This window comes from Neobacillus dielmonensis (genome assembly GCF_000612665.1).
Classification (GTDB): Bacteria; Bacillota; Bacilli; order Bacillales; family Cytobacillaceae; genus Neobacillus; species Neobacillus dielmonensis.
This window is the reverse complement of record NZ_HG942046.1, coordinates 115,343-173,013: the sequence shown is the minus strand read 5'-3', so window position 1 is coordinate 173,013 and position 57,671 is coordinate 115,343. Positions and strand designations below refer to the sequence as shown.

The 57,671-nt window shown below is 40.4% G+C and carries 48 protein-coding genes (1 of these 48 cut by a window edge); all 48 read right to left on the bottom strand.

Translation table 11 applies throughout. From position 1 onward, the window contains the following. Positions 1 to 95: 95 nt before the first annotated feature. Positions 96 to 962, bottom strand: a complete 867-nt coding sequence (locus tag BN2425_RS06490) for a 2-oxoacid:ferredoxin oxidoreductase subunit beta (RefSeq protein WP_042456512.1) — start codon at positions 960 to 962, stop codon at positions 96 to 98. Further along, a complete protein-coding gene (locus BN2425_RS06485) occupies positions 963 to 2,699 on the bottom strand; it encodes a 2-oxoacid:acceptor oxidoreductase subunit alpha (RefSeq protein WP_042456509.1) in 1,737 nt (578 codons plus the stop codon). A gap of 489 nt (positions 2,700 to 3,188) precedes the next feature. Next, complete coding sequence (spoVS, locus tag BN2425_RS06480) at positions 3,189 to 3,449, bottom strand: stage V sporulation protein SpoVS (RefSeq protein ID WP_038541258.1); 261 nt, start codon at positions 3,447 to 3,449, stop codon at positions 3,189 to 3,191. Positions 3,450 to 3,648: 199 nt separating this feature from the next. Then, complete coding sequence (locus BN2425_RS06475) at positions 3,649 to 4,446, bottom strand: TIGR00282 family metallophosphoesterase (protein ID WP_042456504.1); 798 nt, start codon at positions 4,444 to 4,446, stop codon at positions 3,649 to 3,651. A gap of 133 nt (positions 4,447 to 4,579) precedes the next feature. Continuing rightward, a complete protein-coding gene (gene rny / locus BN2425_RS06470; protein ID WP_042456501.1) occupies positions 4,580 to 6,142 on the bottom strand; it encodes a ribonuclease Y in 1,563 nt (520 codons plus the stop codon). 320 nt (positions 6,143 to 6,462) lie between these two features. Then, positions 6,463 to 7,503 carry a recombinase RecA gene (gene recA, locus BN2425_RS06465; RefSeq protein WP_042456499.1) on the bottom strand — a complete coding sequence of 347 codons (1,041 nt, stop codon included), beginning with the start codon at positions 7,501 to 7,503 and terminating at the stop codon, positions 6,463 to 6,465. Between the two features lie 273 nt (positions 7,504 to 7,776). Then, positions 7,777 to 9,027 (bottom strand): competence/damage-inducible protein A, encoded by a 1,251-nt coding sequence (locus tag BN2425_RS06460; RefSeq protein WP_042456496.1) that lies wholly within the window; start codon positions 9,025 to 9,027, stop codon positions 7,777 to 7,779. A gap of 11 nt (positions 9,028 to 9,038) precedes the next feature. Then, the gene (gene pgsA / locus BN2425_RS06455) at positions 9,039 to 9,617 is read right to left on the bottom strand and encodes a CDP-diacylglycerol--glycerol-3-phosphate 3-phosphatidyltransferase (RefSeq protein ID WP_042456494.1); all 579 of its coding nucleotides are present in this window, start codon (positions 9,615 to 9,617) and stop codon (positions 9,039 to 9,041) included. A gap of 84 nt (positions 9,618 to 9,701) precedes the next feature. Further along, positions 9,702 to 10,637 (bottom strand): helix-turn-helix domain-containing protein, encoded by a 936-nt coding sequence (locus tag BN2425_RS06450; RefSeq protein ID WP_042456491.1) that lies wholly within the window; start codon positions 10,635 to 10,637, stop codon positions 9,702 to 9,704. Between the two features lie 20 nt (positions 10,638 to 10,657). Then, on the bottom strand, positions 10,658 to 11,449 hold the full coding sequence (locus tag BN2425_RS06445) for a DUF3388 domain-containing protein (protein ID WP_042456488.1): 792 nt from the start codon (positions 11,447 to 11,449) through the stop codon (positions 10,658 to 10,660). A 498-nt stretch (positions 11,450 to 11,947) separates the two neighbouring features. Continuing rightward, positions 11,948 to 12,208, bottom strand: a complete 261-nt coding sequence (locus BN2425_RS06440) for a DUF3243 domain-containing protein (RefSeq protein WP_042456485.1) — start codon at positions 12,206 to 12,208, stop codon at positions 11,948 to 11,950. A 77-nt stretch (positions 12,209 to 12,285) separates the two neighbouring features. Next, complete coding sequence (gene ymfI, locus BN2425_RS06435; protein ID WP_042456482.1) at positions 12,286 to 13,008, bottom strand: elongation factor P 5-aminopentanone reductase; 723 nt, start codon at positions 13,006 to 13,008, stop codon at positions 12,286 to 12,288. Positions 13,009 to 13,083: 75 nt separating this feature from the next. Further along, a complete protein-coding gene (gene yfmH, locus BN2425_RS06430) occupies positions 13,084 to 14,376 on the bottom strand; it encodes an EF-P 5-aminopentanol modification-associated protein YfmH (RefSeq protein WP_042456479.1) in 1,293 nt (430 codons plus the stop codon). Continuing rightward, complete coding sequence (yfmF, locus tag BN2425_RS06425; RefSeq protein ID WP_042456476.1) at positions 14,376 to 15,656, bottom strand: EF-P 5-aminopentanol modification-associated protein YfmF; 1,281 nt, start codon at positions 15,654 to 15,656, stop codon at positions 14,376 to 14,378. The genes yfmH and yfmF overlap by 1 nt, the downstream gene beginning before the upstream one ends. Before the next feature lie 200 nt (positions 15,657 to 15,856). Next, the gene (locus BN2425_RS06420; RefSeq protein WP_042456473.1) at positions 15,857 to 16,816 is read right to left on the bottom strand and encodes an ABC transporter permease; all 960 of its coding nucleotides are present in this window, start codon (positions 16,814 to 16,816) and stop codon (positions 15,857 to 15,859) included. 1 nt (position 16,817) lies between these two features. Further along, positions 16,818 to 17,864 (bottom strand): ABC transporter permease, encoded by a 1,047-nt coding sequence (locus BN2425_RS06415; RefSeq protein ID WP_042456470.1) that lies wholly within the window; start codon positions 17,862 to 17,864, stop codon positions 16,818 to 16,820. Continuing rightward, on the bottom strand, positions 17,857 to 19,392 hold the full coding sequence (locus BN2425_RS06410; protein WP_042456467.1) for an ABC transporter ATP-binding protein: 1,536 nt from the start codon (positions 19,390 to 19,392) through the stop codon (positions 17,857 to 17,859). The genes BN2425_RS06415 and BN2425_RS06410 overlap by 8 nt, the downstream gene beginning before the upstream one ends. Positions 19,393 to 19,604: 212 nt before the next feature. Beyond that, positions 19,605 to 20,690 (bottom strand): BMP family lipoprotein, encoded by a 1,086-nt coding sequence (locus BN2425_RS06405; RefSeq protein WP_042456464.1) that lies wholly within the window; start codon positions 20,688 to 20,690, stop codon positions 19,605 to 19,607. A 79-nt stretch (positions 20,691 to 20,769) separates the two neighbouring features. Beyond that, on the bottom strand, positions 20,770 to 21,495 hold the full coding sequence (locus tag BN2425_RS06400; protein ID WP_042456461.1) for a GntR family transcriptional regulator: 726 nt from the start codon (positions 21,493 to 21,495) through the stop codon (positions 20,770 to 20,772). Between the two features lie 793 nt (positions 21,496 to 22,288). Continuing rightward, entirely contained in the window at positions 22,289 to 24,643 is a 2,355-nt protein-coding gene (locus BN2425_RS06395) for an FtsK/SpoIIIE family DNA translocase (RefSeq protein WP_042456458.1), read from the bottom strand. 137 nt (positions 24,644 to 24,780) lie between these two features. Next, positions 24,781 to 25,020 (bottom strand): YlzJ-like family protein, encoded by a 240-nt coding sequence (locus BN2425_RS06390; RefSeq protein ID WP_042456455.1) that lies wholly within the window; start codon positions 25,018 to 25,020, stop codon positions 24,781 to 24,783. After that, the gene (locus tag BN2425_RS06385; RefSeq protein WP_042456452.1) at positions 25,017 to 25,772 is read right to left on the bottom strand and encodes a ClpP family protease; all 756 of its coding nucleotides are present in this window, start codon (positions 25,770 to 25,772) and stop codon (positions 25,017 to 25,019) included. The genes BN2425_RS06390 and BN2425_RS06385 overlap by 4 nt, the downstream gene beginning before the upstream one ends. A gap of 226 nt (positions 25,773 to 25,998) precedes the next feature. Continuing rightward, positions 25,999 to 27,669 carry a ribonuclease J gene (locus tag BN2425_RS06380; protein WP_042456448.1) on the bottom strand — a complete coding sequence of 557 codons (1,671 nt, stop codon included), beginning with the start codon at positions 27,667 to 27,669 and terminating at the stop codon, positions 25,999 to 26,001. A 226-nt stretch (positions 27,670 to 27,895) separates the two neighbouring features. Next, a complete protein-coding gene (locus BN2425_RS06375) occupies positions 27,896 to 30,508 on the bottom strand; it encodes a right-handed parallel beta-helix repeat-containing protein (protein WP_154663466.1) in 2,613 nt (870 codons plus the stop codon). A 553-nt stretch (positions 30,509 to 31,061) separates the two neighbouring features. Next, positions 31,062 to 31,934: a 4-hydroxy-tetrahydrodipicolinate synthase gene (dapA, locus tag BN2425_RS06370; RefSeq protein WP_042456446.1), complete on the bottom strand. Its 873-nt coding sequence runs from the start codon at positions 31,932 to 31,934 to the stop codon at positions 31,062 to 31,064. Between the two features lie 66 nt (positions 31,935 to 32,000). Continuing rightward, positions 32,001 to 33,245, bottom strand: coding sequence for an aspartate kinase (gene dapG, locus BN2425_RS06365; protein WP_042456442.1), 1,245 nt, complete (start codon positions 33,243 to 33,245; stop codon positions 32,001 to 32,003). 32 nt (positions 33,246 to 33,277) lie between these two features. Further along, on the bottom strand, positions 33,278 to 34,327 hold the full coding sequence (gene asd, locus BN2425_RS06360; protein ID WP_042456438.1) for an aspartate-semialdehyde dehydrogenase: 1,050 nt from the start codon (positions 34,325 to 34,327) through the stop codon (positions 33,278 to 33,280). 175 nt (positions 34,328 to 34,502) lie between these two features. Next, complete coding sequence (gene dpaB, locus BN2425_RS06355; RefSeq protein WP_042456435.1) at positions 34,503 to 35,102, bottom strand: dipicolinate synthase subunit B; 600 nt, start codon at positions 35,100 to 35,102, stop codon at positions 34,503 to 34,505. Then, positions 35,099 to 36,001 (bottom strand): dipicolinic acid synthetase subunit A, encoded by a 903-nt coding sequence (gene dpaA, locus BN2425_RS06350; RefSeq protein WP_042456432.1) that lies wholly within the window; start codon positions 35,999 to 36,001, stop codon positions 35,099 to 35,101. The genes dpaB and dpaA overlap by 4 nt, the downstream gene beginning before the upstream one ends. 202 nt (positions 36,002 to 36,203) lie before the next feature. Next, on the bottom strand, positions 36,204 to 36,443 hold the full coding sequence (locus BN2425_RS06345) for a YlmC/YmxH family sporulation protein (protein WP_042456429.1): 240 nt from the start codon (positions 36,441 to 36,443) through the stop codon (positions 36,204 to 36,206). 108 nt (positions 36,444 to 36,551) lie between these two features. Continuing rightward, positions 36,552 to 37,790, bottom strand: a complete 1,239-nt coding sequence (locus BN2425_RS06340) for a M16 family metallopeptidase (protein ID WP_042456426.1) — start codon at positions 37,788 to 37,790, stop codon at positions 36,552 to 36,554. Positions 37,791 to 37,885: 95 nt separating this feature from the next. Next, positions 37,886 to 38,833, bottom strand: a complete 948-nt coding sequence (locus BN2425_RS06335; RefSeq protein ID WP_042456561.1) for a polysaccharide deacetylase family protein — start codon at positions 38,831 to 38,833, stop codon at positions 37,886 to 37,888. Between the two features lie 196 nt (positions 38,834 to 39,029). Further along, the gene (gene pnp / locus BN2425_RS06330) at positions 39,030 to 41,147 is read right to left on the bottom strand and encodes a polyribonucleotide nucleotidyltransferase (protein ID WP_042456423.1); all 2,118 of its coding nucleotides are present in this window, start codon (positions 41,145 to 41,147) and stop codon (positions 39,030 to 39,032) included. Between the two features lie 231 nt (positions 41,148 to 41,378). After that, entirely contained in the window at positions 41,379 to 41,648 is a 270-nt protein-coding gene (gene rpsO / locus BN2425_RS06325; protein WP_042456420.1) for a 30S ribosomal protein S15, read from the bottom strand. A gap of 163 nt (positions 41,649 to 41,811) precedes the next feature. Beyond that, on the bottom strand, positions 41,812 to 42,771 hold the full coding sequence (gene ribF / locus BN2425_RS06320) for a bifunctional riboflavin kinase/FAD synthetase (protein WP_042456418.1): 960 nt from the start codon (positions 42,769 to 42,771) through the stop codon (positions 41,812 to 41,814). A 32-nt stretch (positions 42,772 to 42,803) separates the two neighbouring features. Further along, a complete protein-coding gene (gene truB / locus BN2425_RS06315; RefSeq protein ID WP_042456415.1) occupies positions 42,804 to 43,718 on the bottom strand; it encodes a tRNA pseudouridine(55) synthase TruB in 915 nt (304 codons plus the stop codon). Positions 43,719 to 43,842: 124 nt separating this feature from the next. Next, the gene (gene rbfA, locus BN2425_RS06310; protein ID WP_042456412.1) at positions 43,843 to 44,214 is read right to left on the bottom strand and encodes a 30S ribosome-binding factor RbfA; all 372 of its coding nucleotides are present in this window, start codon (positions 44,212 to 44,214) and stop codon (positions 43,843 to 43,845) included. A 16-nt stretch (positions 44,215 to 44,230) separates the two neighbouring features. Beyond that, on the bottom strand, positions 44,231 to 44,512 hold the full coding sequence (locus BN2425_RS06305) for a DUF503 domain-containing protein (protein WP_042456410.1): 282 nt from the start codon (positions 44,510 to 44,512) through the stop codon (positions 44,231 to 44,233). Then, positions 44,509 to 46,797: a translation initiation factor IF-2 gene (infB, locus tag BN2425_RS06300; protein ID WP_042456407.1), complete on the bottom strand. Its 2,289-nt coding sequence runs from the start codon at positions 46,795 to 46,797 to the stop codon at positions 44,509 to 44,511. Before infB ends, BN2425_RS06305 begins: the two co-directional genes overlap by 4 nt. Positions 46,798 to 46,817: 20 nt before the next feature. Then, positions 46,818 to 47,120 (bottom strand): YlxQ family RNA-binding protein, encoded by a 303-nt coding sequence (locus BN2425_RS06295; RefSeq protein WP_042456404.1) that lies wholly within the window; start codon positions 47,118 to 47,120, stop codon positions 46,818 to 46,820. After that, on the bottom strand, positions 47,117 to 47,401 hold the full coding sequence (gene rnpM, locus BN2425_RS06290) for an RNase P modulator RnpM (protein WP_042456400.1): 285 nt from the start codon (positions 47,399 to 47,401) through the stop codon (positions 47,117 to 47,119). The genes BN2425_RS06295 and rnpM overlap by 4 nt, the downstream gene beginning before the upstream one ends. A 17-nt stretch (positions 47,402 to 47,418) precedes the next feature. Next, on the bottom strand, positions 47,419 to 48,540 hold the full coding sequence (gene nusA, locus BN2425_RS06285) for a transcription termination factor NusA (protein ID WP_042456397.1): 1,122 nt from the start codon (positions 48,538 to 48,540) through the stop codon (positions 47,419 to 47,421). Between the two features lie 90 nt (positions 48,541 to 48,630). Continuing rightward, entirely contained in the window at positions 48,631 to 49,101 is a 471-nt protein-coding gene (rimP, locus tag BN2425_RS06280; protein WP_042456394.1) for a ribosome maturation factor RimP, read from the bottom strand. Positions 49,102 to 49,306: 205 nt separating this feature from the next. Continuing rightward, entirely contained in the window at positions 49,307 to 53,647 is a 4,341-nt protein-coding gene (locus BN2425_RS06275; protein ID WP_042456390.1) for a PolC-type DNA polymerase III, read from the bottom strand. 152 nt (positions 53,648 to 53,799) lie between these two features. Further along, positions 53,800 to 55,062, bottom strand: a complete 1,263-nt coding sequence (gene rseP, locus BN2425_RS06270) for an RIP metalloprotease RseP (RefSeq protein ID WP_042456388.1) — start codon at positions 55,060 to 55,062, stop codon at positions 53,800 to 53,802. Positions 55,063 to 55,150: 88 nt separating this feature from the next. Further along, entirely contained in the window at positions 55,151 to 56,293 is a 1,143-nt protein-coding gene (gene dxr / locus BN2425_RS06265; protein WP_042456384.1) for a 1-deoxy-D-xylulose-5-phosphate reductoisomerase, read from the bottom strand. A gap of 93 nt (positions 56,294 to 56,386) precedes the next feature. Further along, positions 56,387 to 57,175, bottom strand: a complete 789-nt coding sequence (locus BN2425_RS06260) for a phosphatidate cytidylyltransferase (protein ID WP_042456381.1) — start codon at positions 57,173 to 57,175, stop codon at positions 56,387 to 56,389. A gap of 29 nt (positions 57,176 to 57,204) precedes the next feature. Then, on the bottom strand, positions 57,205 to 57,671 hold the 3' portion of the coding sequence (locus BN2425_RS06255) for an isoprenyl transferase (protein WP_042456378.1). The gene runs 310 nt beyond the window's last position; only the last 467 of its 777 coding nucleotides appear in the window; its start codon lies beyond the right edge, outside the window; its stop codon occupies positions 57,205 to 57,207.

Genomic DNA, 57,671 nt, shown 5'->3' with positions numbered 1-57,671 from the left:
GGCGTGGCGAGTGTTAAATACCTATTTATATCATTATTGATTGGCAGATTCACAATAAAAAAATCCCGGACTGACCGGGATTTTTTTACATTTTATTATACAAATTCTGCAACTAATTTATCAAAATAGGCTTGATCAAGAGATAAGTCAGCTTGAGTTAATGGAGCCTCTGAGTATCCATGAACCAATTCTTGATAGGACTTCTGCTCAGTGTTTTGATAAATAAGGCCAGTTACTAAGCCTTTGTGCTTCATCAATGTTTGCATAGCCAATTCACGATTGCTAGGATCATAACCTTCAACATCGCTTAATTTCGTAAGGTTTTCTTTAAACCAGTCATATGTGTTAACCTTGTTGTACGTTACACAAGGACTGAACACGTTGATTAAAGAAAATCCTTCATGCTTAATTCCAGCTTCAATTAAAGCAGTCAAATCTTTAAGATCTGTAGAGAAGCTTTGCGCAACAAATGTTGCACCTGTAGTCAAAGCCAATTCCATTGGTGAAATGGCTTGCTCGATGGAACCAGCTGGTGTAGATTTTGTTTTAAATCCTGCTGCAGAACGTGGAGAAGTTTGGCCTTTTGTTAAACCATAAATTTGGTTATCCATAACAATATAAGTGATATTAATATTACGGCGAATCGCATGAACCGTATGTCCCATACCGATGGCAAAACCGTCACCGTCACCGCCTGAAGCGATAACAGTTAGATCACGGTTAGCCATTTTGACACCTTGTGCAATTGGCAGTGAACGGCCATGGATTCCGTGGAAACCATAAGAATTAATATATCCGGAAATACGTCCTGAACAGCCGATTCCAGAAATGACTGCTAAATTTTCTGGCTCTAAGCCAACGTTTGCTGCTGCACGTTGAATTGCCGCTTGTACAGAGAAGTCACCACAGCCTGGACACCAGTTAGGTTTCACATCATTTCGAAAGTCTTTAAAAGTGGCCACTTAGAACAACTCCTTACATTTTGTATAAACTTCATGAGGCAAGAATGGATTACCGTCATATTTTGTATGATTTACGATTTTATCAGCGTGTCCTACATTCATTTTTAGGATATTGGCTAATTGTCCAGTTGCATTGTTCTCCACCACAACAACCTTTTTCGCTGCTTGAACAAGTGGAAGAACTTCTTCAGTAGGGAATGGATGAATTAGACGGATATGAGCATGGTTTACTTTCAAACCATCTTGCTCCAGACGTCCCATCGCTTCTTCGATTGCCCCACGTGTAGAGTTAAATCCAACAAATAATACATCCGGATTTTCATGTTTCACATTTTTATAGACAGGAGTGTTAAAACGGATATTTTTAAGTTTGCGCATCCGCTTATCCATTTGAGCTTGGCGATTGGCAGTTGTTTCAGAAGGTTTACCAGTCTCAGCGTGTTCTACACCGGTTACATGGTGAATACCATTTTTCATACCAGGAATAACACGTGGTGAAACGCCGTCTTCTGTCACTTCATACCGTTTGAAATAGCCTTTAGCACCAAGGTCAGGAAGTTCACCTGTTTCCAGCTTGCCTCGTCTGATTTCTACTTTTGAGAAATCAAGAGGTTCTACAGTCTGCTTACCTAATGATAATTGCAGGTCTGATAACACAATGACCGGACATTGATATTCTTCCGCAAGATTAAAGGCATCTGCTGTATCATAGAATGCTTCTTCTACAGTACTTGGTGCCATAACGATTTTTGGAATCTCACCGTGTGTACCATAAATCATTGCCATCAAGTCTGATTGTTCTTGCTTTGTTGGCAATCCAGTAGATGGGCCGCCACGTTGAGTATCAACAATGACAAGCGGAGTTTCTGTCATTCCAGAAAGACCGATTGCTTCCATTTTTAAAGATAAACCAGGACCTGCAGAAGCAGTTAGAGCACGAATTCCAGCATAGTTAGCTCCAATAGCCATTGTAGCTGCCGCTATTTCATCTTCTGTTTGAATGACGGTACCGCCAAGGTCAGGAAGCTTTTTAATTAAATATTCCATAATTTCTGAAGCTGGAGTAATTGGGTAAGCAGCCATGAAACGGCATCCTCCGGCAATAGCTCCAAGTGCAATAGCGTCGTTTCCAATCATGAACATCCGCTTTTTGCCATCAGCTTTTTCCAAATGCATTGGCTCGATTCCGGCCTCAAGGTTTGCCTTCATATTATCGAAACCAGTTTTGATGGCATCCATATTTTTGGCAACAACCTGGTCGCCCTTCTTGCCGAAGATTTCACGTACAACTTCTTCGAACACGTTAATATCTAAATCAAGAACAGCTGCAGTTGCACCAATGGCAACCATGTTCTTCATTAATGAAGTCCCAAGTTCAGTTGCAATTTCAGTGAATGGTACCGCATACAAAGGTGCTTGTGCATCCTCTGGTTTTACAGGATTAAATTTGGAATCTGCTAGGATTAGTCCTTTGCTATGAAGCTCTTTGTAATTCAAATCAATAGTTTCTTGGTCAAATGCGACCAGAATATCAAGATCATCCGAAATGGAACGCACTTGTGTTGTACTTACTCTGATTTTATTGTTGGTATGTCCACCTTTGATCCGAGATGAAAAGTGACGATAACCATACAAGTAATAGCCCAGGCGATTCAATGCAATAGCAAAGATTTCCCCAGTACTTTCTATACCTTCCCCTTGTTGTCCGCCAACTTTCCACGAAAGTTGATTGATCATGTCTTACACCCCTTTGGATATGTAAAAAGTTGTTTGATTCATGATAAGTGTAGTACTTTCCATGGTAATCACTAGAATTATGGCTTTTGTGTAAGTCAATAACTAGAATAATGGAGAGGTACTAAACGCTTTCAATTCTAGACCTATGTACAGAAAATTGCAACCCTTTCACTCAAAATATTGTCTAAAATATGAATATTTTTTTATTATTTAAAATGAACAGTTTTTAAAGGAATAAAATCCGTCTAATTTTCAAGAAAAACTGTTTATTTTTGTCAATTTTATCACGATTTCGCCCCCAATCTCTTGAGCTAGATATATATATTTATAAGACTATTTTTATATTTCAATATAATAATTTTATATTTCTAATATTCTTGTTTCCCCTGTAATATCTTAAGGCAATAAACACAAAAATACCTGCTTGTATAAAACAACCAGGTTCAAAGGTATAAATCTTATTTCCGCGATTTGAATATGTTCAAGACTTTATCGCGGTTCTACAATTAATTTTATAGCTGTGCGTTCTTCACCGTCGATTAAGATATCAGTGAACGCAGGGACACAAATTAAATCAACTCCGCTAGGCGCTACAAATCCTCGAGCAATGGCTACTGCCTTTACGGCTTGATTTAATGCACCCGCACCAATTGCCTGTATTTCTGCCGCACCTCTTTCACGCAGAACTCCGGCAAGTGCACCAGCTACAGAATTAGGATTAGATTTTGCTGAAACCTTTAATATTTCCATTCCTAGCTCCTCCTCGTAAAATCCCGATTCCGCATGAGCAGTTTCATGAACCAATCAGGTATATAACATTCCACTGCTACTATATTCGGAGCGAGAAAAACATATTCCAGCTTGGACAAAAAAATCCAAAACAAAAGCACTAGAACCTTTATTTGACAAGGAAAAATAGAAATAAAAAAAAGAGCAAAGAGTCTTTGCCCTAAGAATAAAACGGATGATCATCATTGATTAAAATCGGTTCAATTTTTTTTGCTTGGCCTGTTTTTTGGTCTAGTTCAATATTCACGGCACTTAATTGATTCCTACCGCCTTCCGTCACCTCAAACCGGGAAGGTAGGTTAGTAAGAAAGCGTTTTAGAACCGCCTCTTTTTCGACCCCTAGGATACCGTCATACGGCCCTGTCATCCCAACGTCAGTCATAAACGCTGTGCCTCCAGGTAATATTCGATGATCGGCTGTCTGGACATGCGTATGAGTCCCCACCACCGCTGAGACTTTCCCATCTAAATACCAACCGAGTGCCTGTTTTTCGCTGGTAACTTCAGCGTGAAAATCGACAAAGATAAATGGGGTCCGCTTTCTAGCTGCCTCCACCAACTCGTCTGCCTTTCGGAAAGGATCATCAATCGGATTCATGAAAGTCCTTCCTTGTAAATTAATGATTGCGACCTCTAACTGATTCAACTTTAAAAATATCATGCCTTGGCCAGGATTATTTTGCGGAAAATTGGCTGGCCGCACTAAGTATTTTGCCTCATTTATAAATTCAAATATTTCCCGATTATCCCATGCATGGTTGCCAAGTGTTACTGCTTGTGCACCCTGTTCTAGGAATTGACGATAAATCTTTTCGGTAATGCCTTTTCCGCCAGCGGCGTTTTCACCATTGATAATCGTTATATGGGGGCGATACTTTTCTTTTAATTTTGGTAGGTAGTCTTTTACCATATCCCTGCCAGGTGAGCCGACGACATCACCAATAAATAATAAATTCATATTTACGACCTTTCGATTTCGATTAGATTAATGTTATGAAAGTTTTTCTTTAGAAAACTGATTGACCATCCACCCTACCCTTAAGTTGAAAGTTCCTTGTTCGACATTTAAAAAAGCGGTGCAAATGCACCGCTTATTTTGCGTATTCAACAGCTCGTGTTTCACGGATGACTGTCACTTTAATATGCCCTGGATAATCAAGCTCTTCTTCTATCCGTTTGCGAATATCACGTGCCAATCGATGTGCCTGCAAATCATCGACAGCATCTGGTCTTACCATAATCCGAATTTCACGTCCAGCTTGAATAGCAAAGGATTTTTCCACACCTTCAAAGGATTCAGAAATTTCCTCCAACTTCTCAAGACGGCGAATATAGTTTTCAAGTGTTTCACTGCGGGCTCCAGGTCGTGCAGCTGATAAGGCATCTGCTGCTGCAACTAAAACGGCAATAATCGAGGTTGGTTCGGTATCACCATGGTGGGAAGCAATACTGTTGATCACAACAGGATGTTCCTTATATTTCGTTGCGAGTTCCACACCGATTTCTACATGGCTTCCTTCCACTTCATGGTCAATTGCTTTCCCAATGTCATGGAGCAATCCAGCTCGCCTTGCTAATGTTTCATCTTGACCCAGTTCTGCTGCCAGTAAGCCAGAAAGCTGTGCCACTTCCATCGAGTGTTTTAACACATTCTGACCATAACTTGTTCTGAATTTTAAACGACCCAGGATCTTAATTAGGTCTGGATGGAGTCCATGCACGCCGACTTCAAACGTGGTTTGTTCACCCACTTCACGGATGTACTCATCCACTTCACGACGGGATTTTTCAACCATTTCTTCAATGCGGGCAGGGTGAATACGTCCATCTTGTACCAGCTTTTCAAGGGCTAAGCGGGCTGTTTCCCGGCGAATTGGATCGAATCCTGATAGAATGACAGCTTCCGGTGTATCATCGATTATTAAATCAATACCGGTTAGAGTTTCAAGCGTACGAATGTTACGTCCTTCACGGCCAATAATCCGGCCTTTCATTTCATCATTTGGAAGGTTCACGACTGATACAGTCGTTTCTGCAACATGGTCAGCTGCGCAACGTTGGATCGCTAATGAAAGAATTTCTTTCGCTTTTTTGTCAGCTTCCTCTTTTGCACGGTTTTCGCTTTCTTTAATCATAACTGCCGTTTCGTAGGATAGTTCATTTTCTGTCCGATCAAGAATTATTGATCTTGCTTCCTCACGGGTTAAGCCTGAAATTCGTTCGAGTTCTGTCTGTTGTGCACGTACCAACTCGTCCACTTTGCTTTCCATCTCTTCAATATGCTGTTGTCTTTGATCTAGAGAATCATCCTTCTTTTCTAAAAGAATTTCACGCTTATTTAACGTTTCATCCTTTCGATCTAAATTCTCTTCTCTTTGCAGTAAACGGTTTTCTTGTTTTTGCAGTTCATTTCTTCGTTCGCGAACCTCACGTTCCGCTTCGGTACGAAGCTTGTGAATTTCGTCCTTTGCCTCAAGCAGCGCTTCCTTTTTTAATGTGTCAGCATCACGCTTTGCATCTTCTAGGATTTGCTCTGCGGCATTTTTTGCCCCTGCAATTTTTGCTTCAGCAATGGATTTACGAATAAAATAGCCAACAACGGCACCGACGATAAGGCCAAGCAAAATGGAGATGATGAGTAAGATTGGTTCCATCGTTACACCTCCTCTTGCTATGAACTTTTGTTACATTTTTTTAAGTGTCGGCATGTACATTGTTTAGACTCAACATACAGCAAGCACTAAGGCTTTTCAAATTGTAATTTTGACAAAAATGTAAAATATACATGTTAATTGTAAAGGTGGGACTATACATTGTCAAGGTTAGTCGGAAAAGCATTTTGAAATATTTCGAATTTCGTAAAATTATTTTCACTTTTTAATAGAAATGATCATGAATAGAATTGGTGTTTTGTGTATAAATATTCATTGTTATAGAAAAGAGCAAAACCTATAAATGGGTTTTGCTCAGACAACTAATCTAATAATTCAAATTGCTCGTCATCTTCCGCTTCTACAACGGTTTTGTCACCATCTAATCCGTAATGTTCACGAATTTTTTGCTGGACTTCTAGACGCACATTGGGATTTTCCTTTAGGAATAGCTTAGCATTCTCACGCCCCTGGCCCAGTCTTTCATCATTGTAGGAATACCAAGCACCACTTTTTTGGACAATATCCAGTTCGGCTCCCATGTCGATGATTTCTCCCTCTTTGGAAATACCTTCACCATACATAATGTCCACTTCAGCTGTTCGGAATGGCGGAGCGACCTTGTTCTTGACAACTTTAATCTTTGTCTTGTTTCCGACCATTTCGTTACCTTGTTTTAAAGTTTCAGCACGGCGGACTTCAAGACGGATGGTGGAGTAGAATTTCAATGCACGACCGCCAGGTGTCGTCTCGGGATTTCCGAACATTACTCCGACTTTCTCCCGAATTTGGTTTATGAATACAGCGATGGTTTTTGATTTGTTAATGGCGCCTGAAAGCTTACGAAGGGCTTGTGACATCAAACGGGCTTGCAAACCTACGTGAGCGTCCCCCATTTCGCCTTCAATCTCTGCTTTAGGCACTAATGCTGCTACAGAGTCAATAACGATAATATCGATTGCTCCACTTCGGACTAATGCTTCTGCGATTTCAAGTGCTTGCTCACCAGTATCAGGCTGGGAAAGCAATAATTCATCAATATTCACACCTAATTTTTGTGCGTAAGCCGGGTCCAGGGCATGCTCCGCGTCAATAAACGCTGCTTGTCCGCCTTTTGCCTGTACTTCAGCAATGGCGTGTAGGGCTACTGTGGTCTTACCTGAGCTCTCCGGTCCATAAATCTCAATAATCCGTCCACGGGGGTAGCCTCCAACACCAAGTGCCACATCAAGCGCGAGCGATCCGCTAGGGACCGTGGATATTCTTGTTTCGGCCTGTTCGCCCATTTTCATAATGGACCCTTTACCGAACTGTTTTTCTATTTGTTTTAGCGCCATTTCTAAGGCGGCCTTTCGGTCTGACACAAATAGTTCCTCCCTTTATTTAAAAGTAAAATTAAATTGCTGCTGGATTCTATCAAAACAAAAATAAAACCTATTAATAATATAACCTCTTTTCAACATTTTGTCGAGAAAAAACACGAACATCTATTCGACATTTATAAAGCCAATTATATCCGTCTACAGGACATAAATGCGGCTTTTCTTTGATTTTTCAAATCCCATAGAGGCCGAAAAAAAGCTTTTCTCAACTTATCAGACAAATTTTTTTATGCACAAAAAATCACAGAACCGCTCTTAGGCGTTCTGTGATTCTTTCAAGTATTTTAGTATAAAATAACAACCGTATTTCACGCAACGGACCCGAATTTGCTCTCTCGTTCCGCCTAGATTTAATTTCTCAACACGTGTTGGTTTTCCTTTGACAGCAATCCCAATATAAACAGTTCCGGCCGGCTTCCCTTCCAGCTCACCTGGCCCTGCCACACCGGTAAAACTCACCCCAATGTCGGTGTGAAACATCCCGGCAATATTTTCTGCTAGTTCCCTCGCACATTGCTCACTGACGGCTCCATGTAGATCAAGTGTTTCCTGTTTTACGTTTACAACCTGATGTTTGATTTCGTTCGAATAACAAACAACACCGCCCCTAAACACCGAGCTGGCACCAGAAACGGACGTCAGCCCTTGCTGGAACATTCCTCCGGTTAAGCTTTCAGCCGCCGTAATCGTTAACTGTTCCGCTTTTAAATGCTTCATCAATTCCTCCATTAGTGAGGTTTGATTGTAGCCGTAAAGAAACTCTCCTACCCGATCGGTAATCTTCTTTTCTATTTCATCAAGCATCGATTCTGCTATTTTTCTATCGGCATGTTTTGCGGTTAACCTTAGTGTGACTTCTCCATCTCCAGCTAGCGGAGCAATAGTTGGATTGGTTTGGGCATCAATTAAATCGATAACTTCCGTTTCCAATGCGGCTTCCCCAATTCCAAAGAAGCGCAACACTCTTGAAACAATTTGTTCTTGCGTACCTGTTTTCATGGACAAAGCTTCCATCCCATACTCTACAAACATTGGCTCCATTTCTTTCGGAGGTCCTGGTAAAAGCATATAAATGTGATGATCGTTGGCTGCCACCATTCCTGGTGCCATTCCATGATTGTTCGGAAGAATGGTTGAGCCGTCGATCACAAGCGCCTGTTTACGATTATTTTCAGTCATTACCCGGTTCGACTTTTTAAAATACTCTTCAATATAACCTAACGCCGTTTGATCCATTACAAGTTTTCTTCCAAGATGACGGGCAATCGTTTCTTTCGTCAAATCATCTTTAGTCGGGCCGAGTCCACCTGTAAAAATGATAATGTTCGACCTTTGTTCAGCAATGTCAATTGCTGACTTTAACCTTTCCGGGTTATCCCCGACAACGGTATGATAAAATACATTGATTCCAGCCCCGGCTAAATGCTGAGACAAAAATCGTGCATTTGTATTGACAATTTGACCTAACAAAAGTTCAGAGCCTACCGCAATAATCTCAGCATTCATATCCAACACCCCTATTTAGAGTTTTTAAACACATGGTTGTTTTTGGCAAAATAATCCCAGCCGGACCAAATGGTAAAAATCAGGGCAACCCAAAGAGCTAGCAAATCAAACCGAAATGGGATCATCGCAAAAATGATATTATGTAATAATAGCGTAGAAATCGCGATAATTTGCGTCCAGGTTTTAATTTTTCCTAGCATATTGGCAGCTACTACTTCCCCCTCACCAGCAAGCAGGAGACGAAGGCCAGTTACAGCAAATTCTCTGCTGATAATAATAATCACAATCCATGATGGGGCATACCCAAGTTCTACAAGTACAATAAGTGCTGCTGACACAAGCAGTTTATCAGCGAGCGGGTCAAGGAATTTCCCCATATTCGTGACTAGATTATACTTCCGAGCATAATGGCCATCAATCCAGTCAGTGGTTGATGCCAGAATAAAAATTAACGCTCCGACTAAATGGGTCACAGGCATAGTAGCTCCCAAAAGTTCAATTTCTCCCCATTTAAACGGAACCAGCATGATAATCAAGAATATAGGGATTAATAATATTCTTGAAACGGTAATTCTATTTGGTATATTCATTTCATTTTCCTCCTAGTTGAAACCAAAAACTTATTAAACACCTCTAAGCTTTTCTCCATGCGAAAAATAGTCATCAATGGATGACTATTCGGTCTTCGGAACATATTGAATCGTAATGTTCTGACGAACCACTTCATTCGGCGCTACAACATACTCAAGCTTTTGGTCATTCACATAAATTTCGGTGTCTACAGCGCGGCCCACTACAATAACAGCCTCTTTTTCCGCAGATAAATCCACTGTCTGACTATCTGTGCTGCCAGCTGTCAACATCCCCTGAAAAAACGATTTTCCAAGCCCATTTTTTATGCTCACCCAACTTTGTCCTTTTGAAACAAGTTTTACGACAAATTGATCAGTATTATTAAGCGAATAAGTGGAATTTTTCCCGCTGCTTTGCACTACCGTCAGTTCCTGCTTTGGTGCTTCCAGCTCAGAAGCTTGTTCGATTTCTACTTTATTATTTTCATCAGGCTTCTCGGCATTGGCATCCTTGGTACCGGAGCTGTTTTTATCGGTAGAGTTTTTGGTTTTTTCCTCTGTTCTTGCTTTTTCATAATCCTGTGATTTAACTAGTTTAACCTGCTCATTTTTTTCCGTAACCGCCTCATCTGGTCCTTTATTTGCGTAGCTGGATACGAAATAATATAACAAACTGGCAACACCAATCACAAAAACGCCAATCAGAACTTTTGGCAGAACATCAAAAACTTTTGAGTTACCCCTTGGGATTGCTTTATGTGTCCGCACCCTCGATAATTGTTGAGGCAATTCTTCAGTGTAGGAAGCAGGAATTTCACTTTTATACGTTTCAAAGATCTCATCAGGATTTAAATCCAAAGCTTCAGCGTACTGCTTAATAAAGGCGCGCACATAAAAATTCCCAGGCATGCTGGAGTAGTTTCCTTCTTCAATCCCCAGTAAATAGCGTTTTTGTATTTTTGTCATTGATTGTAAGTCATCTAAACTTAATTCCTTGGCTAAACGGGCTTCTTTTAGTCGATTCCCTAACTCAGTCACTCGTTAACACCTTCCAATTTTTAAAAATCAAAATCTCCAAATTCAGAACCCGAAAACATATTATTCTGGTCCACCATTTCATATGTTATCACTTCATCAGCGTGATTTCTGAGTTCAATAATATAGTGAAAATCATCGAGTGTATACTCGGAATTTTGGACAAAGATATCCGGATGTTCAATTACTTTGACTGCAGGGAGGTGCATAATTTCGCGTACCAATTGCCAATGGCGCTCATTTGCACGTCTAGTCGAAACGATACCATCCAAAATGAACAAATTATTGGCATTGTACTCGTCCTCGATTAATTGATTGCGAATTGTTTGTTTTAACAATGTCGAAGAGACAAACAGCCAGCGTTTATTGGCGCAAACACTTGCTGCTACAAGTGATTCTGTCTTGCCTACACGGGGCATGCCGCGAATACCAATTAGTTTATGTCCCTCCTGTTTAAATAATTCTGCCATAAAATCCACCAATAAACCAAGTTCATCTCTTACAAAACGAAATGTCTTTTTATCATCTGCATCTCTCTGGATGTAGCGGCCGTGTCTGACAGCCAGGCGGTCACGAAGTTTCGGTTCTCTTAGTTTAATTACTTTTATTGTGTCCATTGTATGTAAAATTGACTCAAGCCGTTTTATTTGGTCATCATCTTTTGCTAAAATCAGCAGGCCGCGCCGGCCTTCGTCTACACCATTTATGGTTACGATATTAATAGAAAGCATTCCTAAGAGAGAAGATATATCACCAAGCAAACCTGGACGGTTTTTCTGAATTTCATATTCTAAATACCACTCTTTTTTCATCATCTCAACTTCGTACCCCTTAAAAAGAAATTTCGACATTTTTTTCACATACCTGCCTAAGCTTTATGATAAAGGATTTTTTGATAAGATGAAAGTAAAAACACATATATTCATTTATATCTTTAATTTTCAGCTTTTAATACTAAGTCTCTGGTAAATTTGGCTGTTGATTTCCGCTCCAGTCGTTCAGCGAGCCGCGGGCGTGCCCGGGGAGCCTCAATCCGCGATGAAAGCGCCTTCAGGGTCTCTCTCCCAAGCCCAATACTCCCTCAGGACACTGAAATTCATCCTCGACTTCCACGCACGAAGAAAATACATTAGCACAAGGAAACCACATGAACTTTTCTTCGCACGAAAATGCAATAGCATAATTGAGGATTTCGAGGAGTCGATCGCTTTCCGCTCCGACCAACAGAGTTAAAAACATCACAATTAGGGTTTAACTGAGCCAATACTCAACGCAGCACATAAAAAAAGAGAGGAGAACCTCCTCCTCTCAAATTATTGTTCAGTGCCGTTATTTTGTACAAGTTTTACCATCATGTTAGCGATAGCTTGCTGCTCTTTCTCATCAGCTACAGACCAGAGGTCAGCCAAAACTCTTTGCTGTTCGTTTTTGGGATCCACATTACTGGCAAGGTAATCCCCAACTTGATGAGCTAAGCTTGAGATGGCACCTTCACTCATTCCTTTATCTTGAGCTTGATGAAGGCGGTTAGCAAGGAAGTCTTCCCATTCCTTCCAGTCATTTAACATAGACATGTTTCTTTACCTCCTTAAGATTGGTACAAGGTTATTTTGCGAAGGCAAGACTCAAACTATACATGAAAAAATTGAAATCACATGTACCATCCGCCATTAATGGCGAGTACTTGTCCAGTCATATAACTCGATTCGTCTGATAATAAGAAAGAGACACCTTTGGCGATCTCCTCGGGCTGACCAAGCCTGCCCATTGGAATTTCATACGCTAGCCTTTCTAAGTCTTCTTCCGTAAATCCCTCTAACATACTGGTGTCAATGGCACCAGGTGCAATGGCATTTACACGGATACCGTTTAGGGCCACTTCTTTGCTAAGCGCTTTAACAAAAGCAATCTGGGCGCCTTTTGCGGCTGAATACGCCACCTCGCAGGATGCACCGGTCTGTCCCCAAATCGATGAAATCACGACGATATTTCCGGATTTCTTATTGATCAATTTTGGTAGTAGTTCTTTGGTTAACATTAAAGGACTTAAAACATGTACGTTCAGTAAATCAACAGCCTCGTCAAGTTCTAAATCCATCAATAATCCATATTTGCTAAAACCGCCGCAGTGTATGATCGAATCTAACGAGAAGATTTGCGAAGCAACACTTTTATAGCTTTCTGGTTGAGATAAATCAGCATGAATAGGAAAATATTCGCCATTATAAACGCTTAGTTTTTCCAATAAGCCATTCATCGATAGTATGTTCTGATTATAATGCAAATACAGATTATAACCATTCTCAGCTAATTTCACAGCCACTGCTTGGCCGATTCCTCCGCTCGCTCCCGTAATGAGTGCATATTTTTTCATTTCATCATCTCTTTCTCAACGCTCTACAGTCTTTTTTCCATAGGAAAGAAGCGCCATAATTTGCGGCGCTTCCTGTTATTTTCCCTTTGGAACTACTTGGCATACCGAAATCCGCTCTTCGGAAATCATCTCTTGTGCTAAGGATTGAATATCTTGTAATGATATGTTTTCCAATGTTGGTACTACGTCAAATAAGTTCATTTCATTAAAGGCATACCTGGTGAATTGATTGGCAATGTATTCCGGAGAATTAACCGCTCGCAAGAATGCTCCAATCTTTTTCTTCTTTGCCCGTTCTAATTGATCTTCAGAAATGCTTCCTGCTGATTTAGCAGCCATTAGCATGTCTTTTAGCCTTGCCGCAAGCTGCTCAGGGTCACTAGTATCCCCGCCAACCATGGCAAACCCGAATCCCTGTTCTTGTGTATAGTCGTAGGAGAATGTGTCATCCACCAATCCATCATCATAAAGTTGGTTATAATTAGCAGAACTTTTTCCAAACAATAAATCAAGCAATACATTCATGGTTAATTCATTTTTCAACATTTCGTTCCCCTGTTGGTCTACATGGAGAGCTTTTATTCCCACCAAACATTTAGACGTTTGGACATTCATTTGCATCACTTGTTTTTTCTTAGCTGCATGTAACGGTTCCTCTTCAAACTGTCGTTTGATCTCGGGCATTTCTTGGTAGTCCTTTTTAGCTTGGTTTGCTTTAACCTGATTCATAATTCCCTCAGGATTTACCGGTCCAACGATAAACAGCAGCATGTTGCTTGGGTGGTAGAACGTATTATAGCACTCATACAGCCAATCTTTTGTGATATGGGAGATGGACTCAATCGTCCCCGCTATATCAATATTTACTGGATGCTTTTCATAAAGGTTTTCAATAAGTCCAAAATAGAGGCGCCAATCAGGATTATCATCGTACATGGTGATCTCCTGGCCAATAATCCCTTTTTCTTTCTCAACTGTCTTTTCAGAAAAATATGGTTCTTGAACAAAGTCAATCAAGGTTTCCAAGTTTTTCTCCACATCGGATGTACTAGAAAATAAATAAGCCGTTCTTGTAAACGATGTAAAAGCATTCGCAGAAGCACCTTGTTTGCTAAATTGCTGAAATACATCGCCATCTTCTTTTTCAAACAGTTTATGCTCTAAAAAATGGGCGATTCCGTCCGGCACTTTAACGAATTCTGTTTTACCAAGAGGTACAAAGGTATTATCAACAGAACCATACTTGGTGGTAAAGGTCGCATAAGTTTTGTTAAAACCTTTCTTAGGCAAAATATACACATTTAAGCCATTTGGTAGTTTTTCATGATATAGCTCTTCTTGAAGCTGGTCAAAATTAATTTTTTCCATTATTTGCCCGCCTCCGTTCCGGTTAAAAAGTAAATCGTGTCTAAACTAATTTTATCTGCCACTGCGACAATTTCTTCTTTTGTTGCGTTTTCCATTCCTGTTAACCATGCATCCAAGTTGATCTCCGTATGGGCAACGACATTATGATAAAGTAATTCCAGCAGGCCTCTCGATGTATCGATGGTCTCCAAGATTTGGTTTCGGATGACTGCTTTTGTTTGGGTTAATTCCTCATCCGAAAAATCCCCCTTCTTCATTGCTTCCATTTGCTCGTTAATAATTTTCACAGCTTGATCATAGTTATTGTTGTCAATCCCAGACATGACCATCATTAAACCTTTATGGCTTTCGAGACGGCTAGCAGCATAATAAGCCAGGCTTGCCTTCTCCCGAACATTGATAAATAATTTGGAATGTGAGAAACCTCCGAAAATGCCATTAAACACCTGCAATGCAAAATAATCAGGGTCGCCATATTTAATGTTGGTGCGATAACCGATATTTAATTTACCTTGTTTGACATCCTGATTTTCTTTCACTTCATGTACATTTTCTTTCTGGTTCGATTCTCGTCCATTTGTGTCTTTGGGTGTCCTGTTTTCAAATTTCAGAAGTTCAGATGCAAAACTCTTCACTTCTTCTTCTTTTACATCCCCTACCACATATAGGTCCATCTCATCCTCAGAGAATGCATGTTGATAATATTCATATAAATTTTCAGGCGTAATCGCCTCAACGTCTTCTGCCTCACCATTTACTTGGAGCGCATATGGCTCGCCTTTGCACATTTCTTCAATAAGCCGTACGTTGGAGTAACGCATTTTATCATCGTAGACAGACTGGATCCGCTGTTTTAAGGTACGCTTCTCTTTTTCAATCGTTCCTGGTTCAAAACCACTCCCGGATTTATGAGGATTAGTAAGAATCTCTGTTAATAGTTCAAAACCTTTTCTGAGTAACGGACTAGGATCTGATAAAAATTTTTCATTGGCAATTTCAATTAGAAAACTGATGATATGGTATTCGCCTTTTTTAGCTAAATCCACATATAAGGTTGCCCCATATAATTCATCTAAATAGGAACGCAAAGCGGTAGTTGTGGGGTATTTTGCCGAGCTGCTTTGCAGAACATGCGGAAGAAGTGCTCGTTTTGTAACGTTTTCCTTATCTAACGGGGCTTTCATTCTCCAGACGATAGTATTGGTTTTATATTTATCCGTTTCAATGACATGCAGTTTATATCCTGGCATTTCAGTAATTTTTTCTGAAACAGCGATCATTTACCTTCCTCCTTATCAGAATCGTTCATTTCTTTTTTGCGGTCAATTCTATCATATGTAAACATTTTTCTTTCTATTTTTACCTTCTCGATAAAACCTATACCCTAACTATAATTTTTCAAGCTTGGTTATAGCAATCTTTTTCCACTATTTCGCAAAAAAAGACCCCTCCAGTAAAACTGAGGGGTCTACCTTTTGTTTTAACGGCTTCCCTTGATGTAGTGGGTACCTGATGCTTTAGGTGCATCGGCACGGCCAATAAATCCAGTCAAGGCAAGGATGGTTAAAATATATGGTGCAATTAATAAATATACATTAGGTATTTCTTTCAGAAACGGCAAGCTTGAACCGATGATACTAATACTCTGGGCAAAGCCAAAGAAGATACCGGCACCAAGAGCGCCAAGCGGATGCCATTTACCAAAAATCATGGCTGCCATGGCCATAAAACCCTGACCACTGATGGTTGCATGGCTGAAGTTCGACGTAATCGATTGAGCATAAACGGCTCCGCCAAGACCACCAAGAGCACCAGAAATGATAACCCCTAAGTAACGCATTTTGGTCACGTTAATTCCCATCGTATCTGCTGCCATTGGATGTTCCCCAACTGAACGAAGTCGAAGCCCAAATGGTGTTTTAAATACGATATACCATGCAATAAAAGCTACGACAATGGCAAGAAATGATGTCCAGTACGTATTTTGGAAAAAGATTTTTCCGAGAAAAGGTATATCTTTTAGAACAGGAATATCAATTTTGCTAAAACCTTTACTGATAATCCCTGTTTCTCCTTTGCCATAAATTTGCTTAACAAGGAATAAGGTAGTTCCTGTTGCTAACAGGTTAATGGCAACACCGGAAACGGTATGGTCCGCTCTAAACGTAATCGCAGCCACCGCATGTAAGATAGAAAATAATGCTGCAACAACCATTGCCACAACCAGCGCAATCCAAGGTGTAGCATTGCCAAACGTATCCACAAATGTCAGGTTAAATACAATAGATGTAAAGGCACCAACAACCATTAAGCCTTCAAGTCCGATGTTAACGACACCAGAACGCTCCGAGAAGATTCCTCCTAATGCAGTGAAGATAAGCGGAGCAGCCCATAGCAAAGTTGACGGTACAACAATGGTTAAAATATCCATTAAGCTCAACTTACTTCACCTCCTTCTTGCCGAATCGATCAAGTAATTTTCTTATGATATAGCTTGAAGCGACAAAGAATACAATTAAGGCAATAATAATATCAACTAGTTCGTTCGGAACACCTGCTTCTAACGGCATGTTTAACGCCCCAACTTTTAATGCTCCAAATAAAATGGCCGAGAAAAATACCCCTAGAGCGGAGTTGCCCCCGAGGAGTGCAATTGCAATACCATCAAAACCTACACCTGTAAAACCGCCTTTTACGGTCACATAGCCGAAGGTACCTAAACCTTCCATTGCCCCTGCTAAACCGGCAAATGCACCCGATATGACCATCGATAAAATAATATTACGATTCACATTCATCCCAGCATACTGTGCTGCATGTTGGTTAAAACCAACTGCCCTTAACTCAAAGCCTCTTGTAGTTCTTTCCAATAAAAACCACATTATGAAACAACAGATAATAGCAACAATGATTCCCCAATGGAGACGTGAATAATCGGTTATGCCTTGGAGCCATTCTGACCTTAAAGTGGCAGAGTCTTTAACAAGACCTGTTTTGTCTTTATGATCAGTCAACACATTTTTAATAATATAGTTGGATACATGCAATGCAGTATAATTCAACATAATCGTTACAATTACTTCGTGTACCCTGAGACGTGCTTTTAATAACCCAGGAATAAACGCCCAAAGCGCTCCTGCAACTGCTGCAGCAATGATAGCAAGAGGCAGGTGAATGATTTTTGGCAAATCAAAGGAGATTCCTACCCATACAGCAGCTAGCCAGCCCACTAGGAATTGACCTTCAACCCCAATATTGAATAATCCAACACGAAAGGCAAATGCCACTGCTAAACCCGCTAGAATATAAGGAGTAACCTGCCGAATGACTTCACCTGTATAATAAATCTCTCCAAAAGCCCCATTCCATAGGGCCGAATAGGCTGCTACCGGGTCATATCCGCTAGCCAGCATAATAATAGTTCCAACAATAATTCCCAAAAGCACCGCAATAATTGGTGTTAGAAGACCGATTAAGCGTTTAGACATTCGTACTTTCACCCGCTTTCTTTCTGCTCGATCCAGCCATTAACAATCCAAGTTCCTGTTCATCAGTTTCTTTTGGATCTACAACTGCAACGATTTTCCCTTCATAAATGACAGCAATTCGATCGCTGACGTTCATAATTTCATCCAGTTCGAACGACACAAGCAGGACTGCTTTTCCATTATCGCGCTGTTCGATTAATCGTTTATGGATAAACTCAATAGCCCCTACGTCAAGACCGCGAGTTGGCTGAGCAGCAATGAGTAAATCAGGATTATCATCCACCTCACGCCCAATGATTGCCTTCTGCTGGTTTCCACCGGAAAGAGCTCTAGCCAAAACATATTCGTTGGGTGTCCGAACGTCAAACTCACCTATTAGTTTTCTGGCCTGCTGGTAGATATTCTTAAAATTTAAAATTCCTCGTTTGGAATATGGTTGCTTATAATAGTTTTGTAGGACCATATTCTCCCCGATTGGAAAGTTTAACACTAGTCCATGTTTATGGCGGTCCTGTGGAATATGGCCAACCCCAGATTCCTTAACCTTTCTTGGTGTAAGGTTAAAGATGTCCTTTCCGTTTAGCTTCACATTGCCGCTGTCTGCCTTACGCAAACCCGTGATCGCTTCAATAAATTCAGATTGTCCATTGCCATCCACCCCAGCAATTCCGACAATTTCTCCTGCCCGGACATCCAAATCCAACCCGTTGACAACCGTGACTCCTCGAGAATCTTTCACAACCAAATCCTTCACTTCAAGGACATTCTGATCCGGTTTTGCAGGTTTTTTATCCACTTTAAAGACAACATCATGACCAACCATCATTCTAGCAAGTTCATCCGGATTGGTCTCACTAACATTAACCGTACCAATTCCCTTGCCTTTCCGGATAACGGTGCAGCGGTCAGCTACTTCCATAATTTCTTTTAATTTATGGGTAATAAGGATGATAGATTTGCCCTCTTTAATAAGCGTTTTCATGATTTGAATTAATTCTTTGATTTCCTGAGGTGTTAAAACTGCTGTAGGTTCATCGAAAATTAAAATTTCCGCGCCCCGGTAAAGTGTTTTTAGAATTTCTACCCTTTGTTGCATTCCAACAGAAATATCAGAGATTTTTGCTTGAGGATCAACGGCTAAACCATAACGTTCCGATATTTCCCGAACTTCCTGTTCCGCCTTTTTGATGTCAATACGTCCTTTTGAGGTAATCTCTCTGCCAAGAATAATATTTTCCGTTACAGAAAAAACATCAACAAGCATAAAATGTTGGTGCACCATGCCGATTCCTAAATCATTTGCCACGTTTGGGTCTGTTATTTTTACCGGCTTGCCCTTAACACGTATTTCGCCTTGTTCCGGTTGATACAAGCCAAAGAGAACATTCATTAAGGTTGATTTACCCGCACCGTTTTCACCGAGCAATGCATGAATTTCCCCTTTTTTTAATTGGAGGGTAATATTATCATTAGCAACGAAGCCGTTAAACTCTTTGCGAATGTTCAGCATCTCAATAACATAATCCATTACGATTTCTCACTCCCTGTCATAAAGGTAAGGAAATTTTAACCAATAGTAGTAAGAGGTCAGACCTTTAACCGTTTTTAAAAAAACAGAGGAATCCCCTCCCTGCTAAAACCCTAAATGAAAAGTAGAAAAGCCTTTCTACGCTTCAGTTATGATTTCAATAAGAAGGAATAAGAAGGATAAATTCTCCTGCTTATTCCTTGAATTTATTATTATTGTGCGCTAAATGACTTTAGTTCTGCACGTGTACCAGGAACCTTTACATCTCCGGATTTAATCTTGTCAACCCAAGTCTTAATAGCTGCATCGATTTCAGCTTTATTTGAAACTTTAGCGTTAATTGGAGCAGCTGCTACACCATCTTCAGCTAATCCGTATAATGTTACTTTACCACCAGGGAAATTGCCTTCCTTAGCCTTTGTAGCTGTATCTTGAACTGCAACGTCAACACGTTTGACAGCAGAAGTAAGAACGACGTCTGCACCCATATCAGCTTGGTCACGGTCTACACCAATTGCCCAAATCGTTGCGTCAGGGTTTTTCGCCTTACGGTCAACAGCTTCTTTAAATAGGCCATTACCAGTTGCACCAGCAGCGTGGAAAATAACGTCAGCACCAGAAGAATACATTTTAGAAGCAATGGTTTGACCAAGCTCAGCTTTATCAAAAGCACCTGCATATTGGATATCAACAGTCGCATCAGGATTAGCCGCTTTAACGCCTGCTACAAATCCTGCTTCAAAACGCTCAATTACTTCGCTTTCCATACCGCCAATAAAGCCGATTTTATCGGATTGTGTAGCCATTCCAGCTGCAATACCGACTAGGAAAGAAGCTTCTTGCTCTTTGAAGAGAATGCTAGCTACGTTTGGCTGATCAACCTGGGAATCGACAATTGCAAAATGGCTGTCTTTTTGTTGTTTCGCAATTTCTTCCACTGCACCTTGCATCATGAAACCAATACCGAATACTAGGTCAAAATCTTGACGTGCGAGTGTATTTAAGTTTGTAGAATAATCAGCATCTGATTTAGATTGAAGGTAATCATACCCGTTTTTACCTTTTTCCATGCTGTTATCTTTACCAAATGCCTGAAGACCTTCCCAAGCGGATTGGTTAAAGGATTTGTCATCAACACCGCCAACGTCAGTAACCATCGCTACTGTAAAAGCTTTGTCTTTGTCTCCGCCTTTTGCATCATCTTTGCCAGCATTGTCATCGCTTTTACCACATGCGCCCAACAGTGTGCCAGCAGCAAGAACTAAGGATAGCGCCATTCCAATTTTACGCTTTTTCAAGGTATTTACCCCCTAATTTTGTTGTTGATCTAGTAGAAATGCATTAATAGATAAATTAGTTTACCAAGATCTGTGTTGTTTAAACACGTTTCCTAAGTACATGAAAACTAAATTTATCAGCTTTAAAAAAATTCACCGAATAGAGAATAGGCTCATCCATTTCATCGTAATGCATTTGTTTTAATACTAACAATGCAGTTTCTGGTTCACATTCTAAAATGGGAGATATTTTTTCATGGTAGCCGATTGGTTCTATTTGTGCGATCGCATATGTAATTCTTTTATGTGCGGCCCCATCTAAAATATTGAAAATGGATTCTTCCTCATGAGAAAAGGTATCGGGCAAAATATGGGAAGGTACTTTGTCAATACAATAGACTACTGGTTCCCCATTTGCGGTCCGTACCCGTTCCATCACAACTATTTCCTCATTTTGAGAACAATTGAAACGACGAATATCCTCTTCGGTAGGAACTTGTTTAGATGATCTAAGAAAAATGGTTCCTGGTTTCATGCCTGCATGTGCAATCATGTCTGTGACGCTATTTAGCTGTTCAATACCTGAAGTAAATAACGGCCGTGCATTTACAAATGTTCCCACACCATGGCGTCTGATAATGACGTTTTCTTCCTCTAGAATGCGCAAGGCTTCCCTTAAGGTAGCTCTGCTTACCCCGAGCTGTTTTGCAAGATCAAATTCTGAAGGCAGTTTTTCTTTCTCTTTATATACCCCCGATTCAATATCTTGCTTCAGGCGGTCAATCACTTGTAAATATAAATGGCGGTTATCTGACTTTATGGACATGCTGCTATCCCCCAGCCTTTTTCCTAAGACATCAGACATCTGATATCATTCCTACTAATCGTGATTTATATTATCATGTTTCCTGCTATAAATAAATAGAAATTCTAGAATTTGTCGAAAAAAGGCACATATAAAAAAATTGTTAAGATTAGCAAGCCTTTTGTCCATTTATATCTGCTATAATTGAATAATCACCTTAACAGATTATAATTATAATAGGTATATTTGCCTATTAATTTTTATTCGTGTTTTTTAAAATTTATTACTAAAAAAGAGTTCAGTTCATTCAAAATGTCGAGAAAGGATATTTCTCGACATTTTTTTTAGATATATTAATTAATGTTTCCTGATATGGGCCAGTGAATCTCCACTTCAGGTGCTTCAGCGCCTATGGGGTCTCCCCCCCATACTCCCGCAGGACACTGAAATAACTTCCTTGAATTTTACACCACGAAGAAAATGTGTTAGCACAAGGAAAACATCCATGAATTTTCATCGGATGAAATTATGTATTATCATAATCTAAGTTTTTTGCAATCTATTTCTATTTTGGCAGGCTTCAGTCTTGAGGACCTCCTTTCATTGTTAAATCCCGTAACCTGAAATAGCGAAGTCCGTCCAACTCTTAAACTCTGCGAAGCTTCGCGTTTTTTTATGTATACTTTACAATAATAAGTTAACGAGGTGATTTATTAGATTAGTTGATAAAATAAGAGGCTGTCGAATGTTTTCGACAGCCTCAAAGCAGTTCAACTTTTTTTCTTTCAATTACAGATGAACCATTTTTTACCTTTTACGAGCTTTTTTCTTCATTCGGTTTTGAAATTAGAACAGCTCTTGGTTTGCTTCCTTCATATGGACCAACTACTCCTCTAACCTCCATTTCGTCTATTAGCCGAGCAGCTCTTGTATAACCGATACGGAAGCGGCGCTGCAGCATTGAGACGGATGCTGTCTGCATATTAATAACCAGTTCAACAGCTTCCTCATAAAGTTCATCATCAACTTCACCTGTTGCTTCTGGTACATCGTCCGGGATCATTTCCTCTTGATATTGGGCCTTTTGCTGAGAAATGACAAACTCAACCGTATCTTCCACCTCTTGATCAGAGAGGAATGCCCCTTGAACTCGGACAGGTTTTGTCGCTCCCACTGGCATAAACAGCATGTCCCCTCTTCCCAACAGTTTTTCAGCTCCCCCCATATCAAGAATGGTTCGGGAATCAGTTGAGCTGGAAACAGCAAAAGCAATTCTCGAAGGGATATTTGCTTTGATTACACCTGTAATTACATCTACTGAAGGCCTTTGTGTTGCAATAATTAGATGAATCCCTGCAGCCCGGGCCATCTGGGCAAGTCTAGTTATAGAATCTTCCACATCCGATGAAGCAACCATCATTAAATCTGCCAGCTCGTCCACAATGACTACAATGTATGGTAAAAGCGGCTGTTTATCATCTTCTTCAAGATTGTGTTGTCGAACATGATCGTTATATCCCTCAATATTTCGAGTCCCTGTGTGTGAGAATAATTCATAACGCCGTTCCATCTCACTTACTACCTTTTTTAATGCCTGTGATGCTTTTTTAGCGTCTGTCACAACAGGAGCCAGCAAATGTGGAATACCATTGTAAACATTCAGTTCAACCATTTTAGGGTCGATCATCATTAATTTTACTTCGTGAGGTTTTGCACGCATTAATAAACTGGTAATGATACCATTGATACAAACACTTTTCCCGCTCCCTGTTGCTCCGGCAACCAATAGGTGAGGCATTTTATTTAATTCCGCCATAACCGCTTCACCGGTTATATCTCTTCCTAAAGCGATCATAAGCTTCGCATCTGGCTTATCATTTTGGGTCGCCTCTAGAACTTCACGAAGTGACACCATGGCCACTTCAGTATTCGGAACTTCAATTCCAATAGCTGATTTCCCAGGAATTGGGGCTTCAATCCGTATCCCTTTAGCCGCTAGTGCCAAGGCAATATCATCACTAAGACTAACAATTTTGCTTACCTTGACTCCGATATCTGGATGAACTTCATATTTGGTCACAGCCGGGCCTAAATGAACTTGAGTTACCCGGGCCTTTACACCGAAGCTTTGAAACGTTCTTTCTAGTTTTGCCGCATTCTTATTAATCAGTTCATATTCTCCACTTTGGTCCGTTTTCTTAGGAAGCTTTAACAGCCTAAGCGGGGGTAATTCATAATCGACATTTTCCACTTCAGTGAAGGTAATTGGCGGTGAATTATCCTCTTCTGGTTCTTCCTCTTGCTTCTTCCCTCTTTGTTTGGGCTTGTCTGGATGATTAGGCTCGTTTGCATGTTCTTCTTCTACATATGCCCGATCAGCAAAGTTGGAGATAATTGGTTCAGGAACAGCCATTTCCTCTGGTTGAGGTTCTTGGGTTATTAAGGCACCTGCAGGAATTGTACCCGCTTCGGGGCTTTGTCCTCCACGACGATTGACCCTTCGTTGATTTTTCTTTTCTTGCTGCTTTTGTTTCCAATCTGTCATGTCGGTTTTGAATTCATCCCACTGTGTTTTAAAGAAACCAAAACCAGCAGTCATGATTTTTGCAAGTAGCTCCCCAAACGATTTTCCTGTCAACAATATAAAACCAATCATGATAAAAATAAACGCAATAATTTTAGTCCCAGTTTCTGCGAATAAATAATGGAATAAGGCATATAATATAGCTCCAATAATTCCTCCGCCTAAATCAGTTGTACTGGTTTCACCACGAAGTTCCATCATGAACAATTCCCATGTATTCTTAATTACACTTGGGTTTCTAAGTTTTCCATCGGCTAGCAGTGGATGGAATAAAGATACATGACTCAAAAGGAGTATGGCAGAAATGACAAAGTAGCTTCCCACTAACTTTATATGAAAGAAAAAAGGCATATCTCGCTTCCACATGAAATAAATGCTTAATAGAACCATGCCCAGTAAACTGAGCATATACCATTCACCCATCCAAAAACGGAAGAAAAGAACTGTTGCCTTACCTACTGCTCCCAGCTTTGCGATGGAGATGATGGCTAGGGCAAGTAATGCTAATGCCGTCAATTCATATTTTAGGGTTTTTTTAAGTTGCGCGTCTCTTCTTTTCGGTTGTCTTTTCTTTTTTTTGGCCATCTAATCACCTAATATTAATAGTAGTTTTCTATTGACTGTCTCCCCACTTTAATGATAATTACACAATATTACTAAAAGGAAGAAAGCAGCCGATTTGGCTGCTCTTGTCTGACTACCCTGATTATACCATAAATTGCTTAGTTAAGACTCTGCCATCCATCAAGATTTGCAAACGAAATTTTTGTCCCCGGACAAATTTGCTCATCCATAAAATGCTGAGGGTCACTACTTAAGATACGCACTACCTGTGCGTATTGGGCTCCTGACATCTCAACTAGCATTGGAATACCTTTGTAGGATACCACTTGCTGTTTATGAAACTGTTCGGCTTCATAGGGAAATACTAGTTCATACGGCATCGTCGTATATAGAATCATTGAATCAATCCTTCGTTCTTCTCTTTATGAAGATCAATCAGTTCATTTAATTTCTTCATGGCTTGACCTATTCCGCCGATTTCGTCGATTAATCCGTATTTTACGGCATCCTCGCCAATGACATTCGTTCCGATGTCCCTCGTCAAGTTTCCTTTGGCAAACATTAGATCTTTAAATGTTTCTTCCGGAATATTCGAATGCTTTGTGACAAAGTTAACCACACGTTCTTGCATTTTATCCAAATACTCAAATGTTTGCGGTACACCAATTACTAACCCTGTCAATCGAATCGGATGAATGGTCATTGTGGCCGTCTCCGTAATAAAAGAATAGTTACAAGAAACAGCGATTGGCACTCCAATCGAGTGACCTCCTCCTAGAACAATCGAAACAGTAGGTTTTGAGAGAGTAGCCAGCATTTCTGAAATAGCCAAACCGGCTTCAACGTCTCCGCCTACTGTATTTAGGATGATTAACACCCCTTCGATATTCGAGTTTTGCTCAATAGCTACCAGCTGAGGAATAAGATGTTCATACTTCGTCGTTTTATTTTGTGGTGGAAGGGCCAGATGTCCCTCAATTTGGCCAACAATCGTCAGACAATGTATTTTAGAATCCGATGAAAATTGCGGTACATTGGTTTGCCCGAGCTGCTGTATTTTTTCTATTAATGGGGACGTTGGCTTCTCCTCTTTGGAAGGGTTTTGTCCTTCTTGATTATCGGAATTGTTTCTTAGAAAATCATTATTCATCCTAATACTCCCTTCAACGCATGATATCTTTTATTATTAACCACTACCATAAATTCATGCTAGAAGGGATAAAATTAACGATAAGGATTTAACTTGAAAATGGCTGTGTTAAAAGCCAATGTGATTGAGGCGAGAAACAACACCCAAACCACACAGCCTAAAAAATAAAAAGGATGACCGATTGGGTAAAACCCTCTATCGCGCCATCCTCCTATTTCTCTGCATTTTAAACTTCCATTATGATTGGCAAAATCATCGGTCTTCTTTTCGTCTTTTCATATAAATAACGATTTAGTTCATCCCTGATTTCCTGTTTTAAACTAGACCATTCAAATACGGCTTTTGCCAGATTTTTTTCTACAATATCCCGAACCAATTTGGTCGAATCGTCCATTAGCTTTTCTGATTCACGAACATAGACAAATCCTCTTGAGATAATTTCCGGCCCTGCTGCAATTTTCTTTTCCTGTTGTTTGGTTAAGGTCACCACAACAATTAAAATTCCATCTTGTGATAATAGCTTACGATCCCTTAATACTATATTTCCAACATCGCCAACACCAATTCCATCAATCAGGATATTACCGGATGGAACTTTGCTTGCAATCGTTGCTTTTCCATCTTTCCATTCCACCACATCACCACGGTCTGGGAACAGAATTTGTTCATCTCTCAGCCCGTTCCCCAAAGCCAGCTTCCGGTGTGCCTTTAACATTCGATATTCGCCGTGTACAGGAATGAATAGCTTTGGCTGCATTAAGTTAAGCATGAATTTTAACTCTTCTTGACTGCCATGGCTTGATACATGAATCGTGCGTCTACCGGAAATAACGTCTGCCCCAGCCCTAAATAGCATATCTACTGTTCTTGCTAGCAGGATTTCACTTCCCTTAAGCGGAGATGCAGCTATTAAGACCGTATCGCCAGGCTGAATGTTGACTAGCTTATGTGTCTGCTTGGCCATTTTTTGCAATGCTTCAATCGGTTCACCCTGACTGCCTGTCATAAGGACGACAATTTCACGATCCTGATATTGGTTAATTTCTGTAATCGGAATAATCAAATCATCTGCAACTTCTAGATACCCCAAATCAAGGGTAATATGAAAGATTTGTTCTAAACTTTTTCCGACAACCGCCACTTTCCGATTGTTTTCTTGTGCTACATTAAAAATATGCTGAATTCTGTTAATATCGGATGCAAAACAGGCAGCAAAAACCCGGCCCGGTGCATTATAAAGGGCATTAGACAATTCCCGCTCAACTATTGATTCAGAAACTGTATGTCCTGGTCTTTCCGCTTCTGTACTGTCTGAAAGCAAACATAGGACACCTGACTCCCCAATTGCAGCCATCTTTCCAATTTCAGGTCTATAGAGCTTGGTTGCACCCTGGTCAAATTTAAAATCACCCGTATAGACAATCGCGCCTTCTGATGTATGAATGCATACCCCTACTGAATCCGGAATACTATGGTTGGTTCTAAAAAAACTAACGTCCACAGAATCAAACTTTATAACTGTATTAGAATCAATTTCTTTAAAATCTACTTTACCTGCAGCTTCAAACTCTTTTAATTTGGCATTGGCTAAAGCCAATGTTAGCCTCGTTCCGTACACCGGTACATCTAAATCACGTAATACATAAGGAAGCGCTCCTATATGGTCTTCGTGTCCATGTGTTAAAAAAATCGCTTTTACCCGTTCCTTGTTATCTTTTAAATAGGTGATATCCGGAATCACTACATCGATACCAAGCATTTCTTCCTCGGGGAACATTAGCCCAGCATCTAAAATAAATATGTCCTTGTCCACTTCTGCAAGGTACATATTTTTTCCGATTTCTCCTATTCCACCAAGTGCAATCACTTTAATGGATTGGTTTTTTTTCTTAATCACTATCCGTTTCCTCCTATGTTGACGTCCAATTTAATCTTTTGGTTACATACTAGTGTTGAAGATGCTTTTCGCTTCTAAAACATTGCCCGACCGAAATCAGTTATACTTATTATACTTTAGACTCGAAAGCCTTTACAACAAAAAAAGAACTTGACTCCCTCCAAGCAATGACAAAATGGCAGCTTATATAAAGCTGCCACTCAATTTTATTTGCACTTAATATGTTTTACTGTTTTTTTAATAGACCGGTAGGCATTTGTTGAACATGTACATAAATGGCTGCTTCCAACCCATGGAATGAGACTGAAATATGTGTTTTTCCTTTTTCAACTGCCTTGATTATACCAGTATTATCTACTGAGAGAATGTCAGGATTTCCACTCGAGAAAGTTACTCCAGACGATAAAGTTTTTTCTGTTCCATCATAAAAGATACCTTTAACCACCAGCTGTTCTGTGTGTCCTTCCTTTACATTTTTGGGTCCTTCCACCTTGATAGAAATGGGGTCGGCCGGAAGAGCTCCCACAAAGCCATTGTCGGTACCTACAGTGTTAAGGATACTGTTAGGAGCAATTCGGAGAAACGAACCATAGACAATATTGCCTTCTCCGTCTCTCTCAAATTTGCCAGGGAACTCAAGGGATGCAAAGTCTTTTGCAGTAATTTCTGTTCCCAGACTGTTTACTGATTTTGTCCCTTCATAGAAGTAATTTGTTTCATCCACATCCCCTGAAATAAAATCTTTTACCGCTTCAGAAGCGGTTCGAAATGACAGATTTTTTCTAAATGTCCCCTGCTCTTGTGCAGAGAAATATGGATTGATTCTAAAAACATAGTTAAATCTTTTATTATTAAAAGCCGTATTGTTCTCAAGCACCATTTTTCCGGGATTAAAATTGTCGGTAAATCCGTCCATATTGTTGTCAAATGCAATGTTGTTTCGAACAATATGAGCGACCGGAAGGCCCTCACCGCCAAGCTTAAAACCATTCCCTTGATTGCCGTCTTCATTATAACCATTGCTTAATTTTCCATTTGAATAAGCAATATTACCTTCAAGTGTAATCGGCATATTGGCGCCTTCATTGGTCCGATTATATAAGTCCCAACCATCATCAATATTGTGATGAGCAATGTTTCCTCTAAACACATTCCCTACACCGACTCCAAGTTTCGCTGCAAACCCATCAGCATTTTCATCCGCTGCGTCTCGATTATCATGGGATTCACAGTTTACGATTAAATTGTATTTAGGCCAGTAATTGGGGTCCGAGCCGCTTCCACTTATTTGCAGACCAGTATCACCGTTATAATTAAACAGCATCTTCTCCACAATATTATGGTCTCCGCTGACTCTCATTCCGTTTGATTTCGCCTTTGTCAATTGAATACCGATTAAATGCCAATAATCTCCACTCAGTTGAAGGACATTATTAAGTTTTTCCTGCCCGTCAATTACTACTTTTTCACCATTATAAGCTGTTAGAGTTTTTACTTTATCTTTAGCACCGCTATATTGTTTTGTAATATTGAGCATGGAAGCAGGGCTATATGTCCCTTCACGCATATAAATGGTTTCCCCAGGTAGAACATATTTAATGGCAGTTTCAAGGTCTACTGGATCTTCGATTGTTCCTTTGGAAGTGCTGCTTCCTTGTGGTGACACATATACCCCCGCACCGTTATTGTATATTTTCTTCGATACAGTCATATTTTTCGTAATTGGCGTAGTAGATGGACCTTCTATTGGCGTATAGGTAACTGAGAAATTGGTTGTATCGTTTATCAGTTGAGTATTTAACGAATAGACTTCATCCTTTTTAACATCCACATCTGATGCAAATGCTTGTCCATCTTTAGTTACCGTTACTGTACCATTATAATTAGCGAGTATCTTCAAATCGTAATTTACCGATCCGTATTCCGAAGCTGAGACAATGTTTAACGATGGGTTAGCTGGGACCGGTTGCGGATCTTTTGTAGGAACGGTATGGGCTTCACTTAGTGTAAGTTTGGCGTTTTCTATTGTCATTTTAGCATTCCTTGCAGCATAAAAACCAACATACATATTATCAGGATCGATTCTTTGAACTAAATCAGCTCCTGATACTCTTTTTTCAAAGGTTTTTTGTTCCGCTAAGTGCGTAAAAGTAGCTGACATAATAAATTCCGTGTCCGTTCTCTCGAGCCTTACCTTGACAGGGGTGCCAATTGGGAGACTATACTTAGACTCGGTTGTAAAAGGAGAGGCTTTTAACTGGCTTCCTAGATTTCCCCATGGTGCTACGACACCTGTTCGATAAATAGGGGCAACCCCATTGCGCATCATCCCTACTCCAAATATGTTGGATGCCGCTGGAACTTCTTCATAACCAAGAATCATCGGGTCTTGGCGTGATGCTCCAATCGTGTCTCTAACCATAATTCCCGCACTTTCCTGACCGTTTGGCGATGCCCCTGTTTCAGGCCCAAATTGTTCAATGGTCATGTCTGCCTCAAGAACAAAATTATCTTTGTTTGGATCAAGCTTCGTATAATAGAAGGTCAATCCATCATGACCTGGAGCCAGCTTTCCTCCGCGGCTTTCCAAGGTAATTTTTCCGTTTATCGTTCCAGGGACTTCTGGTTCAGCATCATTTTTGCCAACTTTTTCAGGTAAAACATTTGGAGCAAAGTTTAAATCTGTTGACTGGCCAAAGGTGATACTCTTCCAGACCAAATTTTCGGTCCCCTTATTTTCTTGGGCATCAGTCGTTCCTGCCGCAAATACCGAGGGAATTGTACTGCCCACCAATAGAATGGCTAAGGTTATACTGCGAATTTTACCTAATACCGTCAAGACACTCACTCTCCCTTTTTTCATAGGCACTGCTGAATTTTGGTGTTGATTTCCGCTCCAGCGGCTCGCTTTCCCCGGGCGTGCCGGAGAGCCTCTTCGGCCCCGTACTCCCCTCAGTACACTGAAATTCATCCTCGAATCCGCCGACGCACGAAGAAAATGCGATAGCACAAGGAAAGCAGCCATGAACTTTCTTCGCACAAAATTATGCGATAGCATAATTGAGGATTTTCGAGGATTCGAGCGCCTTCCGCTCCAATCAACAGAGTTAAAAAAAATCAACATTAGCGTTTATTTGAGCCTTTTCAAAATCTCTTACGTACCACATACCAGTTTTCCTAATTCGCAAACGTTTTCAAAAAATCCGAATTAAATTCTTTCAAGTTCCCCCTTTTTATGCTTCCTTTAGTGTTCAGGGATATTATATAAAAGACTAGCATTTTGTCCATTCAAAATTTTTAGCAAATTGTTTGGTTTTTATCGCTTTTACAATTCCTTTCTAAAGGATGACCGGGAATCAAAAAAAGCCAGCCAATTTGGCTGACTTTTTTTGTCAAATATTATTTAAGATTGATATTAGTGTATTACGTTCTTGCTCCGTCAACCCTACTAGAGGTAGTCTGACAGAGCCTACATCTAATCCCTTAATTTGTAAGGCGGTCTTAACAGGTGCAGGACTAGGGGCAGCAAATAACTCTTGGACTAATGGCAACAGCTGTTGGTGTAATTTTGCAGCCTCTTGAACTTTTCCTTCGAAAAATGAGCCAACCATTCTTTGTATTTCATTTCCAATTACATGAGATGCCACAGAAACTATTCCGGCACCCCCAATGGACAGAACCGGGATGGTCATGCTGTCATCTCCACTGTATAAATCGAAGTCTTCATCAGTACCTGCAATAATTTTTGTCATTGCATTTAAATCGCCACTTGCTTCCTTTACTGCAACAATATTTGGTATTTTGGATAAACGAATCACTGTTTCAGGAGATATGGTAACAACTGATCTACTGGGAATATTGTAGATCATAACTGGAAGCGTTGTTGCCTCCGCCACTGCTTGGAAATGCTGATATAAGCCTTCTTGATTTGGTTTGTTATAATAGGGAGCTACAACCATGATTCCATCGACTCCAAGCTGTTCCGCTTTCTTGGTCAACTCAATGGAAGCATAGGTATTGTTGCTGCCAGTACCTGCAATGACAGGAATTCTTTTATTAACCACCTTAACAACATGTGCAAACAAAGCCAGTTTTTCCTCTTTTGATAATGTTGGCGATTCACCAGTAGTACCTGCGATCACAAGTGATTCGCTCCCATTATCAATTAAATAATTAACTAGCTTTGTGGTTTTTGCAAAATCAATATGCCCCTTATGGTCAAAAGGGGTTACCATTGCCGTAGATACTCTCCCGAAATGAACCATTATCTTACTCCTCTCAAACCACTGGTTAGTAGCCTGCTAAATTGACTAATAAGCCTTTTTACCAGTTTATATATCGGAAAGATTATATTCCATGGTCTCTTCCTCTAATTGAAAGGCATCATGTAATGCATTAACCGATTTTACTAGATCATCCTGTTTAACTAATACCCAAATGGTTGTATGACTATCAGCCGATTGCAGGATTCGAATGCCTTGATCAGATAAGGCTGATACAATTTTGGAGGTTACCCCTGGTACACCTGCTATCCCTGCCCCTACAACGGATACTTTTGCACAATGCCTTTCGACAACCGGTTCATGGCCTAAATCCTGTAATACTTTTATGGCACGATCAGCCATTTCATCCGTCACCGTATATACGACACTATTAGGAGATATGTTGATAAAGTCTACGCTGATTTGTTCATTTGCCATTGCTTTAAACACTTCAGCCTGCAAATAATATTGCTCTTTTTTCGCAAATACTTTAATTTGTGTGACATTGGATACATGAGCGATTCCGGTAACTAGCCGTTCCCTAATATCACTACCGCGATTTTGCTTATTTAAGGAAGTAACCAATGTACCCGGTGTTTCCGAATAGGTTGAACGGATACGAATTGGCACCTTGGCCTGCATGGCAATTTCCACGGCTCTTGGATGAATGACTTTAGCTCCCTGATAAGCCATGTTACAAACCTCATTATAGGTTACGACAGATAGCGGCCGAGCATTTTCAACAATGCGCGGGTCTGCGGTCATAATGCCTTCTACATCGGTAAAGATATCAATCCACTCTGCGTTTAGAGCTGCTCCGAGCGCAGCTGCAGAGGTATCACTCCCGCCGCGGCCAATCGTTGTTACATCCCCATTTTTTGCGGCACCTTGGAAGCCGGCAACAACAATCACATCATGGTTTTCTAGTTCTCTTAACAAACGGTCGCATTTCATTTCGATAATTTTAGCATTCGTATGATCACTGTTTGTTCGGAATCCTGCTTGAGCACCAGTTAATGCAGCTGCGTGAATTCCGCTTTCCAAAAGCATATTCGTGAAAACCACACTAGAAATTACTTCGCCGCAGGACAGAAGCAAATCATGTTCCCGCTTTGATATCTTACTTAAATTACCGCCTACTAAAGAAAGAAGGGTATCAGTTGCGTAAGCATCTCCGCTCCTGCCCATCGCCGAAACCACCACTACCACTTTATAGCCTTCAGCGATTGCTTTTTCTATGTGGCGTTGTGCGTGTTTTCTGCTTTTTTCATCTCTCACAGATGTACCGCCAAATTTTTGTACAATGATCTTCATAGTGATCCCAAACCTGCCTTTATTGATGTTGCTTATTTTACTAAGCCTAATTTGACTAAACTTTCGGCAATTTGTACAGAATTCCAGGCTGCGCCCTTGAGGAGGTTATCGGATACTACCCACATATGAAAACCGCGGGCTTCATCTATGTCTTTCCGAATACGACCTACAAAAACCTCATTTTTTCCTACGCAATCAGCAGGCATTGGATAAACTTGATTTTCTGGATCATCCTGCAGCACGACACCAGGCGCATCCTTTAACAATGCTTTAATTTCATCCGCACTAACTCCGTCCGCCTCAATCTCAAAATACACAGATTCTGAATGCCCTACAGGGACTGGAAGCCGGACACAAGTAGCAGAAACCTGAAGCTCTGGTAAATGCATTATTTTCTTTGTCTCATTTATCATTTTCATTTCTTCGAATGTATAACCATTTTCTTGGAATTTATCAATTTGCGGAATAGCATTAAATGCAATTTGATAATGTTTTTTATCAGCTTTTACTGGAAGAAGCTTTGGCTCAAATGCTTCATCTGCTAAAACAGCCTTTGTTTCATCCATAAGTTCCTGGATGGCAGCAGCACCCGCTCCAGACACTGCTTGGTAAGTGGAAACGATCACTTTTTTCAAGCCATATTGTTTGCGAATTGGTTCTAAAGCTACCACCATTTGGATGGTAGAACAGTTAGGGTTGGCGATAATCCCATTATGAGTTTTCAAATCGTCTTCGTTTACTTCTGGGACAACTAACGGCTTATCAGCATCCATACGGAATGCACTTGTGTTGTCCACAACGATTGCTCCACGTTTAGCTGCCTCTGGGGCCAGTTCTTTAGAGACACTGCCGCCAGCACTGAATAGAGCAATATCAACCCCTTCAAAGCTTTCAGGTTTTGCCTCTTGAATAGTGATTTCCTCACCATTAACTGTTACTTTTTTGCCTGCTGAACGTGATGATGACAATAGTGTTAGCTTGCTTACAGGGAAGTTTTGCTTAACTAGTGTATTGATCATTTGTTGTCCAACTGCACCTGTTGCCCCTACAACAGCAACGTGAAATCCATTTTGCTGATTCATACTATGTTTCCCCTTCCTATACTAGCTGGTCACTTCTTCTCGATTTACTCCAGCGTTTCAATTATTGGTAACTCACCAGCGGGTCCTGCTCTCAAAAATGAACCCACTGATGAATGATTAATCTATTTTATCATATTCTATTAAAGAAATAACCATATTTATATAGGGAATTAAATTAGTCACCATCTTTATAACGTTCTACCAAAACAGGCTGGATCTGCCTTCCTTCTAGAGCTGCTTCCACGGTTTCAACCAACATGGTCATTCTAGCCACCATGGAGTTCGGCTTCTTAATTGGATCATCTTGGCCGTATGGTATAAAGAAAATATTTTTGGTAGCCATTAACCTCATTAAATTAACCCCATTTAGGCCAAGTGCATCGTTGGTCGATATCCCAAGTACCACTGGTTTTAAATTTCGCAAGGTTGCTTTTGCTGCCATTAATACGGGACTATCATTCATTGCATTGGCAAATTTACTCATAGATACGCCTGTTAGTGGCGCAATAACCATGCAATCGAGTGGGATTTTTGGTCCTAAGGGTTCGGCCTTAACGATTGAATCGATGACTTTATTGCCTGTTAAATCTTCGATCCGTTCTACCCAATCCTCCCCTTTGCCAAACCTAGTATCAGTATTTTTAACTGTGTGTGTCACTACTGGCACCACTTCTGCTCCGGCTTGCACAAGCTTCTCTATTTCTGGAAAAACAGCATCATACGTACAATGGGAGCCGGTTAAACCAAATCCAATTCTCTTACCTTGTAAACTCATTTTCCTTTCCCCTTTCGGTTCGTAAGGTCATCCTGGAGTAATTGCGAAAGAACATCCGCTAGAATTTGCCCAGCGGTTTTTGGGGCTACGATTCCTGGCAGACTGGGCGCTAGCAATGCTTTTATGCCTCGCTTTTCTGCGTAACGGAAATCGGTCCCTCCTGGTTTTGAGGCAATGTCAATAATCAAGGTATGGGGCGGCAGCTTTGAAATCACAGCAGCACTGACAATTTGATAGGGTATGGTATTAATTAAAATATCTGTGTCAGCCACTTCTTTGACAATATTGCTTAGATGAAACGGTGTGACACCCATTTCTGTAATTCTAGCAAGGTGTTCACTTTTTCTTGCTCCAACTTTGACTTTTGCACCAAGGGCATGAAATGCTCTGGCAGTGCTCATTCCACACCTTCCCAATCCTAACACGGTGATGTTCGACCCATGGATTGTGAAGTCAGTATGCTGAATCGCCATCATGATTGTGCCTTCAACGGTTGGAATGGAATTATAGATAGCAACATCATCCCTTGAAAATAGCTGAATTAAAGTTCGTTTAGATTGCTTTACTATTTCATTTAGATAGGAATTGCTTATTCCAGAATAAATCGTGCAATACTCAGGGGTTTTTGAAAGTATGTCTTCCGTCAAAACAACCTTCTCATTGGAAAAAATTGTTTCCACCTGTCCTTCTTGATTGGTGCCTGCAACTGGCAAAATAATCGCATCTATATTAGCAAAATCAACCTCATCTAACTTTTCCTTGACCGCTCCTGTAAAAGCATGGTCAAGCTGCTCAAAACCAATTAGCGATAAACGTGCATCTAATTCCGTTAATTTCCGGATAATTTCCAGTTGCCTGGCATCCCCGCCGATAATGGCTATCTGCATTCCTGTCAGCATGAAAGCATTCACCTTCTTTTATTAAAATCCTGCAGAAATTCGTATTGCTTTATCACTTCCACATCTTATGTAAGAACCAACCAAACTGTGAGTTTTCCTGCCTATGAAAATAAAAAAAGCCCAAGCAAAAGTTGTTTTGCTTGGGCTTTTATCACAAAAAGATGTTTCTATCCAATTTTCGCAAACTTTCCAGAGTTACCTATTATTCCTCTGGTACATCTATAATAATCATATCCGAGCCAATTTTTTTGATATGCTGCCAAGGAACCCTAATTTCTTCTCCTTGTTTTCGGAAACCAAACCATTTCAATGACGGTATTAACAAGGCCTGAATTTGTCCTGTTGACTCGTTAATCTCTAAATCGGTTTGACCGAGCACACCAAGACGTTCTGCCTTCTTTACATCCACTATTTCTTTACCGCTTAATTCACTTAGTCTCATTTTAAGTGGCTCCTCCTCTCCTTTTCTACTAGTGTATAGCGGGAAGTCCCACTTTAGACTAACGAAAAGGAAAGTGAACAATCGGTATAAGCTAATGAATTATAGCATTTATCTTAAATTTACAGGCAAATCCCCGTCCGGACTTACCAATGAAACTGAAAAATGATCATTAAACACTTTTCTTGCCATTTCGTCCACACCGGTTTTTGTAACCTGGTCAATTTCATCGATAATCTCATCTAATGTACGATGACGCTTTAAGAGAAGCTCATTCTTGCCATTTCGGCTCATGCGGCTATTAGTGCTTTCTAAGCTGAGCATGAGTCCTCCTTTGAGTTGCTCCTTGCTGTTGGTAAGTTCCTTCTCCGTAATGCCGTCTTGTTTCAATTTTTCCAGTGTTTCCTGAATGGTATCAAACAAGACATTAAGCTGCTTTGCGCCTGTTCCTCCATAAATCGTGACAATCCCGCTATCCTGATAAGCGGAATGATAAGAGAAAATGGAATAAGCTAATCCCCTTTGTTCCCGAACATCTTGAAATAATCTTGAGCTCATGCTGCCGCCCAATATATTATTCAAGGTGATCAAACTATAAACGTCCTCATGCCCCACTTTTAAGCCTTCGAAACCGATACATAAATGAGCCTGCTCGGTATCTTTCTTTTTAGACTTGCGATTCGCATGAAAAACGGGTGGATTTTCTATTGTTTCCTGGTTTCCTCCTTCATAGGACCCAAAATACTTTTCCACTTCATAAATAAAGGCTTCCGGTACATTCCCCGCTATGGAGATTACGACGTTTTCTGGGATATATCTTTGATGAATATAATCCTTAAGTGATTGACCAGTAAAGGTATTAAGTGTTTGCTCTGTGCCAAGAATCGGATATCCAAGCGGGTGGTTTCCATATACCGCCTGGCTTAGCAAATCATGAACAATGTCATCCGGAGTATCTTCGTACATTTTTATTTCTTCAAGAACTACATTTCTTTCCTTTGTTAATTCTTCATCTACAAAGGTGGAGTTGAAGAACATATCTGCTAATACATCCAAGGCAAATTTTGAATGTGTATCGAGAACCTTTGCATAATAGCAAGTATACTCTTTCGAGGTGAATGCATTCACCTGGCCACCAATGCTGTCAAAGGATTCAGCTATTTCTTTAGCCGATTTGGTGGTTGTTCCTTTGAAAAACATGTGTTCAAGGAAATGGGATACCCCGTTTGTTTCTGGATTTTCATTTCTAGAACCAGTTCCAATCCAGATTCCAATTGCAACGGACCGAACGCTAGGAATTTGTTCTAGAACAATTCTTACTCCATTTTGGCATGTGTGTTTATTTATCAATCGACTTCCTCCTGTCTATACAGCGGATGCTCGTATCCAATACTTAATTATACCTATAATGACTATTTTATCCAACTTTTAGATATCCTTTCCTCCTATTTCAAAATTCTTTCTTCATTCATTAGTTCTGAAACCGTTCCAATCTTTAAATTCTTTTTCTCAATCTCCGTAATTAACTGATCAAGGGCTTTAGCAGTGGATTCCGTAGGATGCATTAAAATCATCGATCCATTATCCACTTTGGTGATCACACGGTTTATAAGAGCGGCAGGAGTTGGCCTTTGCCAATCAATGGTATCTACTGTCCACAAAACGGTTTTCATGTTTAATTCGTTGGCAATCTTGACCGTTTCATCACGATAACTACCACTTGGCGGTCCAAACCATATACTTTTCTGCTCCGTTACTGCTTCAATAATGTCATTTGTTTTGGTAATTTGCTCTCTGGTTTGAGAAGCGGTTAACTTTGCCATATCAGGGTGGGAATACGAATGGTTTCCCACCTCATGTCCCGCACTAACAATCATTTTGGCAAGCTCGGGATTTTTTTTCACCCAATTCCCTTCAAGAAAAAAACTGGCCGATATATGATGCTCTTTTAATGTTTTAAGAATGTCCGGCAAAAATTCATTCCCCCACGCAACATTGATAATAAACGATACCATCGGTTTATCAGGATGGCCCCTGTAAATGGGTGAAGGAGGTAAATCTTCCAAATGTACTTTTGGTTTTACTTGTGTATATACAAGCCGATCCTTATCAAAAACACCATTTTTCCTCATATTCTTATAAGATGCTTCTATGTCTACCTTTAAACCGTTATATCCAGGCATCGCTTTCCATACCTGGTCAATTTTTGCGTCAGACGGTGGTTTTTCATATGTAGGTGCATTTTTAACAATACTTTGATAAAGTGAATCCGAACCATTAGCTACAGGCAGGGCGGATTCTGTTAATTCAGCCAGATAATGATTCACTATGGGATTATTTACAAAAACTAAAGCAGCCAAACCAACTATAAACAAAATAAGCACCTTTCTCATCATCCCGTTCCCCCCTCCATACAGAATATGTAATAGAAGGACAAGGTAGAACGAAATTAACAAAAGGGCAGCTTGATCCCTAAGTCCGCGAAGCGCCGGGAGCGATTTAAAACCAAATATAACTCGACCTAATCAAAAAAGTCAGGGGTCTCCTGACTTTTTTTGTGGATAACAGCAGGCACAAGCCCAATCCCGGTTATTGTTTTTCTTCTGCTTTCTCACGCTGCTCTTTTAATACAGCTTTTCTAGATAAGTTGACACGTCCTTGCTTATCGATTTCAGTAACTTTAACAAGTATTTCATCGCCAAGTTTAACCACATCTTCAACTTTACCTACACGTTCCTCAGCAAGTTCTGATATGTGAACTAATCCGTCTTTGCCGGCAAAAATCTCAACGAAAGCACCAAACTTTTCAATCCGTTTAACCTTACCAAGGTATAATTGTCCAACAACCACTTCTCGGACAAGATCCTCAATAATACTTTTTGCCTTTTGGTTCATCTCTGAATTTGCAGAGGCGATAAAGATGGTACCATCCTGTTCAATGTCAATTTTAACGCCAGTCTCTTCAATGATTTTATTGATTTGTTTACCGCTTGGTCCGATAACGTCACGAATTTTATCCGGATTAATGGTCATCGTTAGAATTTTTGGAGCAAATTGTGACAGTTCAGCACGTGGCTCCGAAATCGTAGACAGCATATGGTCTAAGATTTGCATTCTTCCTTTTTTGGCCTGTTGCAATGCTTCTTCTAAAATTTCTCTAGAGAGACCTTCAATCTTAATATCCATTTGCAGTGCGGTAACGCCTTTGGCCGTCCCAGCAACCTTAAAGTCCATGTCTCCTAAGTGGTCTTCCATTCCTTGTATATCGGTTAAGACTGTATAATGTTCACCCGACTTTACAAGACCCATAGCAATTCCTGCAACTGGTGCTTTAATTGGCACACCTGCATCCATCATAGCGAGTGTGCTGCCGCAGATACTTGCTTGCGAGGTTGAACCGTTTGATTCTAAAACTTCTGAAACAAGACGAATGGTATATGGGAAATCCTTTTCTGAAGGAATGACCGGTTCAAGGGCGCGTTCTCCCAATGCACCATGCCCAATTTCGCGGCGACCAGGCCCACGGATTGGTCCTGTTTCCCCCACACTAAAGGAAGGGAAGTTATAGTGGTGCATAAAACGTTTTTCTTCTTCAATTCCTAACCCATCAAGAATTTGAACGTCGCCCATGGCCCCAAGCGTACAAATACTTAAAGCTTGTGTCTGCCCTCTCGTGAATAGCCCTGATCCATGGGTACGAGGCAAAATTCCAACCTGAGAGGATAATGGACGTATTTCATCAATTTTCCGTCCATCCGGGCGGACTTTTTCAACAGTGATTAGGCGTCGCACTTCTCCTTTAACAATTTTGTCAAGGATTTGTTTAACTTGCTTCAAATCTTCATCTGTTGCCTCTTGTTCTTCATATTTACCCAACACGTATTTTTTTACTTCATTGATTGCATCTTCGCGGGCATGCTTCTCTTGTACCTGAATCGCTTTGACCATATCCGCTTCGCATAATTGTCTTACTTCAGCTTCTAACGCAGCATCGATTTCATACAGAGTTATCTGCATCTTTTCTTTACCGATTTCAGCAGCGATTTTTTCTTGAAAATCAATTAATCGCTTAATTTCTTCATGTCCATACATGATGGCTTCGAGCATGACCTCTTCAGGCACCTCATTGGCACCTGCTTCAACCATGTTAATGGCATCTTTGGTACCGGCAACTGTTAAATTAATATCGCTTTTTTCAGCTTGGTGTACTGTTGGATTGATGACAAATTGGTTGTCTACCCTTCCTACCACAACTCCAGCAATTGGCCCTTCAAACGGTATATCTGAAACACTAAGTGCTAAAGAAGAGCCCACCATAGCTGCCATTTCCGGTGAACAATCCTGATCGACACTCATGACCATGCTGATCACCTGTACATCGTTTCGGAATCCGTCGGCAAATAGCGGGCGAATTGGCCGGTCAATAAGGCGGCTAGCCAAAATGGCTTTTTCACTTGGGCGGCCTTCACGTTTGATAAAGCCACCAGGGATTTTACCAACAGCATATAACCGTTCCTCATAATTAACGGTTAAAGGAAAAAAGTCTAAATTCTTTGGCTCTTTAGAAGCCGTTGCTGTGCTTAATACAGCAGTATCTCCATATCGGACTAATACCGCGCCGTTTGCTTGTTTCGCAAGTTGTCCAATTTCGACTGTTAACTTACGTCCGGCCCAATCAATGGAGTACACGTGTTTCGTTTGTTCCATAATTTTACCCCTCTCAATCTAATCACTTGGGAGGATGATGCAAAAGTCAAATTACTGCCATCATCTTGCCAAATTACAAATAATATAATAAAGCGAAATCGCTTAAGTTTAAGGCATAAAGTATATCTATAGTATAGACAAAAAAGTCCGACTTAAAAATTATGTATATTGGAAATAATTTTATCCTTTTTACGGCTAATAAAAAAGCGGGAAAAATCCCGCTTCTGTAAACTAACGACGTAGGCCAAGCTTATTAATTAACACGCGGTAACGCTGTACATCTTTGTTACGTAGGTATGTTAAAAGATTACGACGTTTACCAACCATTTTCAAAAGACCGCGGCGTGAATGATGATCCTTTTTGTGAGTACGCAAGTGGTCGTTTAAGTTGTTGATTTGTTCAGTAAGGACAGCGATTTGAACTTCTGCAGATCCTGTGTCGTTCTCATGAGTTTTGTACTCATTAATAATTTCATTTTTACGTTCTTGAGTGATTGCCATCCATGTTCACCTCCTAAAATTACAATCCCCATTTACCGAGCAAGCGTCGGTGACTCGACTTGCCAAGCAAAGGTTATTTTTAATACGTATTTAAGAATACCGTGTTTTTTTTAAAAAAGCAAGTTTAAAACGTGAATATATTACAAGAAATATGTTTTTTTCATCATATATTAGAAAATTTGTCGCTTTTTTTGAAGTATTGAAGAGCTATTCGTTTATCCTGTTCAATTTGCTGTACGAGCTCTTCGATTCCTGAAAATTTCTTTTCTTCACGCTGGTAGCGATGCCACTCAACAATTACTTTCTCTCCATAGATATCCTGATGGAAATCAAATAGATGAACCTCAACCGAAAGCTTAACGGCCTCTTTATTAAACGTCGGTCTGTAGCCGACATTGCAAACACCGTTATACCAATGATTCTTTACTCTTAATCTGACAGAGTAGACACCAGTTGGCGGAATCATGTATTCACCTGATATATCAACATTAGCAGTAGGAAATCCGATTGTCCTGCCCCGTTTATCACCATGTACAACGATCCCGCAAGTAGTATAAAACCTACCAAGCAGCGGCGGAAGATCGGCTACATTTCCTTCCTTGATCAGCTTACGTATTCTGGTTGAACTAACCTTCTCATTCCCCTCTGTAAACTTTGGGACCACTGAGTAGGAAAACATTTCTCTGGAATGAAACGGCAAGGTCTCCATGGTTCCTTTTCCCATTCTTCCGTAGGTGAAATCAAAGCCAGCTGCAACATGTTTGACATTTAAGCCAATAATATATTGATCAACAAATTCTTGTGGAAGTAAATTAGCGAACTCCGGAGTAAAACGAACTATAAATAAATAATCAACTCCAAGGTCAGCTATTTTGTTGATTTTTTCCGCTAAAGGGGTAATCGACTGCACATGCTTGTCACTTTTCCCCAAGACCACGGAAGGATGCGGGTAAAAAGTCATAACAGCACTTTGCAGACCTTTTTCATCTGCTTGTTTTTTAGCTTCAGCAATCACTTGTTGATGACCACGATGGACACCGTCAAAATAGCCAAGGGCCATTGCCAGTGGCGGCAATTGGGTTACTCCCAGGTTTAATGGAAACTCAAGCTTTACTACTTCCAATTGAACTTCACCTTTTCTATCCGTACCTTTTTCTATTCGTTCCGTAACACCTTTAATGGTTTGAGCAAGTCTGGCTTACTAGGATGTTTAGTATAGATAGCCAACGCCCGTCCATCTGGAGTTTCTGCAACAATTGGTTCATTACAATTTAATAAGTGGTCTGGAATTTTTAATAGCGCACCATTTTTCACTTTCTCTGCTACTGTATCATTAATCATCATTTTCGGCAAATAAGAAAGTGCCATTTCTAATGGTCTTAGATAGTCGGATAATATTCCCTCTTCCATTAGATTTTCGATTTGCTCAAATGTCAAACAATCGTTAAGGGTAAACGAAGCCGACCTAATTCTGATCAGTGATGACATATGCGCAGGAAAACCTAAAGCTTCCCCAATCATGACGGCTAATGTCCGAATATATGTCCCTTTACTGCAGTTTACACGAAATTTAAATTGGATGATTTCTCCGGTAAATTCTGTTCGGTCATCGAGTAATTCATTTGAGTAAATGGTTACCCTTCTTGTTGGCCGTTCGACTTGAATCCCTTTACGGGCATATTCATAAAGCCGAACTCCCCCTACTTTAACAGCAGAATACATCGGTGGTGTTTGTTCAATTTCACCCGTTAACGACTTTAGAACGTTTAGTATCTCTTCACGGGTAATAGTTCGGTCTACTTGTTTTTTCTCCACTATTTCTCCTGAGGCATCTTCGGTTGTCGTAGAAAACCCAATAGTTACTTCACCCTCGTAGGCTTTTCCGGCATCTGTGATATATTCGGCAACTTTGGTGGCCTTCCCAATGCAAATTGGAAGGACACCAGTCACATCCGGATCTAGTGTCCCCGTATGCCCGATTTTCTTCATTCTTAGAATCTTTCTTAGCTTAAACACACAATCGTGACTAGTTAACCCGGCAGGTTTAAATAATGGTAAAATCCCTTCCAATTTTTATAAAAAACTCCTTTCCAATCCGAAAAAAATGGATAGACAAGCGTCTATCCATTCCTCCCTTTTTTACACGAGGTCCAATTCATTCTTAGGAGCTGCCTCGCCTCGTTAACAAAGCAAATTACTTTTCATCCTTCGATTCTGTCTGTTGTTCATCGAACTGAATTTGATGAAGCAATGTTTCAATCCTATTCCCATAATCAATCGACTCATCGAATTCAAAAATTATTTCTGGCGTTTTACGCAATCGGATTCGATGGCCAATTTCAGTTCGAATAAAGCCCTTTGCTTTTGCTAAGCCTTTTAGCGTATTCTCCTTTTGCTCATCGTCACCTAATACAGAAATATATACTTTTGCTTGTTGCAAGTCTCCTGTTACTTGAACATCCGTGACTGTTACAAAGCCGATGCGTGGATCCTTGATTTTTCGGCCAATGATGTCACTTAGTTCTTTTTTCATTTGTTCTCCAACACGATTTGCTCTAAGGCTCATCACATTCACCTCTTATTTAAAGCCATTCTATTTCGGTGATTGTCCTCTCTATCTCTGGAAACGAATCAATTAGCTTTAATGCGTTTTGCAATTCCTGTTCCACCCCAATTTTTGCTTGGGCTACGGCTACAATGGCTATTTTAGTCCGCTGCCATACATCGTGGAAGTCTACCTCAGAGGCTGAAACATTAAATTTCTGTTTCAGGCGAGTAAGAATTCGCTGCAAAACGGCTCGTTTCTCTTTCAAGGAGTGGGCATCGTAGATGATGCATTCACAAACGGCGGCACCGATTATCATTTCCGTTCAATTTCCTCCATTACGAACGCTTCAATCACGTCGCCTTCCTTGATATCATTAAAGTTCTTAATGGTAATACCACATTCATAACCATGTGATACTTCTTTCGCATCATCTTTAAAACGTTTTAATGCGTCAATTTCACCTTCAAAGATGACAATTCCGTCCCGGATAACACGAATACCACTATCACGAGTAAGTTTTCCATCGGTTACATAAGAACCTGCAATTGTACCAACCTTAGATACTTTAAAGGTTTGTCGGACCTCAGCCTGACCAATGATTTTTTCTTGGAATTCAGGATCAAGCATACCCTTCATTGCTGCTTCCATTTCTTCAATTACTTTATAGATGATTCGGTGCAAACGAACATCTACCTTCTCAGACTCAGCAGCACGTTTAGCGTTAGCATCTGGGCGAACATTAAATCCAATCACAATGGCATTGGAAGCAGAGGCAAGGGTAATATCCGATTCGTTAATAGCTCCAGTACCGCTATGGATAATTTTAATTACGACGCCCTCAACATCAATCTTTAATAAAGAAGCAGCCAATGCTTCTGCAGAACCTTGAACATCTGCTTTAATAATGATGTTGAGGTCCTTCATTTCGCCTTGTTTTAATTGCTCAAATAAGTTATCTAAACTAACTTTGGTTTTCTCACCACGTTGGGCTGCAAGAGCCTGCTGTGCACGCACTTCGCCAACATGGCGGGCCGTTTTTTCATCGTCAAACACTACGAATCGGTCTCCGGCCTGCGGCACTTCATTCAGTCCTGTAATTTCAACTGGAGTTGATGGGCCAGCATCCTTTACTCTTCGTCCTAAATCGTTGACCATCGCTCTGACCCGTCCATGTGTATTACCCACTACGATTGGATCACCGATTTTTAATGTACCATTTTGGACAAGCAAAGTCGCTATCGAACCACGGCCCTTATCCAATCTTGCTTCAATAACTGTTCCAACAGCATTGCGATTCGGATTTGCCTTATATTCTTCGACTTCGCTTACTAAAAGAATCATTTCCAGCAAATTATCGATTCCTTCACCGGTTTTAGCGGATAACGGAACAAAAATAGTGTCTCCGCCCCATGCTTCTGCAACTAATCCATGCTCGGTAAGCTCTTGCATTACACGGTCAGCATTGGCATCCGGCTTATCCATTTTATTCACTGCGACAATAATTGGCACTTCGGCCGCTTTCGCGTGGTTGATTGCTTCAACAGTTTGCGGCATAACGCCGTCATCTGCTGCAACAACTAGTATGGTAATATCTGTTATTTGCGCTCCGCGGGCACGCATGGTTGTAAAAGCAGCGTGTCCAGGTGTATCTAAGAACGTAATTTTTTTGCCATTTTCAATTACCTGGTAAGCACCAATATGCTGGGTAATCCCTCCTGCTTCACCCTCGGTAACCTTTGTATTACGGATGGAGTCAAGCAGGGTGGTTTTACCATGGTCAACGTGGCCCATGATTGTGACAACAGCTGGGCGTTCAACTAGGCTCTCAGGAGCATCTTCTGTAAAGTAAACTTCTAAATCAGTTGTATCGACCTTAATTTCTTCTTCTACTTCTACTCCATACTCGCTGGCAATCAGTTCAATTGCGTCTTTATCCAATGCCTGATTGATGGTTGCCATAACCCCAAGCAAGAACAACTTCTTGATAATCTCTGAAGGCTCTCGATGGAGCTTCTTACCTAGTTCAGCAACTGTCAGCGACTCGCTAAAAGTAATTTTAGAAGGAAGTTCCTTTTCCTTTTTCTTTTGCGGTGCTGCTTGCTGCTGGACAGGCGGTTGGTTTTTCCGCCTATTATTATTATGATTCCGATTTTGATGTTGATTATGATTAGGCTTATTTTTTCCTTTACCTGGTTGAAAGGCTTTATTTTCTTTCGACTGGTATTCCTGATCGTGCTTTTTGCCTTCTTTTGTTTTTGGCGGTGCTGCAACCTTTACTTTTGATGGAACTGCTAACTTATCATCATCTTCCTCAAAAGCCTTAGGATTAGTTTTTGGTTGGACTGCCGGTTTTTTGGACATGTTTTGCCCTGTAGGACGTGGATTATTGGATCGTTTTGGCTGTGAAGCATTTCCTTGTATTTGCTGTGAGGAGTTGCTTTCTTTTTTAGCGTAGACTGAATCCAGCTTTTTAATGTCTCCAGCTTCTAAAGTTGCCATATGGTTTGAAACCTCTACATCCATTTCTTTTAACTTCGTGATAATTTCCTTACTGGAAAGGTTGTGTTTTTTTGCATACTCATAAACACGCATTTTACTCATTCATTTCACCCCCGCAAGATTTAATCGAGCAACGTTACCAGTTTTTTGGCAAATCCATCATCTAAAACAGCTACAACAACGCGGGCTTCTTTGCCAATTGCCTGGCCAAGAAGATAACGATTTTCTACTAATTTTATTGGAACAGAATACGAATTACATTTATCTGTAATTTTTTTTGTCGTATTTTGAGATGCATCTGCAGATAATAAAACGAGTTTAGCATTCCCACTGCGAATTTGCTTCACAGTTAACTCTTCACCTGATATGATTTTCCGTGCTCGATTGGCCAACCCTAAAAAAGACATCCATTGATTTTGTCTCATTTGGCAGACCCGTTCTCCTTTTCAATCAGTTTAAGAAGTTCATCATAAAGAGTTTCATCTATTGACACTTCTAAATGATTGGATAGGATATTTTTTTTCTTTGCCAGCAGGACTGCCTCCTTATCTTTGGATAAGTAAGCTCCTCTGCCGGATTTTTTCCCTGTTAAATCGATAGATACTTCGCCTTCTTTTGAGCGAACAATGCGAACGAGTTCTTTTTTCGGTTTCATTTCACCGGTTGCCACACATTTGCGCATCGGAACTTTTCTTTTCGTGTTCACGATTATTCACCCCAAACTTATTCTAGCTCTTCGTCATAATCAAAATCTGGCTCAACAGGTTCATCAAACAACCTAATTGTTTCCTCACGAGGATAGATTCCCTTTTCACGAGCTTCTGATTCAGATTTAATATCTATTTTCCAACCAGTTAATTTCGCGGCCAGCCGGGCATTTTGTCCACGTTTGCCGATAGCAAGAGATAATTGATAATCCGGCACCACGACTGTGGTTGCTTTCTCCGCTTCACTAACCATTACGTCAAGAACTTTAGACGGACTAAGTGCATTTGCAACGAAAACAACTGGGTCATCAGACCATTTTACAATATCAATTTTTTCACCTTTTAATTCATTTACGACAGCCTGTACTCTTGCGCCTTTTGGCCCAACACAAGCTCCGACTGGGTCCACTTCTGGATTATCAGAGTGGACTGATATTTTCGAGCGGTCTCCAGCTTCACGAGCAACCGATTTAATTTCAACTGTGCCATCGTATATTTCCGGCACTTCAATCTCAAACAGGCGTTTCAAGAGACCGGGATGTGTACGGGATACAAAAATTTGCGGTCCCTTCGTTGTTTTTTCCACTTTCGTGATAAACACCTTAATGCGATCATGCGGCTTGTATCGTTCATTTGGCATTTGTTCATTCACCGGCAATAACGCCTCAATTTTCCCAAGGCTTACATAAATAAACTTGGAGTCAAGCCTTTGTACAATGCCAGTCATTATATCTTCTTCACGATCAATAAATTCGGAATAGATAATCCCTCTCTCAGCTTCCCTAACACGTTGGGTAACCACTTGTTTGGCGGTTTGGGCTGCGATTCTACCAAAATCTTTTGGAGTCACTTCCATCTCGACAACATCTTCTACTTGATAGTTGGGATTAAGTCTTCTTGCATCCTCAATAGATATTTCCAGACGAGGATCAAAAACTTCATCTACTACTTCTTTACGCGCAAACACACGCATCGTTCCTGTTTGTAAATTAAGGTCAATTCTTACGTTTTGTGCCTGATTGAAATTGCGGCGGTATGCCGAAATAAGTGCAGCTTCAATCGCATCAGTTAACACGTCTCTGGAAATGCCTTTTTCTTTTTCCAGTATTGTAAGAGCATCTAATAATTCGCTGCTCATTTGTTTGTATCCCCCTATCCTTATATTTTATTTTTCAACTTTGAGATTTTTCATGTTCCAGCGCCCTAGTGGCTATTGTTCTTCGCTTTTCTATGAAAAAGTAACAGCCAGGCGTGCATTAGCCATTTTTTCAACAGGTATTTCAATCGTTTTCTTCCGGGTCTTAATTTTGACTTCCACTTTTACAATCTGTCCGTCATATTCAAGTAAGGTCCCTTCAAACGTTTTCTCCCCATTTATAGGCTCATATGTTTTGATAAAGACATTTTTCCCAATTGCTTTAAGAAAATCTTTTTCTTTTTTTAATGGACGCTCTGCTCCAGGTGATGATACTTCAAGAAAATAGTTATGAGGAATAGGATCGACCTCATCAAGCTTTTCGCTTAGCCGTTCGCTGACAAGACCACAATCTTCAATATCTACTCCTGTTTCTTTATCGATATATACGCGAAGAAACCAGCTTTTTCCTTCCTTCACATACTCAATATCCACTAATTCCAAGTTAAGTTCTTGAAAAATTGGTGCAGCCAGCTCTTCTACCACTTCTGTAATTTTGCTCATGTTAGACCTCCTTTTCCACCCATATTCTATGTAGTTATTTCAAATGCCATTAAAAATGAATGAAGAAAACCACTTAAACAACACGAAAGAGTGGGAGGGTCCCCACTCTTGTTCACGAGAGTATTTCTTAGTATTTCCAATAAAACTATAACATAATCAACAGGTACTTGCAAATGTTATCCCTGTAACAAGGTGTTAACACTCCCTAGAACAGAGAAAGCTGATTTTGTTCCGGCAGGGATTCCAGACAGCCTTGATTGTCCAAATATTCCAGGATGGTTTTAGACACTTTTCCACGCTGCTGCAAATCTTCCTTAGAAAGGAACTCGCCATCCTCTCTAGCTCTCACTATGTTAACTGCAGCGTTCGTTCCAAGACCCGGAATGGAATTAAATGGCGGAATCAACGTGTTTCCATCAATAATAAATTCCGCTGCTGCTGATTTGTATAAGTCATAATTTTGGAAGGTGTAACCTCTTTCCGTCATTTCCAAGGCAAGTTCGAGTACGGTTAATAAGCTTTTTTCCTTATTAGACGCATCTAGCCCTTTTGCATTAATTTCCTCGATTTTAGCCCGAATCGCTTCCGGGCCTTTAGTCATCGTTTCAAGATCAAAGTCTTCAGCACGGACAGTGAAATAAGCTGCATAATATAATAATGGTAAATGGACCTTAAAATAAGCAATTCTTACGGCCATTAGTACATATGCTGCGGCGTGGGCTTTAGGGAACATATATTTAATCTTTTTGCATGAATCAATATACCATTCTGGCACTTCGTTCCGTCGCATTTCCGCTTCCATTTCATCCGTTAACCCTTTTCCTTTACGGACTGACTCCATAATTTTAAAAGCAAAAGAAGGTTCTAGACCTTGATAAATTAAATACACCATAATGTCGTCACGGCATCCAATTACTTCACTCAAGTTACAAGTCTGGTTTTGAATCAATTCTTGAGCATTTCCCAGCCAAACATCTGTACCATGTGATAATCCGGATATTTGCACGAGCTCAGAAAAAGTGGTCGGTTTTGTATCCTCCAGCATCTGCCGGACAAACCTTGTTCCGAACTCAGGAATACCTAATGTTCCTGTTTTGCACATGATTTGTTGTTCTGTTACTCCAAGTGATTCGGTACTGCTGAAAATCTTCATGACTTCAGGGTCATCCGTTGGTATGGTTTTCGGGTCGATTCCACTCAAATCCTGAAGCATCCTAATAACAGTCGGATCATCGTGTCCCAGAATATCCAGTTTAAGCACGTTATCATGGATAGAATGGAAGTCGAAATGGGTTGTCCGCCATTCAGAGTTTCGATCATCTGCCGGGAATTGAATGGGGCTAAAATCAAATACATCCATATAATCGGGAATAACAATGATGCCTCCAGGGTGCTGGCCGGTCGTTCTTTTTACGCCTGTACAGCCTGAAGCAAGTCTTTCCACTTCAGCATTACGGATTTGCAGATTGTTTTCCTGTTGATAGGCCCTTACATATCCAAATGCTGTCTTATCCGCAACTGTGCCGATTGTTCCTGCCCGATACACATTATCCTCACCGAACAACACCTTTGTATAGTTATGTGCCCTTGGCTGATATTCCCCTGAAAAGTTCAAGTCAATATCCGGAACCTTATCCCCTTTAAAGCCAAGGAACGTTTCAAATGGGATATCGTGCCCATCCTTTTTATAGACGGAACCACATTGTGGACAGTTTTTGTCCGGCAGGTCAAATCCCGAACCGACAGAACCGTCATTAAAGAATTCAGAATGCTTGCAATTCGGACAGATATAATGTGGCGGAAGCGGATTGACCTCTGTAATTTCCGACATGGTTGCCACTAATGAGGAACCGACAGATCCCCTTGATCCAACTAGATAACCGTCATTAAGCGATTTTTTTACAAGCTTGTGAGCAATCAAATAGATAACGGCAAATCCGTGGCCGATGATACTTTTTAATTCCTTTTCGAGCCGGGCTTCGACAATTTCCGGCAGCGGGTCGCCGTATATTTGGTGGGCCATTACATAGCTCATCCGGCGCATTTCCTCCTCGGCCCCTTCAATTTTTGGGGTGTACAGGTCATCTTTAACCGGTTTAATTTCATCAATCATATCTGCAATTTTATTGGTATTGGTTACAACAATCTCTTTTGCCTTTTCACTTCCTAGAAAAGCAAAAGCATCCAGCATTTCATTTGTCGTTCTAAAGTGAACGTCAGGCAGTTTATGGCGATTTAATGGATTGGCCCCGCCTTGTGAATTGATGAGAATTTGCCGATAAATTTTATCATTCTCATTTAAATAATGGACATTTCCAGTTGCTACGACTGGTATTCCCAATTTATCACCTAAGGTTACTATGTTGCTTATGATCTTTTCCAAAGATTTTTGATCACGTACCAATTCCATTTCTAATAATGGCGCATATACTTCCTTTGGCATGACTTCTAGATAGTCATAAAAACGGGCGGCTTCCTCCACTTCCTCAGGAGATTTTTGCATCATACCCTCAAATACTTCTCCCTTATCACACGCGGAGCCAACCAAAATACCTTCCCTGTATTTTTGCAAAACAGATCTTGGAATACGTGGTACACGGTAAAAATACTCAAGATGGGCAATCGATATAATTTTAAACAGGTTCTTTAATCCTGCCTCTGTTTGAGCAAGCAATGTACAATGATATGGCCTAGCCCTTTGGTAGGCATTTCCTTGTCCCATATGTTCATTGAATTGATCATGATATTCAATGTTCTTTTCGGTAGCATCCTTTAGCATTTTCAATAGCAGGTATCCTGTTGCCTCGGCATCGTAAATGGCGCGGTGATGCTGGGTTAATTCAATATCAAACTTTTTCGCCAATGTATTTAAACGGTGGTTCTTCATTTCCGGATAAAGGAAACGGCCTAATTCAAGCGTATCGATGACTGGATTTTTAGCTTTCTCTAGTCCCATATTTTTGTAACCCACATTTAGAAATCCCATATCGAACGACGCATTATGGGCAACTAAAACGGCATCTCCGACCCAATCATGAAACCTTTGCAGGACTTCTGGTACATCCGGGGCATTTTGGACCATATCATCCGTAATGCCAGTTAAATTGATAGTGGTCGCGCTAAGCCGATGATGTGGATTGGCAAATGATTCAAAGCGGTCAATAATTTCTCCGCCTTTTAACTTAACAGCAGCAAGCTCGATAATGGTATCAAATACGGCTGAGAGTCCAGTAGTTTCTACGTCAAAGACAACAAATGTGTCATCAGCCAACAATCTATGGGCATCGTTATAGGCAATTGGAACACCATCATCTACTAAATTAGCTTCTACTCCATATAGGATTTTAACACCATTTTTCTTCCCGGAACTAAATGCTTCTGGGAACGATTGAGCTACTGCATGATCGGTAATCGCGATGGCTTTATGGCCCCATTTCGCTGCTTGGGCTACCAATGTACTAACCGGCGTAACAGCATCCATTTGGCTCATTGGTGAATGAAGGTGCAATTCAACACGCTTCTCATCCTCAGGTGCTGTATCTTTGCGTCCAATTGGCTTGAACTCATTGATATCATTTGCAATCATGACTAGATCACGAACAAATGTGTCGTTTTGGATACTTCCCCTAACTTTAACCCACATGCCTTTTTTTACGCGGGCAAATTGGGCAGCATCTTCTTTATCACGAGAAAACATTTTAACTATGATGGAGCTAGTGTAGTCCGTCATTTTAAAGGTCAAAAGTGAACGGCCACTTCTTAATTCGCGTATTTCTGCGTCAAAGATATACCCCTCTGCGACAATCCGACGTTCTTCATCAACGATCTCAATTAAACTTCTCATCTCACTATCATCTTTAATCGTAAGCCCAATGGAAAGCGGACCCTCTGGTGCATTTGAACCGGATGAGTCTTTCTCAGCATCTTTCTTTTGCATCTCAACCATCGCTAATAAGGCACGTTCAGAATCTTCCTTTTGCTTGGCTTCTAAGAACTTTTGGTATTCCTCATTTGTTTCATCACTTCTTAATTCCGTTTCAAATGAAACAGGAGGGAAACCGAAGGATTGATAGATATCGCTTATCACATTCCCATATTTTCGTTTTAAGGTGAGCCCTTCTGCATCATTGTGAACGGAAATGGTTAGCTTACTTCCACTGATTTGCGGCAATTGTTCGCTGAGTAATTTTAATAGAGGTGGTGCAATTCCTTCGATATGCTGGATGCAGTAATTCCAGTAATCCATAACTAATTGCGGTGTAATGGTTTTATCCAAAACATTTATTTGGTATGAAACTTTTGCAATTTCAGCAAAAGTTTTCTCCAGTCTCGTAGTAAATTGCATATAAACCTGATATGGAAGGATTTTTTCAAATAAAAATTGAAAGTGCCATTTCCTGGCCTTTTTTTCAACTAATAGTCTTTCAATTTGTGCATTATTAAAGTGGATCATCACAGCATCCTCTGTTAATTGAAGCTGCTGGAGCAAGAGTAAGAATCGCTCTTTATTCCCTAAGGATAGACCGCTCAACGTTCTCTCTCCCATCTATTTCTGTATCTCTATTGTTTCTAAAAAATAATTATAACACATCACTGCCTGTGATTCGGTTTTATTCGACAGAAAACTTCATCCATTTTTGGATGAATAAAAAGCGCCCTTGGGCTAATGATACCTGCAAGGGCGCTTCGAAGCCTATCTTATTTCAAGAAGAATCTTTGAATGTCGTTCCAAGTGACCACAAGCATTAATAACATCAGAAGCGCAAACCCAATAAAATGAACCATTCCTTCTTTTTGACGGTCAATCGGCTTGCCTCTTACAGCTTCTATTGCAAAAAACATTAGTCTTCCACCATCAAGTGCTGGGATTGGTAATAAATTCATAATCCCTAAGTTGATACTTAAAATTCCAGCCCATTTCATAAGATAGAAAATACCTGACTTGGCCACTTCATCCGTGGAGACATAGATTCCTACCGGTCCAGAAAGGGCATCAATCGAAAATTGCCCGGTTATTAGCTTTCCAAGACTGACAAAAATTTGTGTGGTCCAAAAGTAAGTTTCTTTTCCAGCAGCCGTAACGGCCTGGACCGGAGATTTTTCAACTGGACTATATACTCCAATCATCCCCATCTTTTGGTCTTCTACCACTTTTTCAGCAGGGGTCACTTGGATTTCCTGCTCTTTACCGTTGCGGATAATGGTAAAATCTAATTGTTTATTCGGATTTTCCCTAATGATTTCCACGACATCGTTCCAACTTGAAATTTCGGACCCATCAATACTTTGAACAATGTCCCCTTGTTGAAGTCCCGCAGCTTTAGCCGCGCCATCAGGGGTAATTTCTCCAAGTTTTGGCTCGTTCGTTGGTACACCTTGCAGTAAAGCAATGACAATGAATACCACAAAAGCTAAGATAAAGTTATTCATTGGTCCCGCAAAAATAGTTATGAATCGATGCCCCAGTGATTTGGAGGCGAATTGTCTGTCGATAGGTGCAATTTGCGACTCTACACCATTTTCAACAATAACAGCTTGCGAGTCGACATAAAAGGTGGTTAATTGGTCTTCGTCATCTTCGGGATATCCCTTTATAATTAAATTTTTTTCAATGTCTGCATATTCCACTTCCACAATACGGCAATTTGGAAACTTCTCTTTATTATTTAGGATAATCTTGGATACTTTCTCCTCTTTGTTCAATAAAAGTCCAATCCGGTATCCAGCTTTAATCTCAACCATTTCTGGGTCTTCGCCCGCCATCCTGACATATCCGCCTATTGGCAATAACCTGATCGTATAGGTGGTTTCTCCTTTTTTATGTGAGAAAACCTTTGGACCCATTCCAATCGCAAACTCACGGCATAGGATTCCTGCCCGTTTGGCAAATACAAAATGCCCTAATTCATGAAAAAAAACGAGTGCGCCAAAAATCACAATAAAAGCTAAAACTGTACTCAAATATAAAACCACCTTTTTTTAGGTTAAAAAGTTTCACTTTTTCCTATACATTCTAGCTCCGCCGCCTCTTACGTGCTCTTGATGTTTTTTACAGAAGTGAATGTACATATTGTCTAGTTTCTTTATCAACCTCTTGAATCAAGGTTAAATCCGGATGTTGGATCGGACTGTGCCGGGTTAGTGCTTTTTCGATCAAGTCTTCAATTTCCAAGAATTTAATTTTGCCTTGTAAAAAAGCAGCGACTGCCGCCTCGTTTGCTGCATTTAATACAGTTGGCATTGTACCTCCTGTTTTTCCTGCGGAGTATGCAAACTGTAAACACCTGAACCTTTCAAAACTCATTTCCTGAAAATGCAGTGAAGCAACCTTTGCCAAATTTAGCCTATTGGCAGTAGAAAGCGGCAATCTGTCAGGATAGGTGAGAGCAAATTGGATTGGCACCCTCATGTCAGGGGTACCCAATTGAGCAATAATGCTGCTGTCATGGAATTCTACCATTGAATGAATGATACTTTCTTTATGGAGCAATACATCAATTTTTTCATATGGCATGTTAAACAACCAATGTGCCTCAATAACTTCCAATCCTTTATTCATCATCGTAGCCGAATCAATCGTTATTTTTGCACCCATTGACCAGTTTGGATGGTTTAATGCTTCTTCAACCGTAACATCGGCTAATTCCTCTCGGGAACGGTCCCGAAAACTTCCACCAGATGCAGTTAAAATCAGCCTCTTGATATTTTTTTCCTTTTCCCCCTGAAGAGCTTGGAAAATGGCTGAATGTTCACTGTCTACCGGGAGCAGCGCAACTTGGTGCTTTTCAGCAGCCTCAAGAACTAGATGGCCTGCCGTTACCAATGTTTCTTTATTGGCTATAGCAATGGTCTTTCCGGATTCGATAGCATGCAAAGTTGGATTTAAGCCAACACTGCCAAGAACCGCATTGACGAGGACATCCCCCTTATCAAACACAGCGGTTTCAATCAATCCTTCATCACCATATGTCACTTTAGTCCCTGGAAACTCTGCTTTTAATATATGATAATCACTTTTAGTTTGTACAGAAACTAGCTCAGGATGAAACTCAATGATTATTTTTCGCGCAAAGTCGATATTTTTCCCAACAGAAAAAGCTGCAAGTTTAAAATCTTCTGGATGCTGACGAATGATATCTAAAGTTTGTGTGCCAATTGACCCTGATGCACCCAATAAGTTAATTGTCTTCAATTGGTTCATCTCCTAATTAAAAAGCGAAGGCGTCTCACGCATGTACGCTGGGACTGAATTACTTCTAAGTTGTTAATTATGTAAATCATTCCTCTACCATAGATGGAAAAAGTGCAATAATGGCCAGACAAATAATAGACTGTCAAAACGGTCTAAAATACCCCCATGGCCTGGTAGAATTTTTCCAGAATCCTTAACATTGAAATGGCGTTTATACGCAGATTGTACAAGGTCGCCAAGTTGTCCAAAAACAGATAATACCAGGGTTACCCCCAACAATGTAATCGGCGCTGCCTTTATATCTGTAAAAATTAAAAATAGTGCTGCTACTAGCATGGCGCACACAACGCCGCCAATTGACCCCTCCACTGTTTTATTAGGGCTAATTTCAGGAAGCAATTTGTTCTTCCCCATTGCTTTCCCAATAAAATATGCTCCAGAATCAGTAGCCCAAATAATAAACAAGGAATAGAAAATATAAATAAGTCCAGCCTCTCTGGTTTCAATCAGAAAGTAAAAACCGATTCCTACGTATATGGCAGATAGCACGCAAAACGCTGCATCCTCAAAGGTATAGCGGTTTTTGGTAAGGACCGTATAGGTTAACAACAAAAGTATGAATGCTATAGCTATCTCTATCCTTGAATAATAAAAATCTGACAAAAATTCATTATATTGCTGTGGGAAAAGAATAACCCATAAAAATAAAAGTGAAAGAAGCCCATATGGAGAAAAGAGGGTTAGTCCCTTCATTTTTAATAATTCATATAATCCAATACTTGCTAGCAAGTATGTCACTAGCACGAAAGGAAGGCCGCCGTATATGATGATTGGCAGAAAAAGTGCAGCAGCTACAACTCCTGTAATAATTCTTTGCTTCATCTAAAGATCAACACCTCTTTGATTTACAGTTAAATTCCCCCGAACCGGCGCTGCCGGTTTTGGTATACCTCGATTGCTTCAATTAAATGTTCCTCGCGGAAATCCGGCCACAACACTTCAGTAAACCAAAATTCTGAATAGGCTAATTGCCAAAGCATAAAGTTACTTAAACGAATTTCACCACTTGTCCGTATTAATAAATCTGGGTCCGCAAATTCCGAAGTCATAAGATAGGAAGAAAAAACCTCCTCATTTATATCATTTTCATTGAGGTTCCCATCTTTATAATCGTTTAAAACCAGCTTAACCGCATCGAGTATTTCCGCCCTACTGCCGTAATTCAAGGCAAAATTTAGAATTAGTCCATCGTTATGTTTGGTTTGTTCCATCGCTTGTTCAATGGCTCTTAGTGTGTGCTTTGGCAGCTGGTCTTTATACCCCATCATTTTTACCCGGACATTATTATCCACTAGTTCCGGAAGAAACGTATCTAAAA

Coding starts and splice junctions, on each gene's coding strand:
- BN2425_RS06485 (WP_042456509.1), bottom strand. CDS start 2,699: ATGATCAATCAACTTTCGTGGAAAGTTGGCGGACAACAAGGGGAAGGT.
- spoVS (WP_038541258.1), bottom strand. CDS start 3,449: ATGGAAATATTAAAGGTTTCAGCAAAATCTAATCCTAATTCTGTAGCT.
- BN2425_RS06475 (WP_042456504.1), bottom strand. CDS start 4,446: ATGAATTTATTATTTATTGGTGATGTCGTCGGCTCACCTGGCAGGGAT.
- rny (WP_042456501.1), bottom strand. CDS start 6,142: ATGGAACCAATCTTACTCATCATCTCCATTTTGCTTGGCCTTATCGTC.
- BN2425_RS06460 (WP_042456496.1), bottom strand. CDS start 9,027: ATGAATGCTGAGATTATTGCGGTAGGCTCTGAACTTTTGTTAGGTCAA.
- pgsA (WP_042456494.1), bottom strand. CDS start 9,617: ATGAATATACCAAATAGAATTACCGTTTCAAGAATATTATTAATCCCT.
- BN2425_RS06445 (WP_042456488.1), bottom strand. CDS start 11,449: ATGATGAAAAAAGAGTGGTATTTAGAATATGAAATTCAGAAAAACCGT.
- BN2425_RS06440 (WP_042456485.1), bottom strand. CDS start 12,208: ATGTCTATGTTAAATGACTGGAAGGAATGGGAAGACTTCCTTGCTAAC.
- ymfI (WP_042456482.1), bottom strand. CDS start 13,008: ATGAAAAAATATGCACTCATTACGGGAGCGAGCGGAGGAATCGGCCAA.
- yfmH (WP_042456479.1), bottom strand. CDS start 14,376: ATGGAAAAAATTAATTTTGACCAGCTTCAAGAAGAGCTATATCATGAA.
- yfmF (WP_042456476.1), bottom strand. CDS start 15,656: ATGATCGCTGTTTCAGAAAAAATTACTGAAATGCCAGGATATAAACTG.
- BN2425_RS06415 (WP_042456470.1), bottom strand. CDS start 17,864: ATGTCTAAACGCTTAATCGGTCTTCTAACACCAATTATTGCGGTGCTT.
- BN2425_RS06410 (WP_042456467.1), bottom strand. CDS start 19,392: ATGGATTATGTTATTGAGATGCTGAACATTCGCAAAGAGTTTAACGGC.
- BN2425_RS06400 (WP_042456461.1), bottom strand. CDS start 21,495: ATGTCCATAAAGTCAGATAACCGCCATTTATATTTACAAGTGATTGAC.
- BN2425_RS06395 (WP_042456458.1), bottom strand. CDS start 24,643: ATGGCCAAAAAAAAGAAAAGACAACCGAAAAGAAGAGACGCGCAACTT.
- BN2425_RS06390 (WP_042456455.1), bottom strand. CDS start 25,020: ATGATTCTATATACGACGATGCCGTATGAACTAGTATTTCCCTATGAA.
- BN2425_RS06385 (WP_042456452.1), bottom strand. CDS start 25,772: ATGAATAATGATTTTCTAAGAAACAATTCCGATAATCAAGAAGGACAA.
- dapA (WP_042456446.1), bottom strand. CDS start 31,934: ATGGTTCATTTCGGGAGAGTATCTACGGCAATGGTAACCCCTTTTGAC.
- dapG (WP_042456442.1), bottom strand. CDS start 33,245: ATGAAGATCATTGTACAAAAATTTGGCGGTACATCTGTGAGAGATGAA.
- asd (WP_042456438.1), bottom strand. CDS start 34,327: ATGAATCAGCAAAATGGATTTCACGTTGCTGTTGTAGGGGCAACAGGT.
- dpaB (WP_042456435.1), bottom strand. CDS start 35,102: ATGAGTTTACAAGGTAAGAGAATTGGATTTGGTTTAACCGGCTCCCAT.
- dpaA (WP_042456432.1), bottom strand. CDS start 36,001: ATGCTGACAGGAATGCAGATAGCCATTATCGGCGGGGATGCCAGGCAA.
- BN2425_RS06345 (WP_042456429.1), bottom strand. CDS start 36,443: ATGAGACTAAGTGAATTAAGCGGTAAAGAAATAGTGGATGTAAAGAAG.
- BN2425_RS06335 (WP_042456561.1), bottom strand. CDS start 38,833: ATGAGAAAGGTGCTTATTTTGTTTATAGTTGGTTTGGCTGCTTTAGTT.
- pnp (WP_042456423.1), bottom strand. CDS start 41,147: ATGGAACAAACGAAACACGTGTACTCCATTGATTGGGCCGGACGTAAG.
- rpsO (WP_042456420.1), bottom strand. CDS start 41,648: ATGGCAATCACTCAAGAACGTAAAAATGAAATTATTAATGAGTACAAA.
- rbfA (WP_042456412.1), bottom strand. CDS start 44,214: ATGAGCCTTAGAGCAAATCGTGTTGGAGAACAAATGAAAAAAGAACTA.
- BN2425_RS06305 (WP_042456410.1), bottom strand. CDS start 44,512: ATGATAATCGGTGCCGCCGTTTGTGAATGCATCATCTACGATGCCCAC.
- infB (WP_042456407.1), bottom strand. CDS start 46,797: ATGAGTAAAATGCGTGTTTATGAGTATGCAAAAAAACACAACCTTTCC.
- BN2425_RS06295 (WP_042456404.1), bottom strand. CDS start 47,120: ATGAGACAAAATCAATGGATGTCTTTTTTAGGGTTGGCCAATCGAGCA.
- nusA (WP_042456397.1), bottom strand. CDS start 48,540: ATGAGCAGCGAATTATTAGATGCTCTTACAATACTGGAAAAAGAAAAA.
- rimP (WP_042456394.1), bottom strand. CDS start 49,101: ATGAGCAAAATTACAGAAGTGGTAGAAGAGCTGGCTGCACCAATTTTT.
- BN2425_RS06275 (WP_042456390.1), bottom strand. CDS start 53,647: ATGGGAGAGAGAACGTTGAGCGGTCTATCCTTAGGGAATAAAGAGCGA.
- BN2425_RS06260 (WP_042456381.1), bottom strand. CDS start 57,175: ATGAAGCAAAGAATTATTACAGGAGTTGTAGCTGCTGCACTTTTTCTG.